The organism is Micromonospora sp. NPDC023814, assembly GCF_040639595.1.
Taxonomy (GTDB): Bacteria; Actinomycetota; Actinomycetes; order Mycobacteriales; family Micromonosporaceae; genus Micromonospora.
Genome location: NZ_JBFAAF010000053.1, coordinates 1 through 55,819, shown reverse-complemented (window position 1 = coordinate 55,819; position 55,819 = coordinate 1). Strand labels below are relative to the sequence as shown.

Below are 55,819 nucleotides of genomic sequence, written 5' to 3'. Positions count from 1 at the left end.
TCCCGGGGCCGGGCGCGGCCCCCCGCCCCACAACCCTCATCCCCATCCCCCCCTTCACCCCCCCCGCCCCCCGGGGCGGCCCCGGGGCGGCCCGCGGCCGCGGACCGCCCGGAGGCCGCCCGCCGGACCACCCGATGGAGACCACATGATCGACATGATCGCGGCGCTGCAACCGCTGGTCGTCGGCGCGGTGCTGATCTGGTCCGCCCGCGTGAAGCTCTTCAGCCGGCACGCCGCCGCGGCGGCCGGCCGGTCGGCGCTCGTCCGCCTGCTCGGGCAGCACCGGGCGCTGCCCGCGTACCGGCTGCTCGGCGGTGTCGAGCTGGCCCTCGGCGCGCTGCTCGTGCTGCCGCCCGCGCTGCCTCTGGAGGCGGTCGGCGCGACCGTCCTGACGGCCGGGTTCCTCGCCTACCTGACGTACGCCCGGCGCGCCGCCCCCGACTCCTCCTGCGGGTGCCTGAGCGCCCGGCCGACCCCGGTCTCCGGCCGCAGCCTGGCCCGGGCCGGGCTGCTGCTCGCGGCGGCCGGGCTGGCGGGGCTGGCCGCCGGCGGCTGGGCGGGCGCACTCGCCGGGCGGCCGGTGGCCGGCGGCGCCGTGCTGGTCGCCGAACTGGCGGCGGTGGTGGCGCTCTCGCCGGAGCTGGACGCGGCCTGGCTGCTGCCGCTGCGCCGGCTGCGCGCCCGACTGACCCATCCGCTGCGCGGCGGCACCGGCGTGCCGCTGCTGGCCACCGTGCAGCAGCTCCAGCTCAGCGACGCCTACCGGCGGGTGGCCCCGCTGCTCCGCTCCGACGTTCGGGAACACTGGGACGACGGCGACTGGCGCTTCGTCGGGCACGCCGCGCGCTACCGGGGCCGCCCGGCGACCGCGGTGTTCGCCGTGCCGCTGGCCGACCGGGAGCCCGACGCCGTACGGGTCGCCGTGGTCGACGACGCCACCGGGCACACCCTGCTCAGCCTGGCCGCCGCGCCGCCGCCCGCCGGCCCTCGGCTCTCCGTCGCGCCGGTCTGACGCCGCCCCGAGCCACCCTCCGGCGACCGGCGTCAGGGCTGGAACCGGTACCCCATGCCGGGTTCGGTGAGCAGGTGGCGTGGACGGGTCGGGTCGCCCTCCAACCTGCGCCTCGGGTGGCCTGGCCGGATGGGTGTCGGGCGCGGTCGACCGGGGCTTCAGTCGGCGGTCAGCCAGGCGCGGATCTCGTCGCCGTGCTCGTCGAGGCGGGGCGGCGGCAGGTCGTACCGGGGCGGCGTGGCGGAGAAGCCGATCGGGTTGCGGACGCCCGGCACCCCGCCGACGGTGACCACCGGGTCGAGCCCGAGATCCCGGGCCAGGGCGACGCCGCCGTCGACCGTGTTGATCGGAGCGCACGGCACGCCCGCCGCGCGCAGGTCCCGGAACCACTCGTCGCGGGTCCGCCGGACCAGCCGCTCGACCAGCATCGGGCGCAGGACCTCCCGGTTCGCGGTCCGGTCGGGGTTGCGCCGGAACCGGGGGTCGTCGGGCAGCCCGGGCAGGCCGAGCACCTCGCACAGCTTCCGGAACTGACCGTCGTTGCCGGCGATGACGACGAGGTCGCCGTCGGCGGCCGGCAGCGGCTCGTACGGGAACAGGCTCGGGTGGGCGTTGCCCATCCGGAACGGCGCGGCGCCGCCGGCGACGTGGCCGCTGGCGTGGTTGACCAGGCCGGACAGCGCCGAGGAGAGCAGGTTCACCTCGACGTGCTGGCCGACGCCGGTGTGGGCGCGGTGGTGCAGGGCGGCGAGGATGCCGAGGGCCGCGTGCAGACCCGCCATCACGTCGAACACGGCGACACCGGCCTTGTACGGCGGGCCGTTTGGCTCGCCGGTGAGGCTCATCAGGCCCGACGCGGCCTGGACCACGAGGTCGTAGCCGAGCAGGTCCGCGCCTGCGCCGGTGCCGAAGCCGCTGATCGAGGCGTAGACGATCCGTTCGTTGGCGGCGGCGACGCCGTCGTAGTCGAGGCCGAAGCGCTTCAGCCCGCCGGGGCGGAAGTTCTGGATCATGACGTCGGCCCGCCGGACGAGCCGCCGGGCGACGTCGAGGTCGTCGGGGTCGGCGAGGTCGAGGACCACCGAGCGCTTGTTGCGGTTGACGCCGAGGTAGTAGGTGGACGTCCCCTCCCGGACCGGCGGCATCCAGGCGCGGGTGTCGTCCCCGCCGGGCCCCTCCACCTTGACCACCTCGGCGCCGAGGTCGGCGAGCAGCATGGTCGCGTACGGCCCGGCCAGGATCCGCGAGAAGTCCGCGACGAGGATGCCGCTCAGCGGCCCGGCCTGCGGCTCCGCCATCGCCCCTCCCCTACCCGCTGCCGCCGCGGGCGCGCGCCGTCGGGTACGGGCGGTTCGCCGTCCGCACCCGACGGTCCCCGATGGAAGGACAACGATGGCACAGCCGGCGCGCCGGGCGTCGCCCGCCCCGAGGGATCCCACGCCGGACGGGCCGGCGCGACGAACGCCCGCGTCGCGTCGCGGGTCGTCGCGCCGGACCACCGGGTCACCGCCGGTGGTGCTCCGGTCTCGTGATCCGGTACCGGGCCAGGTTCCCCTCGGTGGCCCATCGGTGGAAGCCCGCCTTCTCCAGCACCCGGACGGATGACGGGTTCGACAGTTCCACGTCGGCGGCCACGGCGTGGACCGCCGACGCGGTGAGGGCGAACTCCGCCAGGGCCCGGGTCGCCTCGGAGGCGTAGCCCCGGCCGCGGCGGGACGGCACGATGCCGTATCCGATTTCGAGGGTGCCCTCGCTGGGCGGCCAGAACAGGCCGATCGAGCCCACCACCAGCCCGCTGTCGCGCTCGACGATCAGGCGGTGGCCGTACGCGCCCAGCCAGGCGGGGTGCTGGTCGAAGAGGCCCGCGACGACGCGGTCGCCGTCGGCGGGGAAGTCGTCCGCCCAGTACGCGGACCTGGTGTCACCGAGGACCGCGGTGGCCTCGGCGGTGGTCCAGGGCCGGAGCACCAGGCGGTCGGTGGTCAGGTCGATCCGGGATGATGAGGAAGAGGAAGACACGTGTCACTCCTGGTCGTGGTAACGACCCGGACCTCGCGCTACTGTCGCGCGGGCCGGACAAGGGCATGCTGATGAAGGCCGACGGCGGCCATATTCATCAACCTCCCTGTCCCGTGATCACGCGCCTCTCGCGCTGACGCGACGTTAGCAGGCCCGGCGCCCGGCGCGCAGCCGCCCTTCGCGCCGGCGGGATCGCGGCGCGACCCGCCCGCCACTCGCCCCGCCGGCATCGACGCCGCCGTGTGCCGCCTCACGCGACGTGGTGGCACTCCGGCAGGCTGTCCAGGTTGTTCGGCGACGCGTCGTCGGCGATGGTACGCAGGTAGGGCCGGCCGCGCTTGGGCCGGACCACCCGGATGGCCGTACGTTCCGTGCCGGGCTCCTGCACGAAGAACGCGAACCGGCCGCTGCCCATCAGCTCGATCGCCTCCGGCACCGGGATGAGGAAGTGACTGCCGTCGCCGTTCTGCCCGCCCAGGGCGACGGTCGTGCCACCCGAGGTGCGCACGCAGCTCACCCGCACCGGCACGGCCGTGTCGTGGTACTCGGTGTCGGCGACCAGCGCCACCTGCAACCAGCCCTCGCTGGCCGTCGACGGCTCGTTCGGCAGCAACGCGTCCGGGGTGCTCGGCACCACCACGTCCGTCCGCCACGTGCCCGGCTCGGCGCGCCGGTGCCAGTGCCACGAGCCGCGGACGTCCTGTGGCAGCGGCAGGCGGGTCGTCTCCAGGTCGTGCAGGACCGGGCCGTGGCGCAGGGCGGGCGACAGCCGGGACAGTGCCGAGGATGTCCACTCCCGCAGCAGCCCCACCGACTTCTGCGGCACCAGCCCCGCGGTGACGTGCACGTCGGAGCCGGGCACCATCAGCAGGGTCAGCGGCACCGGCACCCCCGGGTTGACCGTGAACACCCCGGACGTGTCCACGTACGGCGAGGTGATCGGATCCGCGCCCGGCAGCGCTGCCGCCCCACTGGCGTCGGGCAGCCCCGGCGCGAGCAGCGCCACCGCCGGGTCCACGATGTGCAGCCGGTCCATGTCGTCACCGACGCAGTACGCCAGCAGCCCGTCCTGCGCCCGTGACAGCGTGCCCAGCCGCACCGGGACGCCGGTGCGCGCGTTCTCCGGGGGCTGCCGCGGATCCTCCACCTCCACCTTCAGGTACGCCCGCACCACCGCGACCGGCCGGCCGAGCAGCAGCGCCAAGTGCTCGTCGCCGGCCCGGCCGGTCACGTCCACCGTCCACCGGGTGGTGTCCAGCACCCGCAGCAGCGACTCCAGGGCGCTCTGCGCGCCGCCGGCCGGATGGCCGCCCGCCCGGGCGGTGGCCAGCGCGTGGTCGGCGGCCAGCATGCGGTCGGCGAACCGGGCCAGCAGCGGGTTCGGCAGGAACCGGCTCGGCGGCGCGCCCAGGGTCGCCGGACGGCCCGGGTCCTCCTCCCACGCGGTCACCGTCTCCGGGTCGGGGCGCAGCCGCCCGTAGCCGTTGCCCTTGTCGTCGAAGAACTCCAGCGTGCGGTCCACCGACGACGGCACCAGGTAGCCGCACACCGGGCTGACGCCCGCGTCCGCGTCGCGCGGCGCGCCGAGCGCGTCGGCGAAGCGCAGCAGCACCCGGGCCGGGGCGGTGAAGCGCGGACGCAGGGCGGCCAGGTCCGGGTGGCCCGGCACGGCGAGCGTCACCCCGTGCGTCACCGGCGCGGGCGTCGCCACGTCCGGGCCGAGCACCTCCAGGAACCGGCCGTAGCCGTCGACCAGGCGGGCCCGGTCCAGCCGCAGGAACCCGGCCCGCAGGGCCACGAAGTCCGCGGCGCGGGGGGTCTGTGGCGGCTGCGCGGCGTCGGTGGCGTTCGGGGCGTCCACCACCAGGCCGGTGGCGTCGCGGCGCAGCTGCTCGGCGATCCCGACGAGTTCGCCGGAGAGCAGGTCGCGTTCGGCGTCCTGCGGGTCGACCGTGCCGTCGAGCAGCGCCGCCGCCGACGCCGACAGCATCACCCGCCCGCGCAGCGCACGGCCCGTCTCCGGCGCCGGCTCGGTCACGACGGCCGGCAGGTCGTGGTCGACCTCGCCCAGCGGCCAGTCGTGCGCCCCGCGCGGCGTCGGCAGGTAGGTGGCCGACCACTCCAGCAGCAGCGGGTTCCACGGCCGGCTCGGCGGCGTCACCCCGACCGGGCTGGGCAACTGCCCGTCGACCACGGCGCCCGCCGGCGGCCGCGTCGGGTCCCCCGCGCCCGGGTCGAACGTCGCCCACCACGCCGCCCGCGCGGCGGCCACCGGCGACGGCTGGGTGTCGGTGGCCAGCGCCAGGTCGGGGGCGGATCCCGGGTCGATGCTGGCCAGCTCGACGAGCAGGTCCGTGGCCACCGCCGGCACGCCGTACTGCGGCAGCAGCCCGGCCAGCGGGGTGGGCGGCAGCACCGCCGCGCCCGGACCGGCGTCGCCGCCGGCCACGCCGAAGCCGCGTACGGTCTGCCCGTCCACCCGGCACAGCAGGTTGCCCAACTCGGAGTAGCGGCCGTCGGCGCCGTGCTTCGGGCTGCGTCCGCCACCGGCCACCACCAGCGCCGGCTCCAACGCGTGCCAGACCCGCGGCCGGGTCCGTTCCACCTGCACGAACGACCCGCCGCCGGCGGCACCGCCGGAGCCGGCCGCCGGCTGCCAGATGTACTCGTTGCCCGCCGCCGCCGGGGCCGAGCCGAACCGGCTCTGGTGCAGCGAGGCGTCCAGCCGGGCGGGACCGTCGGCGCTGGTCACGTCGGACAGCGCGCCCTGCAGCAGCGCCTCGACCATGCGGGCCGCGTCGGCGGGGTCGTCCGGTTCGGCGGCCAGCGCCGCGAGGGCCTCGGCGAGGGTCTCCCCCAGCGCCACCGCCACCGCGTCCGACGCGGGACGGTAGTCGGTCTCCCGACCGAGCAGCCCGCCGTCGCCGGGCCAGTTCGGCTGCGGCCAGCCGATGGACACCGCCGCCGCGTGGTAGACCGACCGGTCCGGCACCGGCTGGTCGTCGCGGCGCGGCGGGTGGACCTCCCAGCCGAGGTCCTCCATCCGCTCGGTGTACGCCGTCTCCCCGGCCACGTGCAGCGGGTCGCGAACGGGGTCGGTGTACCAGCCGAGCACCAGGTACGCCACCGGGCCCGTCACCCCGGTCAGCTCGTCGTGCAGGGCGAACCGGTGGGTCACGTTGTCGTAGTAGCCGGCCCAGCCGAGGTCGCCGTGGCCGAGTGCCGTCAGCGGGGACCTGGGCGCGGCGCCGGGGGCCGGCAGGGTCGGGCCGGTCAACGCCCGGTCCACCCGGACGGGTTCGATCGCGCCCGCGTACGGCAGCAGCCACGCCTCCACCGCCCGGGGACCGGGCGTCGCCGGGCCGGAGATCCGCACGACCAGCCACCGGTCGGGCACCGGCGGGAACGTGGTCGCGCCGGTGTCGTCGGCGACGCCACGGGTCAGCCCGTCGGGCAGCCCCCAGTGCAGGTGCGCGCCGGGCGGCCGGGCGGTCTGCCGCGCGCTGAACGGTTCGGGCAGCACGTCCTGCCGCACCCGGCCGCTGGCCGGCGGGGTGGGCCGGGTCAGCGCCGTACGCGCCCAGTCGGAGGCGGCGCCGGGCTCCCGCACGACCAGGACGTCGAGCGCGACCGGGACGAGGACAGTTGTCACGACAGGGGGCTCCCTCTGTTCGGGGCGGGCCTGACCGCGGTCGGGCCCCGCGGTGGGTCGGCGACGCCGAGGATCAGGCCGGCGGGGTGGAGGCGCCGAACCGCTGCCGCGACGGCGCCTGGAGCAGGGACAACGCCACGGCGGCGCCGCCGCGCGGCCGGGGCAGGGGGCGGGCCTGGTCGAGGTTGCGGGCCAGGCCGGCGACGTCGACGACGCCGGGCACCGGGCCGGGGCGCATCGGCACGGCGACGCTGCCCAGGTCCGGTCCCGCGCCGTCGCGGATCGGCGCCCGCCAGCCCGTCCCGTCGGCTTCCAGGCCGAACTGCACGCTCTGCGGCGGCTCCTCCAGCCACACCAGGCGGGGGGCGCCGCGGAACAACGCCACCAGCACCGACGGCGACAGCCGCTCCAGGCGCAGCAGCTCCACCACCAGGTCGGGTCGGGTGCGGGCCAGCTCGTCCGGGTCGACGCCCGGCCGCACCACGGCCTGGTCGTCGCTGGCCCAGGCGCGTACCTCCATGCCGGGCCAGCCGCTGACCAGGGACGAGCGGAGCAGGAACCCGGTGACCGGGACCGGCCCGGCCGCGGCGGCGAGGTCCCCCGCGGCCCGGGCCTCGGCGAGCAGGTCGGCGGCGACCGGGATCGACATGCGGGTGCGCTGCACCTCCCGCACCAGCGGCAGCTGCTCGGTCACCGCGGCGGTGACCTGCGGCAGCAACGTCTGGGTGCCGGCGCGTTCCCGGCTGCCGTCGCCGCCGACGGCGAGCGCCCCCGCCCGCAGCCGCTCCAGCCAGCCGCCGTCCAGGCGGAAGAACCGGATGGACTCCGGCGGCAGCAGGCGCGCGTCGGGCACGAGGTAGCGGAACGGCAGGTCGTGCAGCAGGCTCCAGCGGGCCAGCACGTGCTCGACGTACGGGGGCAGCGGCGGCACGTCGGCGGTCGCCGCCGCGACCGGCCCGGCGACCGTGACGGCACGCGCGGCGGCGGCCAGGGCGCGGGCCCGCGGCGCGGGCTCCCCGGCGGTGTCGGCCGGCGGGCCGACGAGCGCGCCGAGTCGTTCGGCGAGCAGCCGGCCGCCGGCGGACAGGTGGGTCGTCAAGACGGTTCTCCTTCCGGGCGCAACTGGCGCGGGATGACGCTGGAGCCACCCGGGTGCGCCTGCCACAGGTCGGCGGGGGCGGTGCGGGACAGCAGCCGCTGCGCGAACGTCGCACCGAGGGCGGCGAGGGGGTCGGCGCCGTCGGCGGCCACCGCGGCGGCACGCCGCAGGTCGGTGCCCTCGGCGGCCACCGCGGCGGTGCGGCGCGGGGCGGTGCCGGAGGCGGCGTACGAGCGGGCGCTGTCCTCGCGGAGGCCCGCCGCGCTGCCGGCGCGGGCCGCGTCGTCGGCGGCGCGGTGCCAGGCCACCACCTCGCGGATGAACCGGCCGTCGGCGGCGGCGAGGAGCCGGCCCAGCTCGAACGCGGCGTCGCCGGTCACGTCGCCCGGCCCGGCGGGCAGCGGGTCGGGCGCCGCGCCGAGCAGCGGCGGGCGATAGCCCATGGTGGCCGGCGTGCCGTCGCGGCGGGTGGCGGCCAGCGCGAGCGCCCCGTCGGCGTCCACCAGCGGGGGCTGCCCGGCCGGCGGGGCGCCGAACGCGCCGAGGTCGAGGTGCGCGGCGACGTGCTCGAAGGTGCCGCCGGCGGTGCTCGTCACGAACGGCCAGGACGCCAGCACGAGCAACGTGGGCACGCTGGTCAGGTTGGTCGCCCAGACGTCGTCGCGGGCCTCCAGCGACACCAGGCAGGCCGTGTACGGCGTGGGCGTGGCCCCGCCCAGCGGCAGCCGGTTGGCGGTGACCACGGCGAACCAGCCGTCGTCGTCGCTGCCGGCCAGCGCGGTGTCCGCGACGTTGACCTGACGGACGTGGGTGAGCAGCCCGACGTCGGTGCGGCTGGGCAGCAGCGCCCGGAAGGTGGCCAGGTCCTTGGCCTGCAGCCCGACGACGGCCCGGTTGCCGTCGACCGGCTCGATGCCGTTGAGGCGGGTGAACACCGTCTCGCCGACGACCGTGCGCAGCGTCCCGGTCCTCAGGCTCGCCTCGTCGGACCGGACGACCAGCAGCGCCAGCCACGGGGTGCCGTCGCCGAGCCGCCGCTCCCACGGCAGGGCACGCCGGCCGAGGACCACGTGCGGCAGTCGGTCGCCGAACACGCCCACCGCGTCCCGGGGCGGGTGCTGCCCGGCGATCTCGGTGGCGTCGAGGGCGAGCCGGGGCGCGCCGACCTGCACGTGGGTGGCGTGCTCGGGTGGCGAGGTCTTCGGGGTGCCCCGGTCCGTCACCTCCAGCCTGCTGGTGAACCGGTAGATGCCGGCGGTGAGCGACGGCGTCACCGTGTCGTGCAGCCGGATCGAGCCCGGCGCGACGGGGGTCTCCGTCATCATGCCTCCGTTTCGTCGTCGTCGAAGGCGACGAGCGCCGCCGCTGGCGCCGGGGCCGCCGGCTCGGTTGCCGGGGCCGCCTCGGCGACCGCGGTACGCGCCGCCGACCGGGCGGTGGCACCCGGGCTGCCGGGCACCGTCGCGGGTCTGGTGACCCGGGCCAGTTCCCGCCGGGCGGCGGTGCAGTCGGTGTCGACGGCGTGGTCCGGGGTGCCGATCACGCCGGCGACCCGCCAGCCGTCCCCCGCCACGACCTGCACCGAGATCGCCTCGGCGCCCCGCTCCGCGTCGACCGTCAGGAGGATGCGGTGCGGCTGGTCGACGTCGGGGGCGTCCTCCCGGCTGCTGACCCGTACCCCGTCGAGTTCGATGCGGACGTCGGCGAGGCTGGCGGCGGCGGACACCGGCTCCAGGGACACCACGACCGCGCGGGTCGTGGCGGGCAGGGTGGTGACCAGGCCGTCGACGGCGGCGGAGAGGAGCGCCGCGGGCACCGGCACGTGCTCGCCGGCCTGGCGGTAGCGGGCCGGCGGATGCCACGGGTGCGGCAGCAGGACGGTGGCGCCCGGCGCGACGAGCACGCCGTCGGTGACCGGGACCAGCGGTGTGTCGGCGGCCCAGCCGGCGGCGGCGCCGGCCGCCGGGGTCACCACCGCGCGGGCGGCGTCGGCGGGCACCCGGGCGCCCGATCGGGCCGGGCCGTCGCTGAGCGGGGCGCCGGTGCCGGTGAAGGTGACCAGCCGCAGCGGCGCGGGCCCCTCGTCGAGGCGCAGCCGCAGCCCGCCGGCGCCCGTGGTGTCCCAGACCTGGGTGCCGCCCACCGGCAGGGCCGCGCCGCTGTCGTGCCCGGCGCGGGCTCGGGCGGCGGCGCGGAACTCCGCCCGCGCCGCGCCCCGGTGCTGGTCGGCGGAGACGGTCGCGCGCAGCTTCGGCCCGGCCGGCGCCGCCACGGCGCGGCGGGCCGCGGTCACGGCGGTCTCGGACGTGTCGGTGGTGCGCCGCAGGCGCAGCACCGACGGCGCCGGCGCGGCGGCGCCCGGAACCGACAGCGGCAGGTGTCGCTGCGTCTCCTCCTCGATCATCGTGGCCAGGGCCACGTCCGGCAGCACGCCGGTCGCCTCGGAGACGGTGATCGGGGCGGCCAGGCCGACCGACGACAGGGCCCGGACCATGGTGGGAGTGGCGCCGCCGTTCGCCGTGCCGGCGAGGGCGCTGTCCCAGAGGCCGGCCGGGAATCCGGTGCTGGCGGTGGACGGCCGCAGCGACCGGATCTGGGCGGTGGGCACGGCGGCCCAGTTGGTGCCGACGCGCTGTTCGACCGTGACGACCATGGTCGCGCGGGTTCTGCCCATGTTCCTTCCGGCGGGGACGACGTCGACCTCCCGCCCGCCGGTGCGGTCGTCGGCGCGACCGCTGCCGGTCAGCCGCCATCCGTACAGCGGCATCAGCGACTCCAACCGGACCGCGAACTCCGGCGCCACGGACCACGGGCGTTCCAGGGTGCCGTCGGGACGGCTGCCCACCGCCGGCGGCAGGGTGCCGGCGGTGACGGTGCCGCTGGTCGCCGGGCGGGCCGCGTCACCGCCGCCGAGGTACTTGACGGTGACCTGGTTCCAGTCGAGGAACGGCTGCTGCTGCGCCCTGCCGAACTTGACGGTGACCGAGGCGATGGCCAGGTCGACCGTGACGGTGCCGTGCAGCGGCGGGCCCTGGATGCGTACCCGGGCGCCGAGGGAGACGCTGACGTTGATCCGCGCGCAGGCGAAGAAGCACACCTTGATCGTGAAGCGCGCGCCGACGCTGACGCTGGCGGTGATGTCGTAGGTCAGCGGGTCCCACCGCAGGTACACGTCGAGGGCGGCGACGAACCAGACCCGCACCGGTGAGCGGTCGTACGAGGCCTCCAGGCGACCGCCGAGCATCACCGCCGACGGGGTGAGGGTGAAGTACGCCTCTCCCTTGACCACCACGCCGCCGCCGACGGACCAGTGGAACCCGACCCGGGGCACGTCCGGGTAGTGCGCCGGCTTGTTGAACCGGGGGTGGTAGCCGCCGATGGAGAGCAGCACCTCCGGCCGGTCGAACCACACCACGAACGCGAACCCGCCGGTGACCTGGCAGTCGCGGCTGAGCAGCCACGAGTTGCGGGTCAGCGCCGCCCGGACGGACAGCACCTTGTCCACGGTGCTGTACCGGGCGGCCAGGGCCAACTCCAGGTTGACCACCGCGGCCTGCGCGTCGGGCAGCGCCATCCGCATGAGGCCGAGCAGGCCGACCTCCAGTCCCCGGTCGGCGGAGACGTAGGCCAGGGCGGTGGTGTGCAGCAGTTGGAAGGTGGAGAACTTCACCCCGGCGGCGAGCCAGAACGCGCCCCGGGCCGGCGGGATGTCCCTGGACATCCGCGCCAGTGCGCCCATCGGGCCGCCGGAGCCCCCGAAGCCGCCCTCGTCGATGGCCTTCACCAGGGGGAAGGCGGGCACGCCCTGCGGGTCGCGGGGCACCATCAGCCGGCGGTTGTAGCCGGCGCCGCCGGCGAGGCCCAGGACGTACAGGTAGGGCGGGCCGCCGAGCGGGAACCCGACGGAGAGGAACACGAACAGCGAGGTGTACTCGCCGAGGTCGTCGCGGGGTCGGGCGTACGAGCCGACCGCGGTCAGGCCGCGCCCGGCCAGGTCGACCGAGAGCATGCCGTCGTACTGCACGTCGTCGGCGCCGGTGACCTTGACCAGTCCGCCCGCGACCGACACCCCGGGCGAGCTGAACGACACCGACAGGCCGGCCAGGTCCACCTCCCAGGCGCTGAGGTCGGTGGGGTTGCGCAGCGGCACCAGCAGCGACAGGTCGTCGACGTCGAGGGTGAGCCCGGCGACGGCGACCCCGCCGTCGACGGACACCCCGACCTTGCCCGGCCCCGAGGTGGCCGCCTTGTACAGCAGCGCCAGCTCCGCGATGTGCAGCGGACCGTAGCTCCGGTTGATCTCGAACCGGGCCTCGGCCTTCCCGCCGAACAGCACCAGCCACCGGCCGCCGCCGCGGGCGACCAGCACGTCCAGGGGCGGATTCGCCGGGGCGGCGTCGCCGCCGCCGCCGGTCTGCAGCAGCGACGCCGCGACCGGGTTGGACCCGCCCCCGCCGGGGGCCATCGGGAACCCCAGCCCGTCGAGCATGACGGCGCCGTCGACCACGGTCGGCCGGTCCAGCGCCGCCGGTCCGGTCAGCGCCAGGTCGGCGCGGACGTGGGCGCCGACGGCGCCGAGGCGGAATCCGCCGGTCTCGACCAGTGCCCTGCCGGACGCGGCGGCGGCCACCCGGATGCCCAGCCCGCCCAGCCGCAGCACCGGCCGCAGCTGCGGCGCGGCGGGGGTGGTGAGGTCGAGCAGCAGCAGGCCGACGCCCCGGCCGGCCTGGCCCCACCCGGCGTCGACGGTCTCGGGCAGCCCGAAGCGCAGCTGCACGGCGGTGTCGCCGGCGGGCAGGGCCAGCTCGCCGCGCAGCACGAGGCCGTAGCGGGCGCCGTCGGTGACCACGGACAGGGTCAGCCCGCCCGGCACCGGCACGGGCACCCCGGTGACGGCGTCGAGGGCTCCGCGCAGCACCATGACCGGGGTGGGCAGGGCGGGAGCCATCCGCATCCCGTCCGGGGAGTCCACGGCCACGCCGGCGGTCGTGAGGATCTGCGCGGCCGTGCGCCCGCCGGACCACAGGGGCCGGCGCAGCCACGGCTGGGCCGCGCGCAGGGCGAGGGTGCCGGCCATCGGCACGACCAGCCGCTGGGCGAGCTGTGCCAGCTCGGCCGGCCCGGGCAGCTGCACCACCGGCGCGAGCTGGACGCCCAGCTCACCGGTGCCGGCGTCGTCGCTGCCGAGCAGGCCGAGCCGCACGGCCAGCCCCGCCGCCGTGGCCTGCGCCGACAGCCGGGCGCGCAGGGTCACCCCGAGTCCCGTGTCGACGTACGCGCGGGCGGCCAGCGACGCGGTCACGGTGGAGTCGGCGTAGCCGACGGCGATGTCGGCGGTGACCGCGCCGGCGGTGAGGCCCTGCACGGACAGGCCGAGTTCCGGTCGATCGGCGGCCAGGTCGGTACGCAGTTCGACGGTGCCGTCGAGCACCGCGACCCGGACCAGCACCTCTCCCGGGGTGGCCGGTTGCGGCACCTGGGCGTCACCCAGGACGCGGCGCAGCAGGGCCACGACGGCGGGCGCGGCGACCGAGCCGGCACCGGCGAGGGCCCCGGTGGACAGGTCCCGCACGAGGTCGGCGAGCGCGCCGGTGCGGGCGGCGAACCCGTGCGGCGCCGCCTTCGGGTTGTAGACGCCGAGCGCCGCGGCGACGTCGAGCACGTCGTCGAGGACGGCGGGGTGCGGGTCGCGGGCGCCGATGCCGTCGACGAGCCTGTCGAGGACCTCCGGCAGCAGCCGCGCCCCGGCGGCCTCCACCAGCGTGTCCAGGCCGCTCACCGCCGGCAGCAGGGTGACCGTGGCGTCCAGCGCGGCCGGGGTGACGGCCACGGACAGGCCCGAGGCGTCGGCGCCCAGCCGCAGGGCGAGCGCGCCCCAGTCGCCGGGCAGCGGCAGGTGCAGGGTCAACTCGCCGCCCGGCCGCACCTGCCGGGCGCCGTCGACGTCCAGCCGCAGCGCGAGGTCCAGGGTGGCCGTGCCGGCGTCGTCGGTCCACAACACGATCGGGTCGGCGGCGCCGACCAGCAGCCGCAGCGCCCGGTCCTCGGCGGCGCCGACGTCGAGCAGGTCGACGGTGACACCGCCGGGCAGGGTGAGGGCGTGCGCGGGGTCGGCGGCCAGGCCCAGCGGGGCCGCGGCCAGGCGCAGCAGGCCGGCCAGCGGCGCGGCCTGCGGCGGCGCGCCGGGCGTACCGGCGAAGGTGCGCTGCAGCCAGGCGGCCGGGTCGGTCAGCAGCCCGTCGAGGGAGGCCACCCGCAGGTCCTCGCCGGTCAGCTGTTCGAGCAGGACGCCGAGCGCCCCGCCGACGAGCAGCCGGGGCAGCAGCGGCGCGAGCCGGGCGGGCAGGTCCGGGGCGGCCGGCGACAGCCCGACCGGCCCGGGCAGCCACGGCGCGGCCAGCGACACCGCGCCGCCGGCCCGGGTGAGGGTGACGCCGCCGACCGCGAGCGCGGCCTGCACCCGCGGGGTGGGGTCGGCCAGCGCCACGGTCGAGGAGCCGGTGAGGGTGACGCCGTGGCCGAGCCGCAGCCCGGTGCCGGTGGTGCGGGCGGTGAGCCGCCACGGCTGGGCCTCCAGCACCAGCTCGACCGGCAGCCCGGCGAGGTGGCGCCGCCAGGGACCGCCGCCGGCGGCGGTGTCCCGGACCAGGCCGAGGAGCCCGGCGGCCCGGTCGACCAGCGCGGGCAGCCGGGGCGCCAGCCAACCGGTGGCGTCGGTGCGCAGCGCGGCGACCGCGTCGGCGAGCACGGCGGCCGGCCGGCCGGGCGCGGCGCGGTGGATGACGCCGAGGGCAGCGAGTTCGTTCAGCAGCCGGGTCAGCCGGCCGTTGGCGGCGGCCACCCGGTCGAGTTCCTGTACCAGGGCGTCGAGCAGCTCCGGCGACCGGGGGTCGGCCAGGTCGACGGCGGCGGCCGACTCGCCGCGCAGGGCGGCGTCGTGCAGCACCACGTCGACGTCGGTGACGGGGCCGGCGGTGCCGGCACGCACGGTGGCGCGGACGGTGAGGGCGCGGACCCGGGCAGGCCTCGGGGCGCCGGTGCCGGGCCCGCCGAGCAGCCACCCGTCGGGGCGGGCGACGCGGACGCGTACCTGCGCCGACGAGAGGTCGGCCGGCGCCGCCGGGTCCAGTGCCACCGTGCCGAGCCCGAGGCGTACGTCGACGTCGACGTCGGGGTCGCCGGCCGCCGGGGCGCCCAGGTCGAGGGCGAGCCGCAGGGCGGCGACCGCGTGGGTGGGCGGTGCGGCCGGTCCGGCCTCCTCGACGGTGTGCGTGGTCAGCGCGGCGACGAGCGCCGCCCGCAGGTCGCCCGCTCCCCCGCTGCCGTCGACGTCGCCGAGGCTGCCGTGCAGCGCGAGCGCAGGCACACCGCGCAGGTCGACGGGTACGCCGAGCCAGCGGGCGAACGCGGCGGCGGGCAGCGGGCCGGGGCGGGCCTGCGCGCCGGGCTCCCCGGCGGCGTACCCGTCGAGCAGGCGGCGCTGGAGGCGCAGGGCGGCGTCGAGCAGTGGCGCGGCCGGCAGGCCGGTCGGGGCCAGCACGCCGGCCAGCCGCACCCCCTCGGCCACCGTCGGGGCGTCCAGCGGCAGCAGGGCGCCGTCGAACGCGGTGCCGACGGTGACGAGGCCGAGCACCTGCGCGGGAACGGCCGCGGCGAGTTGCCGGGCGACCAGGCCCAGGTAGGAGTGTCCGACCAGGATCGTGCGTACGCCGGGACGCACCGTCCGCACCGCGTCCTGCACGTGCCGCAGCGCGGCGAGCGCGGTGGCGGCGGGGAGGGTGCCGTCGTCGGCGAGGTCCACCACGTACCAGTGGGCGGCGGGCAGCGTGCCGAGGTCGACCAGGTCGGGTGGGGTGCCGGGGACCCGCAGGTCCACGGTGGCGACCTGGTCGGGCGCGACGTCGCCGAGCAGGTCGGCCCAGGGTCGTGACCCGGCCAGCGGCGGCGCGAGCAGCAGCACCGCCCAGTCGTCGCCGGCGGCGGCCGTGCGGGCGGCGATCTCGTCGCGGAGCTGGGCGACCGCCGCCGGCGCGGTGGTGAGGGTGTCGTGGGTGGCGGCGACCGGGGTGCCGGTGCGCCAGCCGGTCTCGGCCGGCAGGGCGGTACCGGCGGGGACCAGCCCGTCGCCCTCGGTGAGCACGCCGGCCAGCGCCCCGAGCGCCGCCGCGGCGTGGGTGGCGTCGACGCCGTCGAGCACGTCGGCGACCTCCGGCAGGTACGCCCCGGCGACCTCGGCCGCCGCGATCACGTCGGCGCCGGTGACCGGGATCGGGTCGGCCTCCTCCGAAGCGTCGTCGTCGGTGTCGGCGCCGGCGAACCGGTCGACCAGCGACGCGATCGCCCACTGCGCGGGCGGGCCCTGCGGCTCCAGCCAGGCGAGGACCTCCACCGCGTCGTCGCCGGCGCGGTGGACCGGCACCCGCCAGGGCGCCGCCTCGGTGCCGCCGCCGGAGACGGGCAGGTCGACCTGTGGCAGGTCCTGGCCGGGCAGGGCGGGCAGCCGGTCGGTCAGCGCGGCCTGCAGCAGCCGTAGCAGTGCCACCAGGTACGGCGTCCCGTCGTCGGTGCGGGCGTTCTCGTCGCGGGCCAGGTCGGCGAGCCACCGGCGCAGCGCGGCGGCGGGGTCGGCCAGCAGCGACGACAGGTCGGTCGGGTCCGGGGGCAGCAGCGGCGGCATCCCGGCCAGCGGGCCGGTGGTGCCCGGCCCGGCGATGCCGACCAGCGCCAGCAGGTCGCGGGCGGTGGGGCCGACCCACGACTCGGCGACCCGGGCGAGCAGGCCGCGGGCGGCGCCCCACAGCGCGGCGGGGTCGACGCCGAGGCCGAGGTCGGGCAGGGCGGGGTCGACCGGGCCGGCGGGCGGCAGGGTGAGGTCGCCCAGCAGGTGGGGCACCCCGTCGACGGTGACGGCGAGGTCGTCGACGATCGCGGTGACCGCCACCGGCGACCCGAGCGACCAGGCGACGTCGAGGCGGACGCCGGCGGTGGAGACGCGTACCGGCGCGCCGATGGCCAGGGCCGGCGGGTCGAAGGCAGCGGTGGCGGTGACCCCGCCGAGCCAGGCCGGACCGGTCGCCCCGTCGAGCGGGATCGAGGCCAGCGCCACGCGGACGTCCACCCGCCAGGGCAGGGTCGCGTCGAGGTGGGCGCCGCCGCGCAGGGCGAGCCCGAGCTCGACGACGGGCGCGGTGGCGGTGCCGGAGTCCCACAGGACGAGGTCCAGCGCCACGGGGGCGCCCGGCGCAGCGGCGAGCGCGTCCACCGGGACCCGCCACGGGTCGGCCGGGGTGCCGGCGCCGGTCACCACCGGCGTGGCGGTGCCGGCGAGCCGGGCGACGTCGCGCAGCACGCCGGGCCAGCCGTCGGGCGTCTGGCGCAGCTGCCGGTAGTAGGCGGCCAGCGCGCGGGTCGGCGCGGTGGTGAGCAGCCCGAGGTCGACCCCGGGGGTGGTGCCCAGCCCGAGCAGGCGCCGCAGCGCGGCGACCGGGCCGGCGGCGGGGCCGAGCCCGGTCTCGATGGCCTCCTCCAGCAGCGACTGCGCGGCGGAGGTCAGCGACCGGGCGTCGGTCAGGTCGACCAGGTCGAGGTGGTGCGGGTCGTCGCCGATGGCGACGGTGACGTCGTGCAGTTCCAGCAGTGGGGTGATCGTGCCGCTGGCCGCCCGGTAGCGCAGGCCGGCGCGCAGCCCGCCGACCTGCACGGCACCGGCCGGCTCGCCGGCGGCCGGGAAGAGCCGACCGCCGTGGGCGGGCGCGGCGACGAGCACGTCGAGGCGTTCGAAGAGCGTGACCGGGGCCGACCCCGTCAGCGGCACCACCAGCAGCACGGCGTCGCCGCGTACGGCCGCGTCGAGCGTGCCGTCGCCGGTGTAGGTGACCCGGGCGCCGACCACGAGGGCGCCGGCGCCGGTGGCGGGGTCGGTGCGGACGGCCACGGTGAGGTCGACCGACGGCGGGCCGGTCAGCACCGGGATCAGCAGCGGGTCGGCGTCGGTGGGCAGGTCGGTGCGCTTGGACTCGTCGGCGCCGAGCAGGCCGGCGACCGAGTCGAGCCAGCCGACCAGGCCGGGCGCGCCGTCCGGGGTCCGCGCGGCGACCAGCGCGGCCAGCCAGGACCGGAACGCCGCCGGGTCGGTGGCGAGGTCGCCCAGGGGCAGCGGCACCAGGCCCGGGGCCAGGCCCAGCAGGCCGGGCAGGTGGGCCGCGACCAGTCGCACCGGTGCGGGCACGCCGTCGCCCACCTCGGCCAGGACGTAGCGCAGCAGCGCGGTGACGAGCAGGGGCAGCTGCGAGCTGCCGGCGGCCGGGTCCAGCACGAGCGGCTCGGTGGTGCCGGGCAGGCCCCGGACGGTGACGGTGACGCGGCTCAGCGCCTCGTCGGGTGGGGCGACCAGCAGGACGGCCGCCTCCACGCTGGTGCCGGTGTCGCCGAGGGGCGCCCGGGCGCGCAGCCGGATCGGGTGTTCCCTGCTGGCGGCGACGGGGGTGACGGTGCCGGCGGACGCCACGAGCAGGTCGAGCCGCGCGGTGACGGCGGGGCCGCCGGCGACCGGCCCGGCTTCGGCCTCGATCGCCAGGGTCAGCGGGGCGGACGCCGCCAGCCCGGCGCGCTCGACGACCAGGTAGACCTGGCCCTTGCCGCCCTGCTCCAGCAGCGGCACGTGCCGGGCGACCCGGTCGGGCCGGCCGGCCGCCTCGGTCGCGAAGCGCGGCCGGGCCGAGGGCAGCAGCCCCTCGATCGCGCGCACCAGCGCGGCGCGCTGGACGTCGCTGGCGACCAGCTTGCCGACCCGCGTCCACGGGTCGGCGAAGAACTCCTCGACCAGCCGGACGCCGCCGCCGGACGGGGCGAGCAGCCCGAGCGCGATGCCGAGGTCCTCGACCTCGGCGGGAATGCCGTCAACGTTGATCATGGGCCCACCCACCCCATCGTCCCCCCTCGTTTCCCGCCCTCCTCAGTAGATTCGGCGCGGGAGTTCCCGGAGGCTACGGATGACCGACCCCGAAACTCTGTCGCCCTTCGGACGTTGCCGACCGTGCCGTCGCCGAGACGGTCCGAAGCGTCAGGCCACGCTCGCCCGTTGCGGCACGCGGCTCCCCCGCCCGGCCGACCGGGTCGACGACTCGGCCGGCCGGCGGCTGACCGATCGATCAGTCAAACGCGTTCCCCGGCCACTGGAATGCCTGGCCGGAGTGGACACGTTCGACGACCGTCGACCGTCGTCCGGCGGCGGTGACCGACCGGTCGGTCAGTCGTGATGCCAATAGGCGACTCTCCCCTTGCCGGCCCGCCGCCGCGATCCCGAAGGTTGCCCACGAGAACGTCAGTCACCCGCCGTCGACCCGGGGCGGCGACGCCCGTGCCGCCCACCGCGACGCGGCCGGGCCGACCGGATCCGGCCGGCAGGGTGACGATTCCGAAGAGGGGGGACCACTGGTGGACACCGCCAGCATCGACGCCGAGTACCTGGTGGCCACGTTCGAGGAGGACGACGACCCGGAGCAGCTGATCGGCGACGCCGTCGACTACGACCTGCTCGCGGCGCTGGCAGAGGAGGAGTGACGATGGGCGTGCACCTGGCCCCGACGCTGCGCGTGCTGCGCGAGGAGATCAACACCCGCTGGCCGCACCGGGACAAGGCCTCCGACGGCTGGATCGGCGACGCGGCCCACCAGGCCCGCAAGTCCGACCACAACCCCGACGCCGACGACCGCTCGGTCAACGCGGCGGACTTCGACATCGACGGGATCGACCCGTTGCTGGTCGTCCGGCACTGCATCGAGCACCCGTCCACCCAGTACGTGATCTACAACCGGTTGATCTGGAGCCGTACCCGCGACTTCCGGCCCGCGCGCTACACCGGATCCAACCCGCACACCAAACACCTGCACGTCAGCGTCAGCCACGCCCGGGCCCTGGAGGACAGCCTGCGCCCGTGGGGCGTCGCCACGGCCCGGGCCGCCAAGCTCGGCGACCGGGTCCTGCGGGCGGGCTGCAAGGGCAGCGACGTGCGGGAGTTGCAGACCCTCGCCAACCGGCTGGGCGCCCGCCTCACCGCCGACGGCGTGTTCGGGCCGAAGACCACCGCCTGGGTCCGGACCTTCCAGAAGTCGAAGAAGCTGACGGTCGACGCCGTCGTCGGACCGAAGACCCTGACCGCTCTCCGCAGCGCCACCAGGCCGCCGGCGCCGCAGCCGGCAGGCCGGGCCCCGGGGTCGCGCACCGTCCGCGTCGGCAGCACCGGCGAGGACGTGGCGTACGTCAAGCGGTTCGTCGGCGCGCGGCGGTGCGGACCGCCGGGCACCCGCTTCGACGCGAAGACCGAGGCGGGGGTCCGCTGGTACCAACGGATGCGGGGGCTCACCGACGACGGCATCGTCGGCCGGCTCACCTGGGCCGAGATGGGCGTACGCGTCACCTACTGATCCGCGGCGCGGAACCGGGTCGCCCCGGTCCCGCACCCGTACCGAACCGCCCGGGTCGTGCCGACGACCCGGGGCGCGCAATCGATGACCGGAATGTCCATGGTGTGGCGCGGTCGCCGCGCCGGCGGGGCGGGGGAGTCCATGACCCAGAGCTTGAGCGAAGAGGGCGTACGCGGGGCCGTCCTGGCTACCGTGGGCACGCGGCGGCCGGCTCCGGTGGCCGTCACCCAGAGCCCGACCAGCCGCGTGCCGCACGACCTGTTGCTCGCGGAGCTGCTCGACGCCGTCGACGACCTCGTCCCGTACGCGCAGGAGCTGAAGCCGGCGCGCCGCCGGCTGTGGGCCATGCTGAACCCGGCGGCCGGCGCGCCGGCGCCCACCGCGCGGGCGATGGCGCGCCGGGTCCGGGGCGTGGAGATGGCCTGGGCGGTGACCGTGGCGCTCGGCCCGACCCTGCGCCAACTGGCCGACCTCGCCCGGCCGGGCCAGTACCTCCCCCCGTTCGAGCCACAGCTGCGCGGCCTCCTCCACAAGGCCCGCGAGGCGTACTGCGCCGCGATCACCGAGGCGCTCGACGCCGCGCCACCGCACCGGATCGAGGCCCGGCAGAACGAGGGCGACCGGCTGGTCGGGGAGTTCTCGGCGACGATGCCGCAGCTCTACCTGACCGACCGCATGGGTCTGGAGGCCGTACTCGGGCAGCTCGCCGACCAGGTCACCGACCTCGTCGCCCTGCGGGCGGAACGGGAGGACGACGCCCTTCCCCGACAGGCCGCGGACGCCGAGACCGGCGTCACCATGACCGCCCCCGGGCAGGAGTGGTTCCTGCACCGTCGCCTGCTGGCCGAGCTCTACGCGGTACGCGCCTACCCGTTCCGCGACTACCTGCAGCCGTACCTGCGGTTCAGCCAGAAGCTGCGCACCATCAGCCTGGCGGTGCAGATCCTGACCACCCGGGAACGGCTGTCGTGGCTCGCCGACCAACCGGTGCTGCCCAGCGCGGCGACGGAACGGGTGGACGGGTACGTCGTCGAACTCGCGGCGGCCCTCACCCATGTGGAGCAGAGCTTCCTGCTGCACAAGGACGGCGCGTACGTCGAGGCGGCGGAGCGGCACAGGCTCGCCGTCGCGGTGCTGGCCACCGTCACCGGCCGACCCGGGTTCAAGGCCGACCTCGACGACATCGCCGACACCATCGAACTGCAGAAGACCGTCAAGGCGATCGCGGCCGGGGTGGCGATCGGCGTCGCCACGGCGATCACCGCCGGGGCGGCCGGCGCCGCCGCCGGCGTGGTGCTGGAGACCGTCATCGGCAGCGGCACGGTGCTCGGCTCGATCGCCGTCTCGGCGGGCGTGGTCGCCACCCGGCTGATGTGGGAGACGCTCGTCGCCCGTGGCGCGTCCGAGCTGCTGCTCGGGCCGGAGTCCATCACGGCGACGTCGTTCCAGGAGGACCTCGCGTGGCAGGCGCTGCAGGCCGCCGTCGTCCGTGTCGTGCTCTGCGGCTCCGGGGACATCTTCAAGGCGGTGGCCCGGTCCGGTGACCGGGCCGAGCAGGTCGCCCGGCTCGTGGTCGAGCAGATCACCACCTTCGGGTTCGGCGAGGCGCAGCACCTGATCCGCACCGGGGAGCTGCGCAGCCTGCGGGACAGCGTGGTGGCCGCGGTGCAGCAGGCCGCCACCACGGGCGCCGTCATGGTCGGCGGGCTGATGGCGAGGTCGTTCCTCGACCGGCTCGGCGCGGCCCGCGGGGCGCTCACCGTCGACGGCGAGCGGCGGCTGCAGGAGCTGGAGGCCGAGCGCGCGCAGGTCGCCCAGGACTTCGAGGCCGTCCGCAACGGCACGGCCGGCCCGGAGCAGTTCCGGGCGTGGGCGACCCGCGCGGCGCAGGCCTGGAACGGGCTGGTCGCCCTCGTCGACGGGCTGCCGCCCGGGGCGGAACGCGACGCGGCGTTGCTCCGGCTCACCGCCGCCAAGGGCGAGATCGAGCTGCGCCTCGCCGAGGCCGGGATCAGCGCCTCGCTGACCTGGCCGGACGCCGTACCGACCTTCGAGGGCCTGCTGCCGGGCCTGGTGGTCTTCAGCGACGACGCCCGGCCGGTGCTCGACGCCGCCTACCCGCCCGGCACCCGGCGGCCCACCGACCTCCCCGACGCCGTGCTCGTGTCCGGCTCCGGCGGCCGACGCCTGCTCCTGCTGCCCGAGGGCGACCTGCCGGCGCGGGCCGCGACGCCGGAGCGGCTGGTCCACGTGCCCGAGGCGGGCATGCGGCCCGGGCCGTCACCCGAGCCGGTGGTACTGCCCGGCGCGGCGACCGTGGGCCTGGAGCGCCTCCAGGCCGCCTTCGGCCCCGACAAGGTGGCGAAGATCCTCGCGCAGGCGGCCAAGGGACGGGAGTCGTTCCTGCGTCTGCTCGCGCACCCGGACCTGGCCGGCGTCGGCGCCGTCCAGTCCCGCTCGACCGCCCTGTACGGGCTCGCCTCGCATCCCGCGTCGATCGCGTTCGGGCGGCAGTGGGGTCCGCTGCTGGTGCTGCGGCTGCGCAAGCGGCTCGGCACGGCGCAGCTCGACGACGGGCTCGGCCGGGCCGGCACCCTGCTGGAGCAGGCCCCGGCGGGTGACCGCCCGGCGCTCGTCGCCCGGCTGATGTCGCTGACCAGCCAGCAGCTGCGCCGGGAACTGGCACTCGCTCCCCCGCTGCGCCCGCCACGCCGCAAGATCACGCCGGAGAACCTGGGCGTCGACCGGGCCCACCCCAGTTGGCGGGTCCTGGCCGACGAGGTGGCCCGGGACTTCCCCGCGCTCACCCCCGACCAGCGCCGGGCGATGACCGACTGCCTGCAGGTCATCGAGGTCGCCGAGGCCGGCGAGTTCGACGCGTACCGGCCGCAGACCAGGATCGCGCTCGTCGACTCGTTCGAGAAGATGATGGTCGACGGGCAGATCCGCGTGCCGGATCTGACCATCGTCGCCAACCGCATGCGCGGCCGGCTCGCCGAGCACGTCTTCCTCGGTCCGCTGCCCGTCCTGCAGCAGACGATGTGGTTCCGCGGCGCGCGGATCGGCACCTGGCTGACCGGCCGGTCCAACCTGGACGGGCACTGGGTGGCCGGCGACGTGCCCTGTTTCCTCGAGCTGAAGTCCGACGCGATCCACCTCCAGACCGCCGCGGAGCAGCAGGCGACGGCCCGGCAGTACCTGCGCGACGCGCTCGGGGACTTCGAGAACATCCCGGCCGGATCGCAGTACCACCTCTGGTTCATCCGGGACCCGGGGCCGGACGGGCGGCAGCGGATGCTCGAGATCCTCCTGCCGCCGGGCGGCCCGATCGCGGGAGTGCACTTCGGGCCGGAGCCGCCGCCGGGAGTGCCGCAGCGGTGACCGCCGCAGCGCGACACCACGGCCGACAATCCGACCGGAGCGTCGGCGACCGGGATCGACACCCGGACTCCCGGCCCGGGCGATCCCCCCGACGAGGTCGTTGACCTGGGCGAGGCCAGGCACCTCGACACCGCCGGCGACTGCGGCCCCTGGCCGGACGACGAGCGGCTGATCGCGCCGCGCCCGTCGGGGTGACCCGATACCGGGCCCTCGCACGCCTCCGCACCCTGGCCGGCGACGCACTCGACGAGTGGGGCGCCAAACTCGACCGATGACGAAAAAACAGGCGTGCCGGCACGGCAAGTCCTTCACATCCGCGTGGAATCAGCAGGAAACGCGGAAATTCTTTCATCTATACATTTGAATGCATCGCCGTCTAGCATCACCTCCACCAGATCAACTTCCCGGATCCCTGCACCACCCCTGCACGGGATCCGGCGTCAGGAGAGGGACGACCGATGACACTCCCCCGCCCGTCCAGGCGCCACTGGCGTCTGGGCGTCGCAACAGCCGCGGTCACCGCCGCGGTGGCGTTCGGCACTCCAGCGACCGCCGCCCCCGCCGAGGGGCAGATCCTCCAGGCCGGCGGCGCCACCGCGGTCTCCGACTCGTACATCGTGGTGTTCAAGGACACCGCGGTGACCCGGGCCGAGGTCCCGGGCAGCGCCCGCACTCTGGCCGGTCGGCACGACGGCACCGTCGCCCGGACCTTCCAGCACACGGTGCGCGGGTTCGAGGCCCGGATGTCCGCCGCGCAGGCCCGGCGGTTGGCCGCCGACCCGTCGGTGAAGTACGTCCAGCAGAACCACGTCGTGCGGATCTCCGGTACGCAGAGCCCCACCCCGTCGTGGGGCCTGGACCGCAGTGACCAGCGCGACCTGCCGCTGAACAACTCCTACACCTACCCGAACAGCGGCTCCGGCGTCCGGGCGTACATCATCGACACCGGCATCCGGTTCTCGCACAGCGACTTCGGTGGCCGCGCGGTGACCGGTTTCGACTCGGTCGACGGCGGCTCGGCCGACGACTGCAACGGCCACGGCACCCACGTCGCGGGCACCGTGGGCGGCGCCGCGTACGGCATGGCCAAGAACGTCACCCTGGTCGGCGTCCGGGTCCTCGACTGTGGAGGCAGTGGCACGTACGCCGGGGTGATCGCCGGCATCGACTGGGTCACCGGCGACCACGACCCCGGCGAGCTGGCGGTGGCCAACATGAGCCTCGGCGGCGGGAAGGACCAGGCCGTCAACGACGCGGTCACCGCCTCCATCGCCGACGGCGTCAGCTACGCCATCGCGGCTGGCAACGACTACTCCGCCGACGCCTGCGGTGTCTCGCCGGCCAGCACCCCGAACGCGATCACCGTGGGGGCGACGACCAGCACCGACGCCCGGGCCGACTACTCCAACATCGGCACCTGCCTGGACATCTTCGGCCCGGGCTCGTCGATCACCTCGGCGTGGCACACCGGCGACAGCGCCACCAACACCATCAGCGGCACGTCGATGGCCACCCCGCACGTGGCCGGCGCCGCCGCGCTGGTACTCGCCGCCAACCCGTCGTACACCCCGCAGCAGGTCCGCGACAAGCTCGTCAACGACGCGACCAACGGCAAGGTCACCAACCCGGGCACCGGCTCACCGAACAAGCTGCTCTACGTCGGCAACATCAGCACGCCGACGCAGGACTTCGCCATGTCGGTGTCGCCGACCTCCGGAACGGTCAACCCGGGCAGCTCGGTCACCGCGACCGTCGGCACCACCACCACGGTCGGCAGCGCGCAGAACGTGACGTTCTCCGCCAACGGCCTGCCCGCCGGGGCCACGGCGAGCTTCAGCCCGGCGTCGGTCACCTCCGGCAACTCCGCCACGATGACCATCTCCACCACCGGCACCACCGCGCCGGGCACCTACCCGGTGACCGTCACCGGCACCGGCACGGTCACCACCCAGACCGCGTCGTACACGTTGACGGTCAACGGGCCGCCCGGCTGCTCGCAGACCAACGGCACCGACGTCAGCATCGGCGACAACACCACGGTGGAAAGCTCGATCACCATCAGCGGCTGCTCCGGCAACGCCTCCGCCACCAGCACCGTCGCCGTGAACATCGTCCACACCTACATCGGTGACCTCGTCGTCAGCCTCGTCGCCCCCGACGGCACCGCCTACACCCTGCACAACCGCAGCGGCGGCTCGACCGACAACATCAACCAGACCTACACCGTCAACCTCTCCAGCGAGGCCGCCAACGGCACCTGGAAGCTGCGGGTGCAGGACGCCGCCTCCGGCGACACCGGCTACCTCAACACCTGGACGCTCAACCTGGTCGGCGGGACGCCCCCGGACTGCACCGGCACGAACGGCACCGACGTCAGCATCGGCGACAACACCACGGTGGAAAGCTCGATCACCATCAGCGGCTGCTCCGGCAACGCCTCCGCCACCAGCACCGTCGCCGTGAACATCGTCCACACCTACATCGGTGACCTCGTCGTCAGCCTCGTCGCCCCCGACGGCACCGCCTACACCCTGCACAACCGCAGCGGCGGCTCGACCGACAACATCAACCAGACCTACACCGTCAACCTCTCCTCCGAGGCCCGTAACGGCACCTGGAAGCTGCGGGTGCAGGACGCCGCCTCCGGCGACACCGGCTACCTCAACACCTGGACGCTGACGCTCTAGCGGCAACGGCGTCACCAGCGCACCCCCACACCGGGGCCCCGGCTGAAGCTCCAGTCGGGGCCCCGACATCCGTTGCCGACCCGCACCCGGCGTGGCCTTCGCCGGTGCCGAGGGCTCGCCCTTCCGGTCAGGGTCCTCGTCAGCCGGGCCAACGGGTCCGGATTGGACCTGGTCGCCGCGCGGGCCAGCCTTCCTACGATGACCGTCGACGCCTCGGACACCGCCGGGAGGACCTCATGCCGGAGCGTTTCGCCGACCTGTCCACGCCGCTGATCGCCGACGCCTGCGTACGGCTGGGCGTGCCGCCGCGCGCGGCGCCGGCCGGGATCCGGGCGGTCGTCCCCGGCCACCGCCTCGCCGGGCGGGTGCTGCCGGTGCGCCACCACGGCAGCGTCGACGTGTTCCTGGAGGCGTACGCGGGCGCGGCCCCTGGGGACGTGCTGGTGATCGACAACGGCGGCCGGACGGACGAGGCGTGCGTCGGCGACCTGGCGGTGCTGGAGGGGGCCGCGGCCGGCGTCGCCGGCGTCGTGGTGTGGGGCCTGCACCGGGACACGCCCGAGCTGGTGGAGATCGGCCTGCCCGTGTTCAGCTACGGCAGCCTGCCGGTGGGCCCGGACCGCCTCGACGAGCGGGAGCCGGAGACGCTCGCCAGCGCCCGGATCGGGCCGCACCTGGTGAGTGCCGACGATCTTGTCATCGCCGACGACGACGGGGTGCTCTTCGTCCCCGCCGCGAACGCCGGGGAGGTGTTGGCGGCGGCGCAGCGGATCCGGGGCGTCGAGCGGGTCCAGGCGCAGCGCATCCGCGCCGGCGAGACGCTGCGCGAGCAGACCGGGTTCGCCGACTACCTCGCCCACCGCGCCACGGACCCCGGCCACACCTTCCGGCAGCACCTGCGGCGCGTGGGCGGCGCGATCGAGGAGTGACCGCCCGGGACCGAGCCCGCCGGTTCGGCCCCGGGTTCGGCGTGGGTTCGCCACCGGGCTGGGCGTCGGGGTCGGCCTCGGTTCGCCGCCGGTCGCCGCCTGGCCCGGCATCGTCTCCGTTCGCGCCGGGCGGCACCACGTGAGGGTGGTCATAGCGGCTGGACGCACCACCACGGGGGGCTGCTAGCCTCGTCGGCAGGTCATGAGCGCCAGCGTCAAGCCCCGGCTCGCTGGCCGGCAACCCTCGTCCGCGCAGGGGTGCCCCGGGTGAAGACCAGGCACCGGAGCAGCTTCGGTGCAAGCGTGGCCTGGTTCCCAGGTCAGCAACGACCGAGGAGAGCCATGTCCTTCCGCATCTGCGTACCGACGGTCCCCGCCGCGGCCCCGACGCCGCCGTTGACCCGGCGCCGCCACGTCGACATGATGCGGGTCTGCAGCGCCTCGTGTCGCCCCGGCGACCCGCGCTAGCCACGCACCAGACCCCCTTCCCAGGACCACCCCAGCGGTACGCCCACCGGGCGCACCGCCGGCGACGCACGCCCGTGCCCGCCGTCGGAGACCCCTTTCGGAGACACCTGTGCGATTCCTTCCCGCCCTCACCCGCGCCGCCGCCCTCGGCGTCGCTGCCGTCCTCGCCGCCACCGCCCTGACCGCCTGCGGCGACGACGCGACCGAGGCGACCGACAACCCGTACAACCTGCTCCAGCCGGGTGTGCTGCGCACCGGCACGCTCACGGACGCCCCGCCGAACGTCTACCTCAAGGACGGCAAGTTCACCGGCTTCGACAACGACCTGCTCACCGCGGTCGCCGCGAGGGTCGGCCTGAAGGTCGAGTTCGTCGGGACGGACTTCTCCGCGCTGCTCTCGCAGGTCAACAACCGCAAGTTCGACGTCGGAAGCTCCTCGATCACCATCACCGAGGCCCGCAAGAAGACCGTCGACTTCGGCAACGGCTACGATTTCGGCCACTTCGGGCTCGACGTGCCGGCCAATTCGTCGATCACCGGTTTCGACCAGCTCGCCGGCAAGCGGGTCGTGGTCGTGCAGGGCACCGTCCAGGACGACTACGCCACCGGCGAGGGTCTCGACCCGGTCCGGGTGCCCGACTACAACGGCGCGATCAACCAGCTCAAGGCCGGCACCGCCGACGCCTGGATCGCCCCCGCCGAGATCGGCGACAAGTCGGCCGCCGACAGCAACGGCAAGATCAAGGTGGCGGGGAAGCTGCTCAGCCCGGCCCCGACGGCGTACGCGTTCGCCAAGGGCAACGACAAGCTGCGCGAGGCGCTGAACAAGGGCCTCGACGAGGTGATCGCCGACGGCACGTGGAGCCGCCTGCAGGCCCAGTACTACCCGGGCCGCCCGATCCCCGCCGACTTCAAGCCGGGCAGCGGCACCGTCCCGGTGCCGTCGGCCTCGGCCGCCTCCTGACACCTACGGACGACGAGCGAGCGGGACGGTAGGAGAACACGATGGATCCGTTGAGCACCCTGTGGGAGACCTTCTTCGACTGGGACTCCATGCGCGAGGCGCTGCCCGAGATGCTGACGGTCGGGCTGCCCAACACGCTGATCCTCGCGATCTCCGCCGCCCTGCTCGGCTCGGTGCTGGGCATGGGGCTGGCCGTCGCCGGCATCTCGCGTACCCGATGGTTGCGCTGGCCGGCGCGGGTCTACACCGACGTGTTCCGCGGCCTGCCGGCCGCGGCGACCATCCTGCTCATCGGCGTCGGTCTGGCGCCGCTGGGCATGGAGGTGTGGGGCCCCAACCCGTATCCCCTGGGCATCCTGGCGCTGTCGCTGATCGCGGCGGCCTACATCGGCGAGATCTTCCGCTCCGGCATCCAGTCGGTGGAGGCCGCCCAGTTGGAGGGGGCCCGGGCGCTGGGCCTGTCCTGGGGCGAGGCGATGCGCCTGGTGATCGTGCCGCAGGGCATCCGCCGGGTGCTGCCGGCCTGGGTGAACCAGCTGATCGCGCTGATCAAGGACTCGAGCCTGGTCTACTTCCTCGGCCTGCTGGCCAGCCAGCGGGAGCTGTTCCGGATCGGGCAGGACTACGCGGCGAACACCGGCAACCAGTCGGCGCTGCTGCTGGCCGGCCTGTTCTACCTGGCGCTGACCGTGCCGCTGACCCACGTCGTGAACTGGATCGACCGGCGGCTGCGGCACGGCCGGCAGGCCGCCGCGCCCGCCGACGACGACGACCTCGACCTGGCGCTGCCGGGCGCGGCGGGAGGAAACCAGCGATGAGCATCGACACGACGACCTCGGTGAGCCTGAGCGTCCGCGACGTGCACCTGGCCTTCGGGTCGCACCGGGTGCTGCGCGGCGTGGACCTGGACGTCGCGCGGGGCGCGACGGCCTGCGTGATCGGCCCGTCCGGCTCGGGCAAGTCCACGCTGCTGCGCGCCATCAACCGGCTCATCGAGCCCGACCGGGGCGACGTGCTGCTCGACGGGCGCAGCGTGCTGGGCGACGATCCGGACGCCCTGCGGCAGCGGGTCGGCATGGTCTTCCAGCAGTTCAATCTCTTTCCGCACATGAGCGTGCTGCGCAACATCACCCTCGCGCTGCGCCGGATCAGGAAGCTTGGTGAGGACGAGGCGGTGGCGGTCGCCCGCGACCACCTGGAGCTGGTGGGGCTCGCGGCCAAGGCCGACGCCCGGCCGGCGCACCTGTCGGGAGGGCAGCAGCAGCGGGTCGCGATCGCCCGCGCGCTGGCGTTGCGGCCGCAGGTGATGCTCTTCGACGAGGCGACCTCGGCTCTGGACCCGGAGTTGGTCAAGGGGGTGCTGGGGCTGATGGCCGAGCTGTCCGCCGGCGGCATGACGATGGTGGTGGTCACCCACGAGATGGGCTTCGCCCGCGAGGTCGCCGACACCGTCGCGTTCATGGATCGCGGCGTGGTGCTGGAGGCCGGCGAGCCGGCCGCGATCTTCGAGGGGGCGGAGCACCCCCGGCTGCGCCGCTTCCTCTCCCAGGTGCTCTGACCCCGCCGCGACATCCCCACCGAGGAGGACCACCGGCACTGCCGGGAACACGGGCCCCGGCCGCTACTTCTTCACGTCCTTGTGCCGGTAGGTGACCTTCGACTCGGACGTCCCCTTCCCGGTCACGATCGGCTCGTGGTCGAGGGCCGCCTCACGCATGCGCTCGCCCGCCGTGTCGGAAACGGGCGAGGTGTGGAAACCGGCGCCTGCATTCCTCCTTCCTGTCGCTGACCGCGGTGAAGTGGGTGACGACCTCCTTGGCCCCGTGCTCCTCGGTCTTCGCCGTCACGAACTCGGCCGCGATCTCCAGCAACGGAGCGACCTGGCCGGTCACCGGGCTGACGACCCACGGCCACCTGCGCGTCGCTGCCCGTGATCCCCGACCTCGACACGGACGGTCACCCGGACGGCCGGGCGGCTCCTTATTGACCAGCGGCGGAGGTCTGGGCAATATCTTCCACAACACAGGCGGCCACTGGAGTTTCCTTTCACGCACCCTTTCCCACCCCCGACCCGGCCGCACAGGAGATGCCATGCACCTCGACCACTCCGAACTGGACCGTCGGACCCTGCTGCGGGCCGGCCTCGGCGCCGCCACGGTCGCGGTCGTCGGAAGCGAACTCGCCTTCCCCGCCGCCGCGCAGGCGGACCCCGGCGCCGACCTGGACTGGATCTACAGCTGCGACGAGTGGGGCGCGCGTCCGCCGGCGGACCCGCTGTCGGTCAGCGCCATCCCCACCAACAAGATCATCGTGCACCACATGGCGTTCCCGAACGTCACCGACTACTCCGAGGCGCAGGCGATCAAGCTGGCCCGCGACTGCCAGGACCTGCACATGGACGGCAACCGCTGGTCCGACACCGGCCAGCACTTCACCGTCAGCCGCGGTGGATACGTCATGGAGGGGCGCCGGGGCAGCCTGGAGCGGCTGCAGGCCGGCGACCGGCAGATGATCTCGGCGCACTGTCCGGGCGAGAACGGCCGGGCGATCGGCATCGAGAACGAGGGCACGTACGTCACCGAGACGCCGCCGGAGGCGTTGCTGGACTCGCTGGTCAAGCTCTGCACGACCATCTGCCGGCAGTACGGTCTGCACGCCCACGACATCTTCGGGCACTGGGACTTCCGCACCACGCAGTGCCCCGGCGCCGCCTTCTACCGGCAGTTCCCCGTCCTGCGCCGCCGGGTGTTCGAGGCGCTCGACACCGACCTGGCGGACGTGCCGGCCCGCCGCTGGCCGGACCTGTGGCGGTTCGTCGGCTCGCCGTCGGTGCGGGTCGTGCAGTACCTGCTGGCCCACCGCGGCTACACCGTGCCGGTCAACAGCGTCTTCGACGCCGCCACCGTCGCGGCCGTGCAGGACTGGCAGTACCGCAACGGCATCCCGGTCGACGTCGACGCCACGCTCACCGCGCCGACCTGGGAGACGCTGGCGCCGGAGCTCGACAAGGACGCCGCCGGGATCCCGGTCAGCGCCGCCCAGTTCATGCTCAACTTCAAGGGGTGGGCGGACGTCGCCGTCACCGGCGAGTACGACCACGCCACCAAGAAGGCCGTCCAGGATCTCCAGGCGCTGCACGGCCTGCCGCGCAACGGCAAGCTCACCACCAACACGTGGTGCGTCCTCGTCGGCGGCGTCGTGCGCCACTCCTTCCGGCACTGACCGCCCGCGGCCCGTGGGACGACCTCCCGCTCCCACGGGCCGCGGAACGTGGGCGCGCCTCGTCCACATCCGGCCCCTGATCTGCGACGATGACGCCTTCACGACCGGAGGAGGGTGCTGTGGCGTCTCGGCTCAACCCGTACATCAGCTTTCCGGGCACCGCACGGGAGGCGATGGAGTTCTACCAGCGTGTGTTCGGCGGCTCGCTGTCGATGAGCACCTTCGGCGAGTTCGGCACCGACGATCCCGCGCTGACCGACAAGATCATGCATGCGATGTTGGAGACCGACCGGGGCTACACCCTGATGGCCTCGGACACCGCGCCGGGGATGGAGCACGATCCGGGCAACAACGTCGCCGTCAGCCTCAGCGGCGACGACGCCGACGAGCTGCGCGGCTACTGGGAGAAGCTCGCCGACGGCGGCACGGTGACCATGCCGCTGGAGAAGCAGATGTGGGGCGACGAGTTCGGCATGTGCGTCGACCGCTTCGGCACCAGATGGATGGTGGACATCGGCCAGCCCCAGCGCTGACCTCGGGAGCGCTCCCGCGGCCCGGCGGGCCGGCCGGAGGTGTACCGGCGGCGCGACCGGGTACCGACCGCTGTCCGACGGGTCCGCGGCGCGCACCGGCGCGCCCGGGCCCGCAGCCGCCGGTCAGGGGGTGCACCGATGCCGTCGACGCCGCCGAGCGCGCCTGCCGCCGGGACCCCCGCCGCCCGCGCGACGCCGCCGCGCCCGCCGGCCGCCCGCCCCGGCGGGACCCTCTCCGGCCGCAGGAGGTCCCGCCGGCCGCGGCCGCCCCGGACGCCGGTGCCACGCCGGCCGCCGGACCGATGAGCGGCGTCCGGAACCTGCGGGTCCGACCGGATCTGCTCTACGTGGCGAGCGGCTGGAGCACGCTGGTCACCGACGTGCGCGGCCGGATCACCGGCGCCGACCCGCAGGGCTTCTTCGCGCGCAACACCCGGGTGCTCAGCACGGAGCGCCTCGCCGTGGACGGCCGCGAGCCGGTGCCGTTCAGCACGGCCAACGTGGCCGGCCACGCCCAGCTCTCGTACGCGGCACTCGGCGACGGTGAGACACTGCCCTCCCGCGCGGCCTACCTCCTGGTGGAGCGCTTCGTCGGCGAGGGGCTGCGCACCCGGCTGACCGTGGTCAGCTACGCCCCGGTGCCGCTGGAACTGGAACTGCGGATCGATCTCGCCGCCGACTTCGCCGACACCAGCGAGGCCGAGACCGGCCGCCGGGTGCAGTCGGGCGCGGTCGACGCGAGCTGGCACCCCGACGACCGCGAGCTGCGCCTGACCTACCGGTGCGACGGCCTCGACCGGGCGGTGGCGATCGGCGTACACGCGGATTCGCCCGTCCGGTACGTGGACGACGCCGTCCTGGTCGCGGTCGCGGTGCCGCCCCGGGGGTCGGGCCGGGTGGAACTCGTGGTCGAGCCGATCTTCGCGGGACGGCGTCTCGCCGCGCCGCCGCCGACCTTCGCCGAGCCGGGCGACGACGCGGCCCGCGCCCGCGCCCACCTCGCCCGGGAACTGACCCGGCTGAGCAGCAGCAACTTCGACGTCACGGCGGCCTGGCGGTGCGCGGTCGACGACCTGGCGGTGCTGCCGCTGGGTGAGCCGGCCGGGCCGACGGCGCCGATGGCCGGCCTGCCGATCTACCAGGAGATCTTCGGCCGCGACACGATGACCGCGTCGTGGCAGGCCCTGCTCGCCGGGCCGACGATGCTGGCGGACAGCCTGCGGCTCAACGCCGGCCACCTCGGGCGGCGCATCGACGACTGGCGCGACGAGGAGCCCGGCAAGCCGTTGCACGAGGCCCGCCGGGGCCCGGTGTCCGCGCTCGGGCTCGACCCGTTCAGCGGCTACTACGGCGACTGGTCGACCGCGCCGGACTTCCTGATCTTCCTCGGGCAGTACTTCGCGTGGACGGGGGATCTCGACACGGTGCGGGACCTGCTGCCGGTCGCGCGCCGCGCGCTGGACTGGATCGACCGGTACGGCGACCCCGACCGGGACGGCTTCCTCGAATACCACTGCCGGTCCCGGGCCGGGCTGAAGAACCAGGGCTGGAAGGACTCGGACACCGCGATCGTCGACGAGCGCGGCGAGGTGGTGCCCAACCCGATCGCGACCAGCGAGTTGCAGGCGTACTGGTACGCCGCGCTGCGGCACGCCGCCGTGGTGTTCGCCGCGGCCGGTCACCCCGCGCTCGGCGCCCGGCTGCTCCGCCGGGCCACGGTCCTTCGCCGCCGCTTCCACCGCGCCTTCTGGATGCCCGAGCGGGGCTGTCACGCCATGGCGCTCGACCCGGACAAGCGGCAGGTGCGTTCGGTCAACTCCAACGACGGTCACCTGCTCGCCACCGGGATCGTGCCGGCCCGGCTCGCTCCCCTGGTCGCCGACCGGCTGCTGGCCGACGACATGTTCAGCGGCTGGGGGGTGCGCACCCTGTCGTCGGCACACCCGGCGTACAACCCGTTCAGCTACCACCGGGGCAGCGTCTGGCCCGTGGAGGCGGGCACGATCGGCCTCGGGCTGGCCCGGTACGGCTGCTGGGAGCACCTGCACCGCCTCGCTGAGGGGATGTTCGCCGCGGCGGCGCTCTTCACCGAGCACCGCCTGCCGGAGGTGCTCAGCGGCCTGCCGCGCGACGACGCGCACCCGCACCCCGGCGTCTACCCGAACTCGTGCTCCCCGCAGGCCTGGTCCGCCAGCGCGGTCGTCGCGCTCACCCAGGCGCTGCTGGCGCTGCGCCCGGCCGCGCCGCTGCGGACGATCTTCGTCGACCCGCACCTGCCCGAGTGGCTGCCGGACCTCGTCCTCGAGGGCGTGCAGGTCGGCGGGCGCACCGTCGACCTGACCGTCCGGCGTGGACGCGGCGGGCGTACGTCGCTGCGCGCCCGCGGCGACCGGATCGCGGTGGTGCGCCGGCCCACGCTCCAGGCGATGTCCGCCCGCCGGCACCGCCCCTGACCGGCCGCGCATCCGGGACCGCCGGCGCCTCCGCCGGCTCGAAACGCCCGAACGGGCCGGTTTCGGGACGACCCTCGCGGTCGCCACTGTCCGACCGGCGTCCCGCACCGTACGCGCTGCTGTCGGCGCAGGTCGGATAGCGGCGGAACCAGCCAGCGGGACTAGGATCCTGTCGTGGCCGACGCGGGGCTCATCCAGGACGACGAGCGGTTACGCCGTCTCGAGGCGGTGACCGACGCCGCCCTGTCCCGGCTCGACGCGGCCGACCTCTTCGACGAGCTGCTCGATCGCGTCCGGGATCTGCTCGGCGTCGACACCGCGGCCATCCTGCTGCTGGACGCGCACGCCCAGCAGCTCGTGGCCACCGCCGCCAAGGGTCTCGAGGAGGAGGTCCGGCGAGGCTTCCGCGTCTCGGTCGGCCGGGGTTTCGCCGGCCGGATCGCGCTGACCCGACGGCCGGTGGTCATCGAGGAGGTCACCCCCGACGCGGTGGTCAACCCCGTCCTGCTGGCGATGGGCCTGAGGTCGCTGCTGGGCGTGCCGATATTCGCCCGCGGTGAGCTCATCGGCGTGCTGCACGTCGGCACGCTGCGTCACCGCCAGTTCACCGCCGACGACGTCCGCCTGCTGGAGCTGGTCGCCGACCGGGCCAGCCTCGCCCATTTCGCCCGGGCGAACAACCTGGCGCAGACCGCCGCCCTCGCCCTGCAGCGCAGCCTGCTGCCCAACCAGCTGCCCGAGGTGCCCGGTCTGGCCATGGCCGCCCGGTACGTGCCCGGTCACGTCGCCGGCGTCGGCGGGGACTGGTACGACGTCTTCAGCCTGCCGTCGGGCTGGCTGGGGCTGGTGATCGGCGACGTGTCGGGGCACGGCCTGCAGTCGGCCGTGGTGATGGGGCGCGTCCGCAGCGCGCTGCGCGCGTACGCGCTGGTCAGCGACGATCCGGCGGAGGCGTTGGCGCTGCTGGACCGGAAGGTCTCCCACTTCGAGGCCGGCAGCCTGACGACGGCCCTCTACGTCATGGTCTCCCCCGACAGGGGCAGGATCCGGATCTCCAGCGCCGGGCACCTGCAACCCGTCCTCGCCGTGCCGGGCCGGCCGGGCGCCCTGGTCCCGGTCCCCGTCGACCCTCCGCTCGGCACGGGTCGCCGCCCGCCCGCCCGCCGGCAGACCGAGGTGGACCTTCCGCCGGGGGCCGTCCTGGCCTGCTTCACCGACGGGCTCGTCGAACGCCGCGACGAGGTCATCGACGTCGGTGTCCAGCAGCTCGTCGACGCGGTCCGGCCGGACCCTCCCGAGGAGGTCTGCCGCACCGTCATGGCGGCCCTCGGCGTCGAGCAACCGACCGACGACATCGCCCTGCTGGTCGTCCGTCGGCAGCCGACGCACGGCTGATCCGGCCGGGTCCGCGCCGCCAGCCCGTTTGGCGGAGGGCGATCGCGGAAAGAGTGGCGGGCATGAAGTGGGCAAGTCGAGCCGTACCCGCCGCCGTCGCCGCCGTCGCGGCCCTCGCCGCGCGCGACCTGATCCAGCGCGACCACGCGTTGCTGCGCAACTTCCCGGTCCTCGGCCGGGCCCGCTACCTGCTCGAGTCGATCGGGCCGGAGCTGCGCCAGTACATCGTCGCGGGCAACAACGAGGAACGCCCGTTCACCCGCGACCAGCGCCGCTGGGTGTACGCGTCGGCGAAGCAGCAGAACAACTACTTCGGCTTCGGCACCGACAACGACATCGAGTTCACCCCCGGCTATCCGATCATCAAGCACCGCACCTTCGGCCGCGCCGTACCGCCGTCCGCTCCGGGTGCCGGGCACGACGTGCGGCTGCCGTGCGCGAAGGTGCTCGGCGCCGCCCGGGGCCGGGCCCACGCCTTCCGGCCCGAGTCGGTGGTGAACATCTCCGGGATGAGCTTCGGATCGCTCTCCGGCAACGCCGTGGAGGCCCTCAACCGGGGCGCGGCGCTGGCGGGCTGCCTGCAGAACACCGGCGAGGGTGGGCTGTCCCCGTACCACCGCAAGGGCGGTGACCTGGTCTTCCAGATCGGCACGGCGTACTTCGGCTGCCGCGACGAGCAGGGCCGGTTCAGCCTCGACCGGCTCAGGGACCTCGTCGCCGGGGCGCCCGTACGGGCGCTGGAGGTCAAGCTCAGCCAGGGCGCCAAGCCCAGCCTCGGTGGCCTGCTGCCGGCCGCCAAGGTCTCCGCAGAGATCGCCGCGACCCGGGGCATCGCGCCGGGGCGGGACTGCGTGAGCCCGTCCCGGCACGCCGAGTTCTCCGACTGCGACAGCCTGCTCGACTGGGTGGAGCTGCTCACCGCCGAGACCGGCCTGCCGGTGGGCATCAAGGCCGCGGTGGGCGACCTCGGCTTCTGGGAGGAGCTGGCCACCCTGATGCGCGACACCGGGCGCGGGGTCGACTTCGTCACCGTCGACGGCGGCGAGGGCGGCACGGGCGCCGCGCCGTTGATCTTCACCGACTCGGTGTCGCTGCCGTTCCAGCAGGGCTTCACCCGGGTCTACAGGGTCTTCGCCGAACGCGACCTGCACGAGCAGGTGGTCTTCGTCGGCGCCGGCAAGCTCGGCCTGCCCGACAACGCCGTGGTGGCGTTCGCGCTGGGCTGCGACATGGTCAACGTCGGCCGGGAGGCGATGCTGGCGATCGGCTGCATCCAGGCCCAGAAGTGCCACACCGACACGTGCCCCACCGGGGTCGCCACGCAGAACCAGTGGCTCGCCCGGGGCCTCGACCCGACCCGGAAGTCGGTCCGCGCGGCCAACTACGTCAGGACCCTGCGGCGGGACCTGGTCAAGGTCGCCGAGGCGTGCGGCGTCGAGCACCCGGGCCTGATCGACACCGACGCCATCGAGGTCCTCGACGGCCGCACCGCCTCCCACCCGCTGCACGAGGTGTACGGGTACCGTCCCGGCTGGGGCCTGCCATCCGCCGCCGACCGGGCGGAGATCGTACGCCTGATGACGGCGGAGGCGCCGCAGGGCGGCAGCGCCCCGCCCTCGCCAACCGCGATGCCGTGATCGCCTGTCAGCCGCGCGTCACGGACTCCAACGTCAGCCACGGAGCACCGCCGATCGCGACCGCCATTCCCGGGCCAACATCGCGAACACGAGCCGGTCGGCCCACTCGCCACGGAACAGGTAGCTCTCGACATGCCGCGCCTCGCACCGCATCCCCAGCCGGGTCATCAGCCGGGCCGACGCCTCGTTGCCGGCGTGGCACCGGCCGTAAACGCGGTGCAGGCCGAACTCCTCGAAGCCCCATCCCAGCAGCGCCGCCACGGCCTCGGTGGCCAGCCCCCGGCCTGAGAACTCCGGGTTGAAGACGTAACCGATCTCGGCGGTGCCGTCGGCCTGGCTCCGCCAGACCAGCTCGACGGTGCCGGTCACCCGCCCGTCCAGCTCGGCGGCCAAGGTCAGGATGTCGCCCTCGGCACGCAGCCCGTCCTCGCGGGTCATCGTCGCCACCGACTCCCGCGACTGCTCGCGGCTGCGCGGCTCGTTGCCGAGCATCCAGCGGCACACGTCGGGCCGGCGCTGGTACGCGTACACGTCGTCGAGGTCGTCCATCGTGACCGGCCGGAGGGTGAGCCGGCGCGCGCGAATCGGGGTGAACACGGCCGGAGCGTACGGGATCCGGCCCGTTCGGTCCGGACCGTTTCGACAGAGCCAGAGGCAGGCGGCCCGGGCCGACCTGGCGCATACCGCACCGCTGCAGTCGCAAAACGCGAGGAGTTCGTCCAGATCGTCGACGATCTTGGGCGGCCCGGCCGAATTTGCGCCGTAGGCCAGGGGCACCGAACGGCTCAGTCGTGGAGAGTGACGTTGGGCAGTGGGCGGCCAGTGGCGTCGAACAACACGGCTCCACAGTCGCAGCGCTCGTCGGCCAGGGTCTGGGTCGCCGACAGTTGCCAGACCAGCATCTCCGAGCAGTTCGGGCAGTCCAGGCTGACCAGGGTCTCTTCGGGTTCCGAGTCCCAGGCCCGCACCGGGAGGCCCTGGTGCATCAACCCGGTCAACTCACGCTCACCGGTCAGCGCCACCAGTACCTCGTAGGTGTCGGTGCCGTTGTCCCGTACCACGAGCGTGCAGCCGAGATCTGCCAGCACACCGGACAGATGATCGAGCTGGCGGACCGGGAAATCACCGCGGCGCAGAGTCGGGTCGGCCTCGGCCGCGTGGTAGAGGACGTTGGTGTCGACGTCTGTCGGCTCTGCCCCGAAGGCCCGTACCCGACCAGCCACGAACGCCGCCAGCTGGCCTGGGTAATCCTCACCAGTCCAGTCCATCGTGAACATCACACTGTCGACTCGGACCCCCCGAACCCGCTCGCCGGGGGTCAGGACCAGCTCTTCCAGCTCTGCCACGACGATCACGCTATCAACTGCCGGGCGGCGGACCGTACCGTTGTTGTGCCGTTGTCGTGCATGACCAACGCCAGCCTCCGCGCCTATCTGTGCGACCTCTTAACACTCAGACGATCACCGATGGGCTGCGATCCCTTCACGCTGGGGCGGCCCGCGACTACGAAGCCCTACCGACCGGCTCGCTCCGTCAACGGGCGTGGCGCTGAAGGCGATGGCCGTCGGCGGTGGTGAGCCAAGAGCCGTCGCCGAGCGGTTCGAAGTCGTACTGTTCAGCAGAGAACGGTGCCATCTGCCCTCGGACCTCGCCGGTTCGCGGGTCGACGATGTACCGCTCGAACCACTCCTCCTCATCGTCGGCCTCGCCGATGACGGTCACAACGGCGGTGTCGTCGCCGAGGTAGCCACCAACCCACTCGACGAACACGCCGTCGGCATCATGGCCGAGCGACTCCGCCGTTACTCGCGCGACGACTACGCCGTCGGGATACGCATGGAAAGCGGCGTCATGCTGATCGTGGTCCACGGTCATGAAATGGCGGCCGCCCGGCGCTACGTCGACAAGGACCCGATGCGGCCACGGATACTCGGTCAGCTCGATCCGACCGTTCTCGAAGCGACCCCGGTAGATCAGCGAGCCATCCTGCCCTTCCCCCACATTCAGCAGCATGTGCCTACCGTCTGGATGGGCGAAGTGCCTGCCCCCGTGACCGGCCGAACACAAGTCCACCTGCGCCATCACCCGGCCGGTACCCGCGTCGACGGCCAACCACTGATCGGCGCCGGTACCGCGCGCCGTCGCGTCAGGTCGGAACACCCACACGATCATTCCGTCCAAGGAGTAGGCGCAGCAGCTATGGACGATGGGCCACGGTGCCGCAGCGGGGATGAAGTCGAGCTGCCACAGCCTCCGTCCGGTACGGTCGATACACGTCACGTGGTCGGGCATCGCGTACACCGCGCGGCTCAGGTCGGGTGCTACGGCATGGTCGTCCAACTCCATGTGCGCCCCAACGGGAAAGGTCCCTGCGGGCACCACGTCCGACACCGGCGCTGAGCCGACAGAAATCTCGTAGGCCAGCACAAGCCCATCCCGGTACCGGGATCGCACACGAAATTGCGTCATGGCGCAGGACGGTAGCCGACCCGAAGGCGGGACTCGTGACCGACGTGCCAGCCCAACTTCGTTGGAATTCGATCGCCGAGGCGGGGCTCTCTCAGCGGCACGACCACTGGCACCCGGATGCGCACCGGTGCAGGATCGAACAATTGTCAAGAGTTGTGGATGCAGTGGTCCTATAGGCCACTCCGGCCTGACAGGCTCGAATCCCGAGGCCGATGGACAGGTGAGTCTTGCCGGTGCCGGGCGGGCCCAAGAAGACGACGTTCTCCTTCGACGCCGCGAAGTCGAGGGTGCCGAGGTGAGCAGTGTCTTGTGCCCCTGCGTGCCCCCACACTGCCAGGATGCGGCAACGCTTTGGTCGCTTGCGCCCAGCCACCCCGCGAACGGCCCAGGGCGTGATCGGCCGGGCTCGGCTCGACTCCGCCCGGCGATTCCTTCTGCAGAGGGTCGAATCGCCTCGTCACCGCTGTGGGTGGCCACGAGGTCTCCGGTCAAACACCGCCTAGCATCGCCGGAATGTCGATCACTCCTCGGCGGTGCCGGATCCTGATGCTCGCGGCGGCGGCCGTGTTCCTCGCGGTCGCCCTCGTCATCCGCGCGACGGCCGGCGGCGGCCTCGAACAGCACTCCGGCACCGCCCTGTACGGGTCCATGGTCTGGGCCGGGGTGCTGTTCCTCCGGCCGCGCACGGCGCCGTTGTCGGCGGGCGCGGTGGCGGTCGCCTTCTGCTGGGCGGTCGAGGTGTCGCAGCTGACCGGCATCCCGGCGGCGCTGTCGGCGCGCAGCCTGGTGGCCCGGCTCGTGCTCGGCGTCCAGTTCGACCCGGTCGACCTCGCCTGGTACCCCGTCGGAGTGCTGCCGCTGGTGGCGCTGGCGCAGCTCGTGCGCCACACCCGCCGGCGCGCGGACTGAACGGTCGGCGCCGATAATCGGGGGCGCCGGGAGGCCCGCCCCGCCTATCGTGGCGCAGTGCTGATCAGACGCGAGACCCCCGCCGACATCGACGCCGTCCGGGCGGTGCACCTCGCCGCCTTCGCCGACCCCGACAAGCCGGACGCCGTACCGGTGGAGGCCGGGCTGGTGGACGCGCTGCGGGCGGACGCCGGGTGGCTGCCCGCCTTCTCCCTCGTCGCGACCGACGACGACGGGCAGGTCGTGGGGCACGTGGTGTGCACCCGGGGCCGGGTGGCCGGCGAGCCGGTCGCGCTGGGGCTGGGGCCGCTCGGCGTGTTGCCGGCCTGGCAGCGGCGCGGGGTCGGCTCCGCGCTGATGCACGCGGTGCTCGGCGCGGCCGACGCGCTCGACGAGCCGCTGGTGGTGCTCCTCGGCCACCCCGACTACTACCCCCGCTTCGGGTTCGGCCCGGCCGTCGACCTCGGCGTCACCCCACCGCAGCCGTGGGGGCCGCGGTACTTCATGGCGCGTCCGATGAGCGCCTGGCGGCCGTCGATCCGGGGCGAGTTCACCTACGCCCGCCCCTTCGACGACTTGTAGGCGGCCCCGACGGCCTTTGCCGCCTGCCGATCGTCCGGCATTATTGACGGATGGGAGAGGTGTTACCGATGCCGAGCTTCGGTGACCTGTTCACCGACCTGCGCGGCAGCGACCGGACGATGCGGGTGAGCTGGCATCCCGAGCGGGGCGCCGTGGTGCTGTCCCTGTGGTCGGGCACGGTGTGCCGGGGGTCCTTCCGGCTGGCCGCCGCCGACCTGCCGAGGCTGCTGTCGCTGCTCACCGACATCACCGCCCCCGCCCCGGACGGGCCCGCGCAGGGCGCCGCACCGGCCCGCCCCCGTGCCGCCTCGGCCGTGGAGCAGACCGGCGAGATCGACCGGCCCGCCCCTCGCGGCCTGCTCCCGATCGTCGCTGCCCCGCGCGCCGCCTGACAGTTCCGCACACCTCCACGTCACCCGCCCTGTCGGCTGGCGTGGTGGTCAGGTCTTCGCCGGCAGTGGGATTGGCGGGCGCGGGATGTTGTCATGGGCGGCGCCCTCCACTACGCGGGGCGGTCCTGCCGGGGTTGGACCGCCCGGTAGGTTTCGCAGGCCAGGTTGACGAGTTCGGTGAGGTGGGCGGGTGGGTCGTCCTTCCACCAGGCCAGCCAGACCGGTATCGGCTGGGCGTCGCGGACGGCGCGGTACGCCACCCCTGGCCTGGGGTTCTGGTTGGCGGTGGCCTCGGAGGTGATGCCGACCGCCTGGCCGGCGGCGATGAGGGTGAGCCACTCGTCGACGCCGTGGGTGGTGCGGATGGTCGCGGGTTCGGCGCCCGGCTGGAACAGTGCGGGTGTGGTGGTGCCGGTTCGGCTGTCGATGGCGACGGGGTATCTGGCCAGGTCGGCGGTGCGTACCGATCGTCGCCGGGCCAGCGGGTTGTCGGTGGCCACGGCGGCGTAGCGGGTTTCCACGCCGAGCAGTGCGGTCTCGAAGCGGGGATCGACCAGGTGCCGGCGGATCACGGCGACGTCGGCCGTGCCCTCGCTGAGCCCGGCGGTCGGGGTGTTGGACTGGACGAACACCAGCGGCACCTGGGGGTGGGCGGCGGCCCAGGTCTTCTGCAGTCGTCTGGTGTGTTTGCCCAGCGCCGCCCAGGCGTAGCCGACGCGCAGCTCGGTGCGGGATTCCTCGACGATCCGTCGCAGGTGGGCGACCTCGTCGAGCACCCGGCGCGCGGCGGCGACGACGCGGGTGCCGGTGCCGGTGAGCGAGACGTGCCGGGTCGTTCGCTGGAGCAGGCGAGCGCCGAGCGCCGCCTCCAGGGCGCTGACGGAACGCGAGACCGCCGCTTGGGAGACCCCCAGGACAGCCGCCGCGTCGGTGAAGGTTCCGGCGTCGACCACCGCGACGAGCGTGCGGAGCTGACGCAGCTGCACATCCATACGCCGAGCGTATAACTCTGGCGGCTGGTGCATTTCTGGTATTGGTCGGCGCGCGTCGACACTGCCGTCATGACCGTGAAGACGGCAGGTGAAGTTGCTGCTCAGGGCCCCCGCCGACCGACCGGCGACGACCGTGGGCCGCTGCTGCACGGGATCGCCACGATGACCGCAAGCGCGACGAGCAACCAGGTCGGGGCGGCCGTGGGGGCGCACGCGTTCGCCACCCTCGGGCCCGCCGGGGTCGTCGCCGTGCGGCAGTTCGTCGCGGCGTCGGTGCTACTGCCGACCGTGCGCCCGAACCTGCGTCGCTTCACCTGGGCCCAATGGTGGCCGACCCTGCTGCTCGGGCTGGTCTTCGCCACGATGAACCTCAGCCTCTACACCGCGATCGACCGGATCGGGCTCGGCCTGGCCGTCACCCTGGAGTTCCTCGGCCCGCTCGCCGTCGCCCTGGCCGGTTCCCGAACCCGGCTCGACCTGCTCTGTGCGGCGGGCGCCTGTGTCGGCGTGTACGTCCTGGTCCTGCCGGGCCCGGCCAGCGACCACCTCGGAGTGGGGCTCGGCCTGCTCGCGGCGGCGTGCTGGGCGGCGTACATCCTGCTCAACCGGCTCGTCGGGGCCCGCCTGCCGGGGTTGCAGGCACCGGCGGCGGCGACCCTGGTGTCCGCGCTGCTCTACCTGCCGGTCGCGGCCACCCTGCTCGCGCAGGGACGACTGGCCGGCACCGCGATCCTCTACGCCGTCGGTGCGGGCATCCTCAGCTCGGTGGTGCCCTACGCCGCCGACCTGGTCGCGCTGCGTACCGTGCCGGCCCGCTTCTTCGGCGTGTTCATGAGCATCCACCCGGTACTGGCCGCGCTCGCCGGCCTCGTCCTCCTCGGCCAGATACTGAAACCACACGAGTGGCTCGGCATCGCCACCATCGTGACGGCCAACGCCCTGGCCGTCCAGACCGCCTCGACAGCCAAGGCACGGCACGGCGCGACGACTCGTGCCCGGACCGGTCGGGGGGACCGCGCCGGCAACCGCGACTGAACAGCCCGGTTGGTGTCGACCCGGGAAGCAAGCTCCAACGCTTGCAGAGGGAGGGGTGGCGAGGCGTGCGGCGGCGGGCGCGTGCCGCTCGGCCTCGCCGTCGCGGCGGGCGCCGCCCAGCATTGTCCGGGCAGGTCAGCGCCGATGCCGACCCGCTCCGTGCGAACATGTGTTCGTGTCGCGCGAGGCCCGCATCCTGCACGCCGACCTGGACGCGTTCTACGCGTCGGTCGAGCAGCGCGACGACCCGCGCCTGCGGGGCCGGCCGGTGATCGTCGGCGGCGGCGTGGTCCTGGCGTGCAGCTACGAGGCGAAGGCCCGGGGCGTACGCAGCGCGATGGGCGGCCGGCAGGCCCGCCTGCTCTGCCCGGAGGCCGTCGTCGTGCCGCCGAGGATGGCGGCCTACACGGCGGCCAGCCGCGCCGTGTTCGAGATCTTCCGGCAGACCACCCCGGTCGTCGAGGGCCTCTCCATCGACGAGGCGTTCCTCGACGTCGGCGGCCTGCGGCGGCTGGTCGGGCCGCCCGCCGACATCGCCGCCCGGCTGCGCCGGGAGGTGCGCGCGCGGGTCGGCCTGCCGATCACCGTGGGCGTGGCCCGGACGAAGTTCCTCGCCAAGGTGGCCAGCGGCGTCGCGAAGCCCGACGGCCTGCTGGTCGTGCCGCCGGACGAGGAACTGGCCTTCCTGCACCCACTGCCGGTGGAGCGGCTGTGGGGGGTCGGGCCGGTGACCGCGGGGAAGCTGCGCGAGCGGGGCGTCCGCACCGTCGGGCAGGTCGCCCGGCTCGGCGAGGCGACGCTGGTCTCGCTGCTCGGCGCGGGGGCCGGCCGGCACCTGCACGCCCTGGCGCACAACCGCGACCCCCGGCCGGTGCAGGTCGGCCGCCGCCGTGGGTCGATGGGCGCGCAGCACGCCCTGGGTCCCGTCCCGCACTCCCCCGCCGAGTTGGAGGCGATCCTCGCCGGCCTGGTCGACCGGGTGACCCGGCGGATGCGGGCGGCGGCGCGGGCGGGGCGGACGGTGACGCTGCGGCTGCGGTTCGGCGACTACACCCGCGCGACCCGCTCGCACACGGTGGCCAAGGCGACCGCCGACACGACGCCGCTGCTCGGCGCGACGCGCGCGCTGCTGCGGGCGGCGCTACCGGAGATCGAGCGGCGCGGCGTGACGCTGATCGGCGTGTCGGTGGGCAACCTGGACGACTCCCCCGTGCAGCCGCCGCTGCCGTTCGACCGCGACCCGGGGGCGGACCTGGACGCGGCGGTGGACGCGGTACGCGACCGGTTCGGGTCGGCGGCGCTCACCCGGGCGGTGCTGCTGGGCCGCGAGCCGGGCCTGGAGATGCCGCTGCTGCCGGACTGATCGACGGCGGCGGAGAAAGCAGTGGTCGTGACGGTGGTCCCCGATGCCGCCGGTGACCGCCGTCGTCTCGCATCTGGCCGAGGCGAGGCAGCGACACCCGGCGACCGGTCACCCGTTCATCGCCGTGACATGCGCTCCCGCCGCGGCGATCCCACCGCTCATCGCATGTGCATTGCGGCCGATGAATATTGATAGCTAGGCATGACCCACGCCGATCCGGCGGACCCGACCTACCCGACCTGCTGGAGGTCCGAGTCATGCCCCGTCCACCCCGTTCCCGGCGGACACGCGACACGCGCCGTGCCGCCATCGCCGCAGTAGGCCTCCTCCTGTCCACCGTCGCAGTGGCGTTCGGGCAGCCGCCTGCCGCCGGCGCCGCACCCGATCCTGTCAGCTCCAGGCCGATCGACGGCACCTCGTGCGCCGCCAACGTCAACGGCATGGCCGACTTCACTCCCGTCCTCGCGCTGGACCTGCCCGAACGGGCCAGCTGGTTGAACCAGACGCCGCCGTACGCCTTCGACCGCACCGCCGAGGTGGCCGCCGGCTTCGACCGGGTCGGATACTGCCTGGAGCTGACTACTCCGGCGGGCCCGCAGTGGGTGTGGACGGCGATGGCGCCGTTCACCACCGACGCCGGCCGGCTCGGCCTGCCGACCCGCACCGGGGAGATCATCCGACAGCGGGTCAGCGACCTGGAGGTCGCGTCGAACGTCCCGGGCGTCACCACCGGCACCGACCTGGCCGGTCACGTGGAGATGTGGCCCCACACCTACAGCAGCGGAGGGTCCCGCCAGATCGCCGGCGCCTCGCCGAGCGTCTACGACGCCGACGACACCGTCAACCCGTCCGGCGGGTACGGGTCGTTCCAGGTGCACCAGGTCGGCGCCACCCGCCCGTCGTCCGTGACGCCCCGCACGGTGCTCGCGGTCAACACCTTCACCTCCTCCGGGGCGCCGCTCTCGCTCGGTATCGGCCCCGCGCCCAGCGGGCACCCGGACTGGACCTTCGCGGGGAACGCGGGCACCTTCACGCAGCGCCGGCTCACCGTGTACGCCCGGCCTTCCGTGCTCGCCCTCGACCAGCACCCGCAGGACCGCCAGTTGTACCCACGGGACGCCTCGAACGCGGCAACGGTGCCCGTGTCCGGGACGGTCACCGATCCGCGGGTCAAGGCGGTACAGCTGAAGGTGACGAGCGGCGAGGACGAGTGGACCTACCTCGCGGAGGTCACCGACCGGCGCGACTTCTCCTTCAGCCCCCGCATCGACGCCGCGCTACGCGAGTACCGGTTCGAGCTACGCGCGCTCGGCGCCGGCGTCACCCGCCGGGCCGGCCTGTGGGAGGGCGTCCTGGCCGGGGACGTCTACGTCATCCAGGGCCAGTCCAACGCCGTCTCCGCCGTGTACCGGGGTTCGTCCGCCGGCGAGGAGTCGCCGTTCATCCGCAGCTACGGCTCGCCCACCGCGGAGCCGGTGCTGTCCGCGGCGGAACGCAGCTGGAACTACGCCGCCAGCGAGGTCACCAACCAGCCCGGTTCCGTCGGCCAGTGGGGCATTCGCATGGCCCGCCGGATCGTCGACACCTACGGCGTCCCGGTCGCCCTCGTCAACGGCGGCCACGGCGGCCGACCCATCTCGTTCTTCCAGCGCGACGACGCCGACCCCGACGCCATCGGCACCAACTACGGACGGCTGCGGCAACGACTGGTCGCCGCCGGAGTCCAGGCCGACGTGCGCGGTCTCCTCTGGTATCAGGGCGAGTCCGACAACGACAACGCCGCCGTCCACGTCTCCGGGTTCACCGCGCTGCTCACCGACTGGCGCAGCGAGATCGGCACCCGCGGCGGCGACGGCGCCCGGTACTTCGTCTACCAGGTCCGCACCTCCCCCTGCGGCAACAGCACCACCGGGGCGCTGCGGGAGGCGCAGCGGCAGATGGGTGACACGCTCGGCGTCACCCTGCTGTCCACGAACGGCCTGTCCGGCCACGACGGGTGCCACTACGCCTGGGAACAGGGCTACCGGGAGATGGGCGACCACACGTTCGCCGTGGTGGCCCGCGACCTGTATCACGGCCCCAGTGCCGGGGTGGCACCACCCAACCCGCGCAGCGCGACCTTCTCCAACGCCGAGCGCACCGAGGTGACGGTGCAGCTGCGCAGCGACGACCCGCTGGTCGTCGATCCTGGTGCCGCGGCCGACTTCCGGGTCAACGGCAGCACGGCGACGGTCACCGGCGTCGAATACCGGCCGGGCGGTCGGCTGGTACTGACGCTCTCCGCGCCGGCTGACGGGGCGACCGGGGTGAGTTACCTGAGCCACCTGCGCGCCGGGCCGTGGATCGTCAACGCGACGGGCAGTGGGCTGCTCACCTTCCACAACCTGCCGATCGACTGACCGGCGGCCGGCGGGGCGGGAACGGCGCGGACCACCCGAGGTGGTTCGCGCCGTTCCGGCCCCGCGGCAGGGGCCCGCCGGGCCGTCGGCACCGGTCGGAGGACCCTCAGTCGGCCGACAGGACGGCGGTGCCCCTGCGGTAGTTCGTGCCGTTGCCGTCGGGGCGGTAGTTGTTCTCGACGTTGCCCGCCGAGTCCACCGAGAACCAGTGGACGGTGGTGCCCGCCGGGACGGTCAGCGTCTCCCCGCCCTCGCGGACGCCGGCGGAGCCGTAGAGGGTCGACGCGTACGTCGGGGCGCCACGGTCGAGGGTGTAGAAGACGGCCGCCGGCTCGCTCGTGGAGAACGTCACGTTCACCATGCCCGGCGTCGAACTCGGCGCGACCGCCAGCGTGCTGCGCGGCCGGCTGTTGTCCTTGGCGAAGTCACGGGCCACCCGCATCAGCTCGACGAGGCCATTGGCGAACTCCATGGTCTCGTCGTGCGCCTCGTCCCACTCCGGCTGGAACGAGGTGCCGACCTCGAAGTTCCAGGCGTAGATGCCGTACTTGTACCAGAGCATGTCCCCGGAGTTGCCGGCCGCCGAGTAGAGCACGTCGGAGATCGGGCCGGTACGCGCCGGGGTGACCGCCATGTTGCGGTGCCGCTTGATGGCGGCCAGGATCCGCGACGACGCGCCCCAGAACGCCGACTCCTCGGCCAGGGTCGGCCGCGGCGCGGAGACCCGGTCGGGCAGCGCGTACGCCCCCGGCGACCACATGAAGTAGTTGCCCGACGAGTGCAGGTTCATCGAGAACCTGATGTTCGGGCGGGCGGCCAGCCAGTCGACGTTGCGGTTCTCCGGCTCGGACAGCTCGCTCGGGCCGGCGTAGGTGCCGCTGGTGCAGCTCGACGACGCGCCGGAGTAGCCGTCGAAGAGGCTGTACTCGGTGTAGTTGCGGTTGTTGTCCACGCCCCACGAGTTGCGGGCCAGGAAGTCGGCGGCCCCGGTCGACGGGCAGTGGTTGGTCATGTTCTTGCGCTGGGAGTTGAAGTCGTAGAACGAGTAGTGCCCGCCGTCGGGGTTGACCGACGGGGCGATCCAGATGTCGAGGTTGTCCAGCAGCTGCTTGGTCTGGCCGTCGTGGGCGTAGTTGCGCAGCAGCCGTTCGGCGGTCTCGATGGTGACCAGCGGCGGCACCCACTCGCGGGCGTGCTCCTGGGCATAGGCGAGCACGCCGAGCTTCGAGCCGTCGCGGTGCTTGCCGATCCGGATCGCGTACACCGGGTGCGGGTCGCGGGAGACGCTGGCGGGCGCGCTGAGGCCGTCGCTGAGCGGGGTCCGCGGCGCCGGCGCGACCACGCCGGTTCCCCCGCTGCCCCGATAGGTGTACGCCCGCAGCAGCGCCCCGGCACCGGCGTTGAGCGCCGCGACGACCTGGGCGGCGGTGCTGGTCACCGCGCCGGCGCCGTCGGTGCCCAGGGTGACCCGTACCGCGGAGCCGGTGACGGTCACCGACAGCGGCGTGTTCGCCGCGCCCGGGTCGGCGAGCTCCACGGAGATGGCGTTGCCGCCCTCGTGGCCCCAGGCGAGGGAGTCCACCGCGACGCGGCTGGCGGTGGCGGTGCCGAGCACCGCCTGCGCGTGCCGCCGGTAGCCGTTGGTCTTGTAGGGCAGCTCCACGACCTCGGCGAGCCGCGGGAACTCGGCGGCCAGCTGGTGGATCCGCGCGTACAGCTCGGTGGGCGTCAGGTAGCTGGTGACGAAGTCCTTCTGGTAGCCCGGTCCCTCGGGGCCGGTGCCCGGGGTCGGCAGCCACTCCCGCACCTGCGCGACGGCCACGTCGCCGGTCGGGCTGGTGATCCGGATGCGGTCGGGGCGGCTGGTCACCGTGGCGGCGCCCCGGTGGTACAGGTAGACGCCGGCGTCGACGAACCGGGAGATGGTCTGCGTCCCTCCGGAGCCGAACTCGGTGCCGGGGCCGCTGTCCCGCTCGACGGTGAGGGGGGTCGCGGCCGTCTGGCCCTGCGTCCACTTCGCCTCGACGGAGAGGATCTGGCTGGTCCCGGAGGTGTACCAGTCCGCCCGGATGATCTTGACGTCGGAGGCGTCCGGGGCGCTCGGGTCGCCCGCGGCGGCGGCGAACTGCCGGTTCTCGGCCACGTGGCCGGCGATGGTCGCCTCGCGTTCCGCCACCCGCTCCCGCGCGTCGGCGGGCCGGTGCAGCACCTTGCCGAGTGTGAAGCCGGCCTCGGTCAGCGCCGCCGCCTCGCCGGCCGTGACGACCGCGTGCGCGACGACGCCGTTCTCGGTGTGGGCGACGTGGTGGTCGAGGTCGACGCCGGTGGCGACGAGGGCGTCCAGCTGTGCGGTGCCGGCGAGCAGCACCTCGACGACGTTCGCCTCCTCGTCGCCGACCCGGACCAGGTCGACGGCGGGGGCGACGGACGGCGCGGTGGCCGAGGCCGGGCTGACCAGCAGCACCACGGCCACGGCCCCGGCCAGCACGGCGGGGAGGGGAAGGCGGCGTCGCCACCGGGGACCTAGGGGATCACGCATCTGTCGACCCTTCTGTTCGTCGGCACGGGTGACCGAACGAGATGGCCGAGGGGCCCGCCCGGGGTACGCGGCTCCGCCCCGTCGGTCGCGCGCCACGCCTGCGGCGCCACGACACGGTGGAAGGAAGGTGTGGTGCTGTCCGGTTGCGGCGGACCGACGCTGGCCGCATCGCCGAGCTGCGGAAACGTCGTCAGGCTGATAGACGGGAGGCTGCTCCGGTGACGGTCGGTGGACTGGGCCAATCCTCAGTGCGCCCAAAGTGATCTGTCAATACCTCCGGTAAGCCCCGGGGTTCGCCTCGGCAGTCCGGGCCACCACTGGTCCCCGGCACCCGAGCGGGCGGGAACAGGCGCCGTGGGCCGCCGGTCAACCTTTTCCGGCGTCCCAGGGTCATCTTCTCGTCGATGATGCCCACGTAGGGCTGGAGGGTGTACGTGGCGGATGACGGTTTCCGCGAGTTCGTCGAGATCCGGTATGCGGATCTGCTGCGGACCGCGTACCTGCTGACCGGTTCACGGCACGCCGCCGAAGACCTGGTGCAGAACGCGCTGATGCGGGCGATGCGACGGTGGCGGCACGTGGACGAACCGATGGCATACGTCCGCCGGATCATGGTCAACGAGCGGGTCAGCCTGTGGCACCGGTTCGGTTCCCGGGAGTTCCTGGCCGGAGTGACCGGTGCCTGGCGGCTGCACGACGACCGGGGGCGAAGCCGGGACGTGGCGGACGACGTCGTGGTACGCGAAGAGGTGCGCGCCGCCTTGCACGGTCTGCCACCCCGGATGCGGGCGGTGTTGGTGCTGCGCTACTGGGAGGACCTCACCGAGGCGCAGACCGCCCAGACGCTCGGTTGCTCGGTCGGCACGGTGAAGAGTCTCGCGTCCCGCGGGATCGCCCGGCTGCGGGCGGTGCTGCCGACGCCCTCGGCAGGGTCGTCACGGCCGGGCGATCAAGAGCCGCTGCCACCCGGCCCGTCACCGACGGTCGTGGTGCCCGCCGCCACTAGCTGGAGAGGTGCGAACGATGCCCGATGAGATCAAGGAGGCGTTGACCCGGCTCGCCGATCCGGTCCTGCCGCGCCCCGACCCGTATCACCGGTTGCTGGTCCGCGTCCGGCGGCGCCGGCAGCGGCGGATGGCCGCGGCGGGCGTGGCCGGCCTGGCGGCGGTGGCGGTGGCGCTGCCGATGTTCGGTGCGGCCGGCCCCCCGGCAGGCACCGACGCCGCGTCGCCGCCACCCGCGATGGGAACGTACCAGCCGGCGAGCCGGATCGACGAGCCGATGGTGCGGCGGTTGTTGGACTCGCCGACCCGGGGCAACCTCGCCGGCGACCCGGCGCTGATCGCGGACATCGAGCAGCAGTACCGGTCGGCTCGCGCCCACCTGCTGGTCGACCCGGCGCTGGACGAGGTGAAGGTGCTGCTCGCACACGACGCACCGGGAGCCCGGACGGTGGTGGTGGTGGCCTTCCTGAACGACTCGCACGCATTGCTGCGCCATGGACTCGGTGATGCCGGTGCGTCCGTGCCGGAACTGCTGGACAAGACCGGCACCCCGGACGAACCGCAGCCCCTGGAGCCGATCGTCTTCCTCGGCCGGCTGTCTCCGGTGGCCGGCCGCCATCTCACCGACCTCACCGTCGGGCTGGCACCGGCCGGGTGCCGCGTCGAAACCTCCGCCGACGGCCGGATCCAGCCGGACGGATCGGTCGCCCGAAGCTGGCAGGCGGAGAACACCGATGGTTTCGTGGTCCGGGGGGCGGGCCAGGTGGCCGAACGGTGGCGGTTCACCTGCGACGGCGTCGTGCGATACGCCGGTCCGGGCGGTGGCGGACTGGGCATGGCCAGCCCGACGGGGAAGGCACCGCCGGGTTCCACCACCGGCGCGCGCGGCTCAGCGGAAACCACGCTCGCCACCACCGCCGTACGCGCCCTGCAAGACGTGCTCGATGGCCACGGGCTCACCGGGCCGGCGCCCCAGGTGATCTGGAGCGGACGGCTACCCGACTGGGTTCCTGGCGCGCCAGTGGCCGCGTTGGCGAGTTCCTGCTCGCCTGACGGCGGCTGCGCCGCCCTGCTCGTGACCGAGACCGATCTGCCGCAGCGAGCGGAGTCGGGGGCACCGGTCACCTACCGGACCGCCACCGGGCTTCCTGACCTGGTAGCCGTCCAGGTGCCCGGTGAGACAGGCGGCGTGCTGGTCGTCGGGCCGGAGTCGGCGGTCCGCGCCGAGTTGCTCGACGGCAAGGGGCGCACGATCGCGAGCGGTCGGCTGGAAGCCGGTGCGGGCACGGTACGCGTCGATCCCCGCCAGGTGGCCACGGTGAACATCCTCGACACGAGCGGCCGGGTCCTGCGGACGGAGGCCACACCGGCCCTCGGCGCCGACACCGGCCAGCTCGGTGAACCGACTGTATGGGCGAGGTGACGACCGCCCGTTGGCCGCGTGCCCCGGCCGGGACGGGCCGGGCACGCGGTTCCCGGTGAAGTGCTCCGTGCGGCCGGACAACGATCCGCCCCTGGTCGGGCGGCCCGCGACCGGACCACCGACACGGGGCGGTCGGTCCGGTCCCACCGCCGGATGGTCTCCGGCGGTGGGACCGGTTCCTCGCTGGCCTGCTGAGCGGCCGTGGCGTACGAGTCACGCGGCCGGGGCCGGTCAGCGTCCACCGGTGGATCCGGGCTGAGGGCAGCTCAGCCGCAGTTGCCCCAGCTGTACCGGCCAGCGCCCTGCCAACTGGTGCCGTACAGGACCTCGCCGCTGTACATCACGCACTTGTCACGGGCAGAGCGTTGGATCGCGGCGTAGTACTTGAAGTTTCCGGAGTCGTAGACCCAGGAACCACCCTCCACCCGGATCCCGGCGGAAACCCCGGTCGTCGAGCCGACAGCCACCCGCTTGAGGGTGGCGACACAGTTGTACGCGGTGGCGCTGTTGTACATCAGGTAGACGTCGCCAACCCTGGTGCCATCCGGCGCGTAGATCGACCGGTGGCCGTCACCGGCGTACGCCCACGAGCCACCGAAGTCGTTGTTGCACGCCTGCGCCGCGGTGAACGGGTTCGTCGCGGCCTGAGCGGGTGAAGCGAACCCCACCGCCGCAACAGTGGCGGAGATGACGGAGATGATCGAGATGGTCAGTCGTCGCGCTGGTCCGCGCACACAGTCCCCCAAATGCTCCGGCGCCGAGATCACGCATGAGCCGCCATGATCCCACAGTGGATCATCACCAGGATCCGGGGCGGCGCGGGCAGCCGGATCGGTGGCGCAGGCGCCGGAGAAGGTGGAGCAGGGTGCTGACGGCCGCGCGCACCGGCAGCGCCCGGCACTGCGCCAGTCCCGCCGGCAACACGAGCTGATATCCGTTTTGCACTGGTGAGACCATGCGGGCGTGAACAAGATCCCCACGCTGTTCCGCCGCGACCCGGACGACCGCAAGCGCGTCCTGCCCGAGGCCAACCCCGCCTGCCAGTGGGTCCTCGACGGCGAGGGAACGCCGACGCGCAAGTACGACGGCACCTGCGTGATGCTCGACGATGACGGCACCTGGTGGGCACGGCGCGAGGTGCGGCCTGGACGGACGCGGCCGCCGGGCTACCGGCCGGTGATGACGGACGAGGTCATGGGCAAGACCGTGGGTTGGGAACCAATCGAGCAGTCGCCGTACGCGAGGTACCACGCCGAGGCTCTCGCCCGCTCGCCCGAGCGGCGCCGCGCCGGCACCTACGAGCTGATCGGCCCGAAGATCAACGGGAACCCCGAGGGCGTGCGGGGCCACGAACTCGTACCGCACGGCGACGCGGAGAGGCTGGACGTGCCGCGCGACCTGGCCGGCCTGCGTGACTGGCTGCTGGCGCACCCTCAGTACGAGGGCATCGTCTGGCACCACCCGGACGGCCGGAGGGCGAAGTTGAAGCACCGCGACTTCGCCTGAGCCGGCCGGCCCCTCTCAGTCCTCGACGTCGGGTGACTCCGGCGGCGGCAGCGGCAGTTCGACGGCGGCGACCACTCCCACCCGCACGGCGGAGTGCGCCGGCGGCAGCTTGTCCGCTCGCGGCGAGCGGCTGTGCACCCTGCCCCGGCCAGTCGGGTCCGGTCGCCGGTTCACCTCGCAGGTCACCATCCGGATCGGCGGAGGCGGTGCCGTGAACCGGCCGGTACCCCACCGCACCCACAGCGGGATCCGCCCCGCGTCGGCTTCGGCGAGCAGCTTCTCCCACGTGCGGCGGCGCGTACCGTGATCGACCTCGACGACGACCGGCGGGCCGTCCGGGCGGGCACAGGCCACGTCGAGCACCGACTGCTGTGCGGACATCGGCGGTGGCAGCGGCAGCACGCTGGACGCCCGCCGGTAGACCCGCCAGCCCCGCTGTTCCGCCCAGTCGACCACCGCGTCGATCAGTCGGGCGGTGACCTGGTCCGTCGTCAGGTCGGTGAAGGAGACCGCGTCGAGCCCGTCAGCCAGCGACGCCGCCAACCGCTCCCCGTCCTCACCGACCACCACCGCCGCAGGGTAACCGCGCAACCGGCCGTCCGTGCCGGCGGGGCAGCACGAGAACAGGCGCGAGGACGGCCGCGTCGGGGTGTGATCGATGCGCCACTGCGACCCGTACCAGTCCCCGGCGCGTGGATGATGGCTGATATGAGCCACGTGCACTCCGTACCGGTGCGGGTTCATCCCGAGCCGTGCGAGACGATCGCCTGCCTCCCGCATCCGCGACTGCGGCCGTATGTCGTGGGTTACGCGGGCTTCCGTTCAGGTTCGGGAGCAGCCGTACGGCACCGGGCCCTACCGATGAACCTGGCCACGATGATCGTCGACTTCGCCGGGCCGAGCAGGGTGATCACCGGGCCCCGAGGTGACCCCGTCGTCTACGAGCAGACCGCTTGGGGCGACGGCGTCTCGATCGGCCTGACGCCGGCCGGAGTGACCGCGCTCCTCGGCGTGCCGATGCGGGAGCTGGCCGGCGGCACCTTCCGGCTGGCGGACGTCTTCGGCCGCCCGGAGGTGGAGCTGGCCGAGCGGCTCGGGGAGGCACCGGACCGGCCGGCGTGGTTCGCGGTGCTGGACGACTTCCTGACCGCTCGGCTCGCCGCGGACATGGGGCCGGACGGGCTGACGATACGTGCCTGGTGGCGACTCCAGCAATCGGCGGATCGGCTCCGGATCAGCGCGTTGGCCGACGAGCTCGGCGTCAGCCGGCGCAACCTCGAGCTCCGGTTCCAGCGACAGATCGGTCTGTCCCCCGGAACTGTCACCAGGA

38 protein-coding genes, 2 pseudogenes and 1 riboswitch are annotated in these 55,819 nt (G+C 74.3%); of the genes and pseudogenes, 24 read left to right on the top strand and 16 right to left on the bottom strand.

Translation table 11 applies throughout. The annotated features are described in order from the left end of the window. Nucleotides 1–145: 145 nt before the first annotated feature. Nucleotides 146–1,012, top strand: a complete 867-nt coding sequence (locus tag AB0G14_RS24855) for a MauE/DoxX family redox-associated membrane protein (protein ID WP_357701209.1) — start codon at nt 146–148, stop codon at nt 1,010–1,012. Nucleotides 1,013–1,044: 32 nt separating this feature from the next. On the opposite strand, the pseudogene AB0G14_RS24850 reads toward AB0G14_RS24855, so the two are convergent. The 7 genes and pseudogenes from AB0G14_RS24850 to AB0G14_RS24820 form a co-directional block, all read right to left on the bottom strand. Next, nucleotides 1,045–1,125: pseudogene (locus tag AB0G14_RS24850) on the bottom strand (DNA-binding response regulator); the annotation flags it as partial. A 45-nt stretch (nt 1,126–1,170) separates the two neighbouring features. Next, a complete protein-coding gene (locus AB0G14_RS24845) occupies nt 1,171–2,310 on the bottom strand; it encodes a CaiB/BaiF CoA-transferase family protein (RefSeq protein WP_357701207.1) in 1,140 nt (379 codons plus the stop codon). Between the two features lie 205 nt (nt 2,311–2,515). Then, nucleotides 2,516–3,031 (bottom strand): GNAT family N-acetyltransferase, encoded by a 516-nt coding sequence (locus AB0G14_RS24840; RefSeq protein WP_357701205.1) that lies wholly within the window; start codon nt 3,029–3,031, stop codon nt 2,516–2,518. 250 nt (nt 3,032–3,281) lie between these two features. Beyond that, nucleotides 3,282–6,683 (bottom strand): DUF3892 domain-containing protein, encoded by a 3,402-nt coding sequence (locus AB0G14_RS24835; RefSeq protein WP_357701203.1) that lies wholly within the window; start codon nt 6,681–6,683, stop codon nt 3,282–3,284. A gap of 73 nt (nt 6,684–6,756) precedes the next feature. Beyond that, nucleotides 6,757–7,782, bottom strand: coding sequence for a hypothetical protein (locus tag AB0G14_RS24830; RefSeq protein WP_357701201.1), 1,026 nt, complete (start codon nt 7,780–7,782; stop codon nt 6,757–6,759). Continuing rightward, complete coding sequence (locus AB0G14_RS24825) at nt 7,779–9,104, bottom strand: hypothetical protein (RefSeq protein ID WP_357701199.1); 1,326 nt, start codon at nt 9,102–9,104, stop codon at nt 7,779–7,781. The genes AB0G14_RS24830 and AB0G14_RS24825 overlap by 4 nt, the downstream gene beginning before the upstream one ends. Further along, nucleotides 9,104–18,694: an alpha/beta hydrolase gene (locus tag AB0G14_RS24820; RefSeq protein WP_357701197.1), complete on the bottom strand. Its 9,591-nt coding sequence runs from the start codon at nt 18,692–18,694 to the stop codon at nt 9,104–9,106. Before AB0G14_RS24820 ends, AB0G14_RS24825 begins: the two co-directional genes overlap by 1 nt. A 524-nt stretch (nt 18,695–19,218) precedes the next feature. On the opposite strand from AB0G14_RS24820, the gene AB0G14_RS24815 reads away from it, so the two are divergent. The 8 genes from AB0G14_RS24815 (at nt 19,219) to AB0G14_RS24780 (ending at nt 30,194) form a co-directional block, all read left to right on the top strand. Then, nucleotides 19,219–19,344 (top strand): hypothetical protein, encoded by a 126-nt coding sequence (locus AB0G14_RS24815; RefSeq protein ID WP_350679578.1) that lies wholly within the window; start codon nt 19,219–19,221, stop codon nt 19,342–19,344. Nucleotides 19,345–19,346: 2 nt separating this feature from the next. Next, nucleotides 19,347–20,207 (top strand): peptidoglycan-binding protein, encoded by an 861-nt coding sequence (locus AB0G14_RS24810; RefSeq protein ID WP_350708147.1) that lies wholly within the window; start codon nt 19,347–19,349, stop codon nt 20,205–20,207. Between the two features lie 141 nt (nt 20,208–20,348). Further along, nucleotides 20,349–23,588 carry a hypothetical protein gene (locus AB0G14_RS24805; protein WP_357701194.1) on the top strand — a complete coding sequence of 1,080 codons (3,240 nt, stop codon included), beginning with the start codon at nt 20,349–20,351 and terminating at the stop codon, nt 23,586–23,588. A gap of 458 nt (nt 23,589–24,046) precedes the next feature. After that, on the top strand, nt 24,047–26,275 hold the full coding sequence (locus AB0G14_RS24800) for a S8 family peptidase (RefSeq protein ID WP_357701192.1): 2,229 nt from the start codon (nt 24,047–24,049) through the stop codon (nt 26,273–26,275). A gap of 236 nt (nt 26,276–26,511) precedes the next feature. After that, nucleotides 26,512–27,204 carry a hypothetical protein gene (locus AB0G14_RS24795; RefSeq protein ID WP_357701190.1) on the top strand — a complete coding sequence of 231 codons (693 nt, stop codon included), beginning with the start codon at nt 26,512–26,514 and terminating at the stop codon, nt 27,202–27,204. Between the two features lie 198 nt (nt 27,205–27,402). Then, nucleotides 27,403–27,514: riboswitch (SAM riboswitch) on the top strand. A 267-nt stretch (nt 27,515–27,781) separates the two neighbouring features. After that, a complete protein-coding gene (locus AB0G14_RS24790) occupies nt 27,782–28,636 on the top strand; it encodes an ABC transporter substrate-binding protein (protein WP_357701188.1) in 855 nt (284 codons plus the stop codon). A 41-nt stretch (nt 28,637–28,677) separates the two neighbouring features. Beyond that, complete coding sequence (locus tag AB0G14_RS24785) at nt 28,678–29,454, top strand: amino acid ABC transporter permease (protein ID WP_357701186.1); 777 nt, start codon at nt 28,678–28,680, stop codon at nt 29,452–29,454. Nucleotides 29,455–29,456: 2 nt separating this feature from the next. Further along, nucleotides 29,457–30,194 carry an amino acid ABC transporter ATP-binding protein gene (locus AB0G14_RS24780; protein ID WP_350708358.1) on the top strand — a complete coding sequence of 246 codons (738 nt, stop codon included), beginning with the start codon at nt 29,457–29,459 and terminating at the stop codon, nt 30,192–30,194. 151 nt (nt 30,195–30,345) lie between these two features. Here the strand turns inward: AB0G14_RS24780 and AB0G14_RS24775 are convergent, their stop codons facing one another. Then, nucleotides 30,346–30,528, bottom strand: a complete 183-nt coding sequence (locus tag AB0G14_RS24775; RefSeq protein ID WP_357701184.1) for a hypothetical protein — start codon at nt 30,526–30,528, stop codon at nt 30,346–30,348. Between the two features lie 199 nt (nt 30,529–30,727). Here AB0G14_RS24775 and AB0G14_RS24770 point away from each other — a divergent pair, with 199 nt between their 5' ends. The 5 genes from AB0G14_RS24770 (at nt 30,728) to AB0G14_RS24750 (ending at nt 37,876) form a co-directional block, all read left to right on the top strand. Next, complete coding sequence (locus tag AB0G14_RS24770) at nt 30,728–31,858, top strand: N-acetylmuramoyl-L-alanine amidase (protein WP_357701182.1); 1,131 nt, start codon at nt 30,728–30,730, stop codon at nt 31,856–31,858. A 119-nt stretch (nt 31,859–31,977) separates the two neighbouring features. Beyond that, on the top strand, nt 31,978–32,391 hold the full coding sequence (locus AB0G14_RS24765; protein WP_357701180.1) for a VOC family protein: 414 nt from the start codon (nt 31,978–31,980) through the stop codon (nt 32,389–32,391). Between the two features lie 302 nt (nt 32,392–32,693). Continuing rightward, nucleotides 32,694–34,844, top strand: a complete 2,151-nt coding sequence (locus AB0G14_RS24760) for a glycogen debranching N-terminal domain-containing protein (protein ID WP_357701178.1) — start codon at nt 32,694–32,696, stop codon at nt 34,842–34,844. Nucleotides 34,845–35,018: 174 nt separating this feature from the next. Beyond that, on the top strand, nt 35,019–36,239 hold the full coding sequence (locus AB0G14_RS24755) for a GAF domain-containing SpoIIE family protein phosphatase (protein ID WP_357701176.1): 1,221 nt from the start codon (nt 35,019–35,021) through the stop codon (nt 36,237–36,239). A 62-nt stretch (nt 36,240–36,301) separates the two neighbouring features. Next, nucleotides 36,302–37,876, top strand: a complete 1,575-nt coding sequence (locus tag AB0G14_RS24750) for an FMN-binding glutamate synthase family protein (protein WP_357701174.1) — start codon at nt 36,302–36,304, stop codon at nt 37,874–37,876. Nucleotides 37,877–37,909: 33 nt separating this feature from the next. Here AB0G14_RS24750 and AB0G14_RS24745 read toward each other — a convergent pair whose 3' ends face one another. The 4 genes and pseudogenes from AB0G14_RS24745 to AB0G14_RS24730 form a co-directional block, all read right to left on the bottom strand. Further along, nucleotides 37,910–38,473 (bottom strand): GNAT family N-acetyltransferase, encoded by a 564-nt coding sequence (locus tag AB0G14_RS24745; protein ID WP_357701172.1) that lies wholly within the window; start codon nt 38,471–38,473, stop codon nt 37,910–37,912. Nucleotides 38,474–38,661: 188 nt separating this feature from the next. Beyond that, on the bottom strand, nt 38,662–39,231 hold the full coding sequence (locus AB0G14_RS24740) for a hypothetical protein (protein ID WP_357701170.1): 570 nt from the start codon (nt 39,229–39,231) through the stop codon (nt 38,662–38,664). 178 nt (nt 39,232–39,409) lie between these two features. Then, nucleotides 39,410–40,345 carry a hypothetical protein gene (locus tag AB0G14_RS24735; RefSeq protein ID WP_357701168.1) on the bottom strand — a complete coding sequence of 312 codons (936 nt, stop codon included), beginning with the start codon at nt 40,343–40,345 and terminating at the stop codon, nt 39,410–39,412. Nucleotides 40,346–40,505: 160 nt separating this feature from the next. Continuing rightward, a pseudogene (locus AB0G14_RS24730) lies at nt 40,506–40,646 on the bottom strand (ATP-binding protein); the annotation flags it as partial. Between the two features lie 212 nt (nt 40,647–40,858). Between AB0G14_RS24730 and AB0G14_RS24725 the strand changes: the two are divergent. The 3 genes from AB0G14_RS24725 to AB0G14_RS24715 all read left to right on the top strand — a co-directional run bounded on the left by AB0G14_RS24725 (nt 40,859) and on the right by AB0G14_RS24715 (nt 42,228). Further along, the gene (locus AB0G14_RS24725; RefSeq protein WP_357701166.1) at nt 40,859–41,254 is read left to right on the top strand and encodes a DUF2809 domain-containing protein; all 396 of its coding nucleotides are present in this window, start codon (nt 40,859–40,861) and stop codon (nt 41,252–41,254) included. A gap of 57 nt (nt 41,255–41,311) precedes the next feature. Further along, complete coding sequence (locus tag AB0G14_RS24720) at nt 41,312–41,836, top strand: N-acetyltransferase (protein ID WP_357701164.1); 525 nt, start codon at nt 41,312–41,314, stop codon at nt 41,834–41,836. Nucleotides 41,837–41,904: 68 nt separating this feature from the next. Continuing rightward, complete coding sequence (locus AB0G14_RS24715) at nt 41,905–42,228, top strand: hypothetical protein (RefSeq protein WP_357701162.1); 324 nt, start codon at nt 41,905–41,907, stop codon at nt 42,226–42,228. A gap of 110 nt (nt 42,229–42,338) precedes the next feature. Here AB0G14_RS24715 and AB0G14_RS24710 read toward each other — a convergent pair whose 3' ends face one another. Then, complete coding sequence (locus AB0G14_RS24710; RefSeq protein WP_357701160.1) at nt 42,339–43,220, bottom strand: LysR family transcriptional regulator; 882 nt, start codon at nt 43,218–43,220, stop codon at nt 42,339–42,341. A 69-nt stretch (nt 43,221–43,289) separates the two neighbouring features. On the opposite strand from AB0G14_RS24710, the gene AB0G14_RS24705 reads away from it, so the two are divergent. The 3 genes from AB0G14_RS24705 (at nt 43,290) to AB0G14_RS24695 (ending at nt 48,017) form a co-directional block, all read left to right on the top strand. Further along, on the top strand, nt 43,290–44,255 hold the full coding sequence (locus AB0G14_RS24705) for an EamA family transporter (protein WP_357701158.1): 966 nt from the start codon (nt 43,290–43,292) through the stop codon (nt 44,253–44,255). Between the two features lie 175 nt (nt 44,256–44,430). Beyond that, nucleotides 44,431–45,618 carry a DNA polymerase IV gene (gene dinB, locus AB0G14_RS24700; protein WP_357701156.1) on the top strand — a complete coding sequence of 396 codons (1,188 nt, stop codon included), beginning with the start codon at nt 44,431–44,433 and terminating at the stop codon, nt 45,616–45,618. Between the two features lie 440 nt (nt 45,619–46,058). Continuing rightward, nucleotides 46,059–48,017 carry a sialate O-acetylesterase gene (locus AB0G14_RS24695; protein WP_357701154.1) on the top strand — a complete coding sequence of 653 codons (1,959 nt, stop codon included), beginning with the start codon at nt 46,059–46,061 and terminating at the stop codon, nt 48,015–48,017. 106 nt (nt 48,018–48,123) lie between these two features. Here the strand turns inward: AB0G14_RS24695 and AB0G14_RS24690 are convergent, their stop codons facing one another. After that, entirely contained in the window at nt 48,124–50,556 is a 2,433-nt protein-coding gene (locus AB0G14_RS24690; RefSeq protein ID WP_357701152.1) for a M14 family metallopeptidase, read from the bottom strand. A gap of 434 nt (nt 50,557–50,990) precedes the next feature. On the opposite strand from AB0G14_RS24690, the gene AB0G14_RS24685 reads away from it, so the two are divergent. Both AB0G14_RS24685 and AB0G14_RS24680 read left to right on the top strand, forming a co-directional pair. Then, nucleotides 50,991–51,590, top strand: coding sequence for a SigE family RNA polymerase sigma factor (locus AB0G14_RS24685; protein ID WP_357701150.1), 600 nt, complete (start codon nt 50,991–50,993; stop codon nt 51,588–51,590). Then, nucleotides 51,580–52,983: a hypothetical protein gene (locus tag AB0G14_RS24680; RefSeq protein WP_357701148.1), complete on the top strand. Its 1,404-nt coding sequence runs from the start codon at nt 51,580–51,582 to the stop codon at nt 52,981–52,983. Before AB0G14_RS24685 ends, AB0G14_RS24680 begins: the two co-directional genes overlap by 11 nt. Nucleotides 52,984–53,249: 266 nt before the next feature. Here AB0G14_RS24680 and AB0G14_RS24675 read toward each other — a convergent pair whose 3' ends face one another. Next, a complete protein-coding gene (locus AB0G14_RS24675; protein WP_357701146.1) occupies nt 53,250–53,651 on the bottom strand; it encodes a hypothetical protein in 402 nt (133 codons plus the stop codon). Between the two features lie 295 nt (nt 53,652–53,946). Here AB0G14_RS24675 and AB0G14_RS24670 point away from each other — a divergent pair, with 295 nt between their 5' ends. Then, on the top strand, nt 53,947–54,489 hold the full coding sequence (locus tag AB0G14_RS24670) for a DUF5565 family protein (protein ID WP_357701144.1): 543 nt from the start codon (nt 53,947–53,949) through the stop codon (nt 54,487–54,489). A 15-nt stretch (nt 54,490–54,504) separates the two neighbouring features. Here AB0G14_RS24670 and AB0G14_RS24665 read toward each other — a convergent pair whose 3' ends face one another. After that, nucleotides 54,505–55,059, bottom strand: a complete 555-nt coding sequence (locus tag AB0G14_RS24665; protein ID WP_357701142.1) for a hypothetical protein — start codon at nt 55,057–55,059, stop codon at nt 54,505–54,507. A 306-nt stretch (nt 55,060–55,365) separates the two neighbouring features. On the opposite strand from AB0G14_RS24665, the gene AB0G14_RS24660 reads away from it, so the two are divergent. Further along, a partial coding sequence (locus tag AB0G14_RS24660) for a helix-turn-helix transcriptional regulator (RefSeq protein WP_357701140.1) occupies nt 55,366–55,819 on the top strand: 454 nt, incomplete at its 3' end.

What these genes read in the sequence shown, in the direction of transcription:
- AB0G14_RS24715 (WP_357701162.1), top strand. Translation starts at nt 41,905, where the DNA reads ATGCCGAGCTTCGGTGACCTGTTCACCGACCTGCGCGGCAGCGACCGG.
- AB0G14_RS24725 (WP_357701166.1), top strand. Translation starts at nt 40,859, where the DNA reads ATGTCGATCACTCCTCGGCGGTGCCGGATCCTGATGCTCGCGGCGGCG.
- AB0G14_RS24785 (WP_357701186.1), top strand. Translation starts at nt 28,678, where the DNA reads ATGGATCCGTTGAGCACCCTGTGGGAGACCTTCTTCGACTGGGACTCC.
- AB0G14_RS24680 (WP_357701148.1), top strand. Translation starts at nt 51,580, where the DNA reads ATGCCCGATGAGATCAAGGAGGCGTTGACCCGGCTCGCCGATCCGGTC.
- AB0G14_RS24735 (WP_357701168.1), bottom strand. Translation starts at nt 40,345, where the DNA reads ATGACGCAATTTCGTGTGCGATCCCGGTACCGGGATGGGCTTGTGCTG.
- AB0G14_RS24770 (WP_357701182.1), top strand. Translation starts at nt 30,728, where the DNA reads ATGCACCTCGACCACTCCGAACTGGACCGTCGGACCCTGCTGCGGGCC.
- AB0G14_RS24695 (WP_357701154.1), top strand. Translation starts at nt 46,059, where the DNA reads ATGGCCGACTTCACTCCCGTCCTCGCGCTGGACCTGCCCGAACGGGCC.
- AB0G14_RS24845 (WP_357701207.1), bottom strand. Translation starts at nt 2,310, where the DNA reads ATGGCGGAGCCGCAGGCCGGGCCGCTGAGCGGCATCCTCGTCGCGGAC.
- AB0G14_RS24760 (WP_357701178.1), top strand. Translation starts at nt 32,694, where the DNA reads ATGAGCGGCGTCCGGAACCTGCGGGTCCGACCGGATCTGCTCTACGTG.
- AB0G14_RS24690 (WP_357701152.1), bottom strand. Translation starts at nt 50,556, where the DNA reads ATGCGTGATCCCCTAGGTCCCCGGTGGCGACGCCGCCTTCCCCTCCCC.
- AB0G14_RS24800 (WP_357701192.1), top strand. Translation starts at nt 24,047, where the DNA reads ATGACACTCCCCCGCCCGTCCAGGCGCCACTGGCGTCTGGGCGTCGCA.
- AB0G14_RS24710 (WP_357701160.1), bottom strand. Translation starts at nt 43,220, where the DNA reads ATGGATGTGCAGCTGCGTCAGCTCCGCACGCTCGTCGCGGTGGTCGAC.
- AB0G14_RS24795 (WP_357701190.1), top strand. Translation starts at nt 26,512, where the DNA reads ATGCCGGAGCGTTTCGCCGACCTGTCCACGCCGCTGATCGCCGACGCC.
- AB0G14_RS24810 (WP_350708147.1), top strand. Translation starts at nt 19,347, where the DNA reads ATGGGCGTGCACCTGGCCCCGACGCTGCGCGTGCTGCGCGAGGAGATC.
- AB0G14_RS24805 (WP_357701194.1), top strand. Translation starts at nt 20,349, where the DNA reads ATGACCCAGAGCTTGAGCGAAGAGGGCGTACGCGGGGCCGTCCTGGCT.
- AB0G14_RS24750 (WP_357701174.1), top strand. Translation starts at nt 36,302, where the DNA reads ATGAAGTGGGCAAGTCGAGCCGTACCCGCCGCCGTCGCCGCCGTCGCG.
- AB0G14_RS24820 (WP_357701197.1), bottom strand. Translation starts at nt 18,694, where the DNA reads ATGATCAACGTTGACGGCATTCCCGCCGAGGTCGAGGACCTCGGCATC.
- AB0G14_RS24855 (WP_357701209.1), top strand. Translation starts at nt 146, where the DNA reads ATGATCGACATGATCGCGGCGCTGCAACCGCTGGTCGTCGGCGCGGTG.
- AB0G14_RS24825 (WP_357701199.1), bottom strand. Translation starts at nt 9,104, where the DNA reads ATGACGGAGACCCCCGTCGCGCCGGGCTCGATCCGGCTGCACGACACG.
- AB0G14_RS24705 (WP_357701158.1), top strand. Translation starts at nt 43,290, where the DNA reads ATGACCGTGAAGACGGCAGGTGAAGTTGCTGCTCAGGGCCCCCGCCGA.